Genomic DNA, 57,422 nt, shown 5'->3' with positions numbered 1-57,422 from the left:
ATGGTCGGCACCCTGGCCGGACGGCTGATGGGCTGGCTGGTCTTCGTGCTCTCGCTGATCGTGGTGATGATCGTCCCCTCGGTCATCGCCCTCGGCACCGCCGACTACCTCGCGCCCGTCCTGCACGTCGACAAGGCCATGACCGGCGCCGCGGTGATGCTCGCGGCCACCCTGGCCGGTCTGCTCGACCTGCGTGCCAACGCCTGGATCACCGGCATCTTCCTGGTCCTGGAGGTCATCGCGGCCGGTGTCGTCTCGGTGCTCGGCTTCGCCCACGCCAACGGCAACGCCCCCAGCCTGCTGCACGGCGTGGTCGCCGGGGACGGCGGTGCCACCACCACGGTGAGCGTCGGTGCCATCGTCGGCGCGCTCGGCATCGCCCTGTTCATCACCCAGGGCTTCTCCACCGCCGTCTACCTCTCCGAGGAGCTGGAGAACCCCCGCCGCAACGTCTCCCGCACCGTGCTGTGGACGCTCGGCATCTCCGCCGCCGTCATCCTGATCCCGGTCGTCGCCATCACCGTGGGCGCCCCCGACCTGCAGACCCTGACCTCCGGCGACATCTCCGGCATGGTCACCGCCTGGAGCAACTCCGCGGTCGGCACCTTCATCAGCCTCTGCGTCGCGCTGGCCATCATCAACGCCGGCATCGTCATGGTCATCCAGAACTCCCGGGTGCTGTTCGCCTCCGCCCGTGACAAGGCCTGGCCGGAGCCGGTCAACAAGGCCTTCGCCACCCTCGGCCGGTTCGGCTCCCCCTGGATCGCCACCCTGGCCGTCGGCCTGCCCGGCGCCGCGCTCTGCTTCGTCAAGGGCGAGCTGCTGAGCAACATCACCGGCGTCGCCGTCACCGGGATGTACCTGCTGGTCGCGGTCGCCGCGCTGCTCTCCCGCCGCGCCCACCACAAGCACGCCGCCGCCTGGCGGATGCCGCTGTGGCCCGCCGTCCCGGCCGTCCTGATCGCCGTCCTGGTCTACGTGATGACGAAGCTGGACGCCGAGCCCCTGCTCTGGACCGGCGGCATCACCGCCGCGGCCACCCTGTACTGGCTGTTCTACCTGCGGCCCCGGCAGGAGACCCGCTGGGTGATCAGCCTCCCCGAGGACCAGCAGGACTGACCCCACCTCCCCCACCTCCCCCACGCGGCGGTGCCCCGGGCCTCCCCAAGCCCGGGGCACCGCCGCGTTCGCACCGCCGCGTTCGGACGGTCGCCGCCCGGCCGCCGGCTACTTCTCGGCCCGCCACACCGGGCTGACGGCGATCGCTTCCAGCTGCTCCCGGGTGAGCAGCGCCGTGCCGGTCGGACCCTGGGAGACCGAGACCTCCATGCCGTCCGGGCGCAGGACGCTCACCGTCGGCGGCATCTTCTCCTTGGTGTCCGTGCCGCCCCTGGTGAGCACCTTGGTCCCGTCGGGCCGGGTGAGCGCGTCCTTGAACGCCTGCGCCCACGGGTTGTCCACCAGCTTCGACCAGTTCTGCACCTGCAGCACCAGCGAGCCGGTGTTCTGCCCCCGGGCCAGCTGGAAGGTGGCGTACAACGCTTCGCCGGTGCGGCCGGTCACGGTCACCCCCGGGGGCAGCAGCGGGACCAGGGCGGCCTCCCGCGCCTCCAGCGACAGACCCGGGTCGGCCGCCTGGGTGTCGATGCCCTCGGCCTTGACCGCCGCGACGACCCGGTCCCAGGACCTGTCGGTCACGACCGCCCTCAGCTGGTCGAGGGTGAGCGGCGGGGCGGGGCGGCTGTCGGGCGCGCCCTTCTCCTGGGCCGCGTTCCACTCGCTCACCGTGATCTCCCGGCCGTCCGGTCCGGACAGCGCGGCGCTCCACTCCTTGGTGCCGGCCCGGCCGTCCGAGTACTCGTACCCCTGCAGGAGCTGGAGCCGGGAGCCGTCCGGCAGGGTGGTGACGGCGCAGGAGTCGATCCGGGCGAGCTCGAGGTCCGTCGGGCAGGTGCGCGGCTGCCCCTGCCCGGGCCGGTGCTTCTGGATGCCGAGCTGGACCAGCGACTTGCCCTGGCCGTCGTCGAAGACCAGGTCCGCGCCGACGAAGGTGCCCTTCGTCCGGTCGTCGTCGGTGCCGTGCCCCTTGGCCTCGGTGGTCTCGCCCTTGGGCAGCAGGGCCTGGAAGGTCGCCAGCACCTCGTCTCCGGTGACCACGGTCGGGGCCGAGGAGCGCACCGTGGTCGGGGTGGCCGCGGGGCTGCCGCCGCCGGGGGCGGTGGCCGGGCCGGAGGCCGCGCTCACCGTGCCCGCGTCCTTCGCCGCCGGGGGTCCGGCCAGGTACACCGCGCCGGTGCCCACCAGGGCCAGCGCGGCGGCGCCGCTCACCACGGCGGCGGCCGAACGGCGGCGCCAGCGGCTGCGGCCGCGCCGGTAGCCGCCCGCGACCAGGTCGGCCTGACCGGTGCGGAAACCTTCACCCGTACGGGTGAGGGCATAGAGCAGATCGTCCTCGAACTTGTCCGGTTCGGGCATGGGGGTTCACCGTCTCCTTGCGTCACGGGTTGCGAGAAGTGCAGTCGGTTCGGAGCCGCCGCCGGCCCGGCAGGCAGCGACTCCGCGGGCACCGGCCCGGCCTCAGCGGGCGGCGAGCTCGGCCAGCGAATCGCCGAGCAGGGCGCGCAGCCGGGCCAGCGCCCTGGTGGTGCGGGTCCGGACGGCGCCGGAGGACAGCCGCATCACCTCGGCGGTCTCCTCGACGCTGCGGTCCTCCCAGTAGCGCAGCACCAGGACGGCCCGGTCCTTGGGCGGCATCCGGCCGAGCGCGTCGAGGAGGGTCAGCCGCAGGCTGCTGTCGCCGTCCTGCCCCGCCGGCTCCGGGAGGTCGTCGGTGGGGCGCTCACCGCTGGCACGGCGGCGCTTCTGGGCGAGGAAGGTGCGCACCATGACGGTGTGGGTGTAGGCCGCCGGGTTGGCGATCCGGTCCCGGCCGCCGGTGAAGGCGCTGCGCCGCCAGAGCACGTACATCCGGCCGAGGGCCTCCTGCACGAGGTCCTCGGCGTAGTGGGTGTCGCCGCTCGTGAGCAGGCAGGCCGAGCGGTACAGGTGGCCGGTACGGCCGCCGACGAGTTCCAGGAACTCGGCGTCCTTGGCCTCCCGGCCCGCCCCGATCCACCCCATGTGCGCCGCCCCCGTGGTCCGCCCTGTCCGACACTCCATCGATGCGGTGGGCGGGCGGCGGTGTTACAGCCGTTCCGGCGGAGATTTCCGGCGGGTCAGTCGGCTGGTCGGTCGGCGGACTTGCGCCGGTGGTCGCGCAGCACCACGCCGCCGCCGATCAGCAGGGCGACCAGCAGCGCGCCGACCCCGAGGACGTACGTCGCGGTGCGGCCGTCGCGGTCGGCCTGGGTCTCGCCGAGCCCGACCGGACGCGGCACGATCGGCGCGGAGGCGAGCTGCACCGGGGCGTCCGGGACGGCGGCCGCCGGCGCGACGTCGGGGGCCTTGGTGACGGCCTTGACCGGGTCCACCACACCCCAGCCGACGAAGACGTCCGGGTCGCGCTGGGTGCGCTGGGCGGTCTGCTCGATCCAGGCCCGCACCTGGGCCGGGTTCCAGGCCGGGTGGGCGCCGATCAGCAGCGCGGCGAGCCCGGAGACGTACGGAGCGGCGAAGCTGGTGCCGTTGTCCACGCACTGGCCGCTCCCGGGCACGGTGGACAGCATGTCGACGCCGGGCGCGGCGACCTTCACGAAGGAGCCGTACTGGGAGAACGGAGCACGCTCGTTGTTGCGGTCGGAGGCGCCGACGGCCAGCACGGTCGGGAAGGCGCCCGGATAGGTGTCGCCCTCCTTGCCGTCGTTCCCGGTGGAGGCGACCACCACGGCGCCGGCCTTCTCGGCGTTCTCGATCTCGGCCTTCAGCTCCTGGTAGCCGCCGAAGCGGGCGTCCCCCGCCCCGCGCACGTCCTGGGAGATGTTGATGACCCTGGCCTTGGCCGCGACCGCCTCGTGGATGGCCCGCACCAGCGTGGACACGTCGCCGTTGCCGTCGCTGTCGTTCTGCCGGATCGAGAGGATCTGGGCGTCGGGGGCCAGCCCGACGAAGCCGGTGCGGTCGCTCCGGCGGGCCGCGATGATCCCGGCCACCTTGGTGCCGTGACCGACCGGGTCCTCGGTGGACCTGCCGGGGATCGGCTCCTTGGTCTCCCGGTTGACCAGCAGGTTGGGCCCCTCCTGGACCTTGTCGACCAGCTGGTTGCCGGTCGGGTCGGTCCTGGGGTCGACGGCCGGGACCTGGCCGGCCAGCTGCGGGTTGTTCCGGTCGACCCCGGTGTCGATGACCGCGACCTTCACGCCCTTGCCCGTGGTCCGGCCGCCCTGCCACAGCTCGTCCAGCAGCAGGCGCTGCAGCGACCACGGCACGGTCTGCACGTCGGGCGCGTTCTTGGGGCAGTCGCCCGCGGCGGCCAGCCCGGGCCCGCCGTCGGCGTGCGCGGGGGCGGCGAGCGGGCCGCCCAGCACCGCGAGCACGGCCAGTGCCGCGGCCGTCTTCCGGGACCCGCGTCCGGACACCCTGCCACCCCTCATGTCGTCCACCCTTGCCGCGCACCGAAGGGCGGGTGCCCGGAATCCGGGTACCCGCCCCTGTCGTTCCCGCCCGGGAACGCCCGGTCAGTGCTGCCAGAGCTTGGCGTTGCTGTCCTCGGTGGTCCGGTAGCTCTGCGCGGCGTTCTCCAGCGAGGACGCGATCTGCATGCAGGCCGTGTGCAGGTCGTTGGCGGACGAGTCCCACTTGGCCTGCTGGACGTTGTAGCCCTCCTGGGCCTTGCCCTGCCAGCTCTGGGCGATGCGGGTGACGTCCTTCCTCAGGTCGTTCAGCGTCTGCTCGATGCGGCCGGCCGAGGCCTTGACCTCCTCGGCGGCGTTGTGAACGGTCTCGAAGTTGACGAGGATGTGGTCGGACACGTTTTCTCCCTTGACGAGGATGCGGAGCGGCCCGCGGTCAGTGGCGGGCACCCCGCCGAGCGGCGGTTCGGAACGGACCGGTGATCAGCGCGGGTTCGGCGATCAGGCCTGGGTGTCGGCGAACATCGCCTTCTGCTCTTCCTCGGTGCTCGCGTAGTGCTTGGTGGTCTGCTCGATCGCGTGCTTGATCGCGGCGAGCGCCTCCTTGAGCGACGCGATGTCCCCGTTGACCCTGTTCTGCAGGTTGGTGTAGGCGGTCGCCGCCTGCCCCTGCCAGCCGCCGACGATCCCGGTGACCGTGCCGTTCAGCTTGACCCGCTCGGCCTCGATCTTGCCGATGGCCTGCTCGATCTGATTGGCGAAAGCCAGCATCTCCTGAGCCGTCATCGTGAACTGACCCTGAGCCATGCTCCACCGTCCCCCATGAGAAAACATTGTGTACACGGAGGGCCCCCGAGAGCCCGCCCGCCACATCACCCGTGTGATGCCCACCAGCACTGTAGTCGGCACACGCAGCTCACCCAACACCGATCATCGGGCAGTTACCAGACCATGACACTGCGGCCAATTCCGTTGCCGCGCTTGGCCGGTCAGGCGTTCTGCGGCTGCGCGGCGCTCTTCGCGGTCAGCGGCGGACCGGCCGGAACCAGGTCCGACCACTCCTTCGGCACCGGCAGCGGCTGGATCCCCGGGTAGCCCAACCGTGCCTGGTTCCCGCCGGGTTCGTCCTGCTGCGGGCCGGACTGCTGGCCCGGCTGCTGACCTGCTTGCTGACCCGACTGCTGGTCCGGCGCGCCCGGGTTCGGCGAACCCGGGCCCGGGGCCCCCTGGTTCGGGGCTCCCGGCTGCGGGACCGAGGCCTTCGGGGCACCGCTCTGGCCGGGCTGCGCACCCGGCGCGGGGGTGGCACCGCGGCCGCCGTCGCCGTTCGCCGGAACGGCGTAGCGCAGACCGGTCTCGGTGATCAGGAAGTCGGTGCCCGAGCCGCCGGTGGTGTTGTCCAGCGCCCGGTAGAACAGGCCGTGACCCGGCGTCACGTAGGCCGCCCCGGCGCCGTTGTTGTACGCCGCGGGGTACGAAGTCCCGGCCCAGACACTGCGCTTGGGCGTCCTGCCGTCCTCGGCGACACCGTCGAAGGTGCTGCAGACGACCAGGCGGGCGTCCTGGCGGTCCTGCCAGTTGTTCACCGGCGCACCGGACTTCACCGGCCAGTCGGCCGCGGTGCCCGGCAGCGGGGTCTCGCTGCGCAGCGAGGAGTGGTCCAGCGGGGTCATCTCGTCGTTGCGCGGCTTCTTGTCCTGGTCGTACTTGTAGAGCATCTGGTACGCCGGGTTCTGCCGGATCAGCTCCGCCTGGAACGGGGTGACCAGGTAGAGCTGGTCCTTGCCGACCACGTAGTTGCGGTCCTGGTAGTGCACCAGCCGGCCGATCCGGTGGTCGGCCGCGTTCCCCAGCGCCACGCTGGAGTTGGGGTTCGCGGTGTCGGCCACCCCCTGGACCTGCGGGAAGGTGATCGGGGTGCCGTTCACCAGGGTCTCCAGCCAGTCCCGCTTGACCCGCTGCGGCACCGCGTTGGGCCCGAAGACCGCGGTGATCAGCGAGGTGCGCTCCTTGTCGTCCGACTGCGGGCCGCCGATCTCGTGCCTGCGGCCCTGCGCGTCGACCAGGTAGACCTTCGCGCCCGAGGCCACCTGCTGGCCGGGCGCCGGGGCGGCGGACACCTGCTGCTCGTCCGCCTGCTGCACCAGCATCAGCTGGTCCGGGCCGAGCACCCGGTCCTTGGCCGCGAGCGCCTGCGCGTCCTGGCCGGCCGCCACGAACACCGCCTGGTTGACGGTCTCCTGCTTCTCGTCCGAGCCCGGGCGGTCGCAGACCGCCCACTTCATCGGCCGGCTCGCGTTGTCCTTGGTCGGCAACTTGTCCGGCGCGTACGGGATGCCGATGGTCGGACCGTGGTTGGGGTACCGGTCGAGCACCCCGTCGTCGACCACCACGACCTTGGCCTCGGCGGGCAGCACCAGCCGCGCCGAGGACATGTTGAGCACCTGGTGCAACCGCTTGGTCCGGCCGTCCGGATCGGTCAGCACCACGTACCGGGTGGTCGACTGCTTGCCCTGGATGACGTTCTTGCCGTCGTCCCACTTCAGCGGCGCACTGGGCTTGAACACCCCCCAGACCCCGAACCCGGCCACCGCCACCGCGCCGACCAGGATGCTCGGCAGCACCGCCTTCACCGGACGCGGCGCGTCCTCGTCGCTCCCGCCGCCGGCGGGCAGCAGGAAGGCCCCCACCGTTCGCTTGCGGGCGAAGGTGTAGGCGTTGAGCTCGTCCCGACGCGATGCCATCCTCGTCGTCCCCCTCGTCAGACGTTGTCGGACGTTGCCGGACCCGGTCCGACCGCCCTGCCCCGTGGTCCACCCGCCGGGCGCGAACCGGTGCGAACCCTCTACGATGCGGCAGCAGACGGTGAGTACGGTACGGGTACGGTCCGCGAACCAGCCAGCCGGGCCGCGACAACCCATCAGAGAGGGCCATCGGGGGATGCCGAACCAGACCGCTCCAGGACGCCGGCGCAGCACGGGCGGCGGCGGACCGCGCCGGTCCGGACGGGCGCAGCAGGGCGGCCCGGCCGTCGAGGCGGAGACCGCAGGTGCACGGCCGCACCCGGACGGCGGCGGTTCCGTCCAGGTCCGGATCAATCCCCGACCCGGGCTGCTCGGCGGCCGGTTGAAGCTCCAACAGCTCGTCCTGGTCGAGGTCGCGGCCGCGCTGGTCGCGGTCGGCTGGACGATCAGCCGCCCGGTGGCGGCCGGTTTCGGTGCGGTCGCGCTGGTGCTGCTCCTGCTCGCCGTCGTCCCGGTGCGCGGCCGGACCGTCCCCGAGCTGCTGCGGGTGCGCTCCGCCCTCAAGTCCCGCCGCAAGCGGGCCGGTACGCTGCCGCCGCCGGCCGGCACCGACCCGGCGCTGGCGCCGGCGCTGGAGCTCGAACCGGGGCTGCGCACCTGCACCCACGCCACCGAGGCCGAGTTCGGCGGCCGCCCGGTGCGCCGGGAGACCGGCATGGTCGGCGACGGCACCTTCCTCAGCTCGGTGCTGCTCGTCCAGGCCAAGGACCAGCCGCTGCGCCCGGTGCGCACCGCGCTGCCGCTGCCGCTGGACGTGGTCTGCTCGGCGCTCACGGTGGACGACATCACCCTGGAGTCGGTGCAGCTGGTCCAGCACACCCAACCCGCCCCGGCCCCGCACCTGCCCGAGCAGTCGCTGGCCGCCCGCGCCTACCGCGAACTGCCGGACGGCACCTCCACCCCCGGGCTGCGGCTGACCTGGATCGCCCTCAAGCTCGACCCGGAGCGCGCGGCGACCGCCGTGCGCGCCCGCGGCGGCGGCGAGGAGGGCGCCCGCAAGGCGCTGCAGCGGGTGACCGACCAGCTGGCGGGCCGGCTGAACAGCGCCGGGTTCAACGCGACCGTGCTGGACGAGCGCGAGCTGATCGCCGCCCTGTCCGTCTCCGCCTGCGCCAACCCGATCGCGGTGGCCGGCCGCCAGGGCACCGGCAGCGGCGGCGGCACCACCCGCCGCACCCAGGAGGGCGGCCGGTTCTGGCGGATCGACGACCGCTGGCACACCACCTACTGGATCTCCCGCTGGCCGCAGCTCAGCCGCCCCGGCGGCTCGCCCGGCCGGATCGCCGCGCCGGACCTGGTCAACCTGATCACCGGCTCCCCGGCCCTGGCCAGCACCTTCAGCCTGACCGTCGGTCACGGCGCCGGCGGCTCCGTGACCGTCAGCGGGCACCTGCGGGTGACCGGGCGCAGCGAGAGCGAGGTCGGCCAGGTCGGCCGCCTGGTGGAGGGCCGGGCGCAGAGCGCCGGCCTCGGCCTCGTCCGGCTCGACCTGGAGCAAGCCCCCGGCATGCTCGCCACCCTGCCGCTGGGAGGAACGTCCTGATGGCGTACCAGACCTATCCGGCCCTCGGGCAGCAGCCCGGCGCCGAGCGGCGGCGGGCCCGGCCGCGGATCCTGCCCGGCTTCGGGCTGCGCGGGCCGCGCCGGGAGAAGCACGTGCTCGAAGCGGCCGACCTGGCCGCTCTGGCCTTCCCGGTCGGCGACGACGGCGTGGTCATCGGCGTCGACCCGCAGGGACTGCCCGCCGTGCTCGGCCTGTTCCGCCCCGGCGCGTACGACCTGGTGCTGGTCGGCGGGGTGTGGACGGCGCAGGTCATCGCGCTGCGGGCGGCCGCGATCGGCGCCCGGGTCGTGGTGGAGACCGCCCGCGGACAGCTGTGGGGTCCGATGGCGCAGGCCGCCGGCGGCGGGCAGCCGTGCGTGACGGTCCACCAGGTCGGCCGACTCGGCCCGCAGGGTGCCTCGGTGGCCTCGCCGGTGCTGGTGGTGCGCGACCTCGGCGCCCGGCCGCCGCGCAGCCGGCTCTCCGCCGCGCCGTGGCAGACCACCCTGACGCTGCTGCCGTACCTGGGCCCGAACGCCGCCCGGGTGCTCAACTCCGCCGACCTGGTCGGCGTGCAGCGGATCTCCCCGCAGGAGGCGGAGCTGACCGGCCGGGTGCTGTCGCTCCCGGCGGAGGACGTGGCCACGCTGCCCACCCTCGGCGACGACCTCACCCTGTGGGCGACCCGGATGCGGCGTCAGTACGTGCGGACGGTGGCCGGACAGGCCGAGCAGCAGGTGCTCGGCGGCCCGCGCCGGATGGACTGAGCGGCGGCTCGCCGCACCCGGCGGGCCGCCGCGGAACCGAAGCCGCCTTCTACCAGGGCTGCCGTACGGCCTAGTCTTTGATGCGGCAACGGCACCGCTGAACAAGCGGCGGCGAACACGAGGGAGCCAGAGTGAGCAGCGATCGGGACGGCGTCTACGTCGGCGACAACGCGGCGGAGGACGACGACGACTGGTCGGACGCGCCTGACTACACTCCCCCGTCCTGGTACGTGCAGACGGAGGCTCCGGCGGCTTCGACGGAGGCTCGGGTGAGCCCGCCCGCCGGGTCGGCCGCCGCGCCCGCGCCCGGTCCGAAGGTGGCGGGGGCTCCGGTTGCCCCGGTTGCTCCGAAGGCGGCGCAGGTTCCGGCCGAGGCGCAGGCTCCGGTGGCCGCTCCGGCTCCGGCTCCTGCTCGGGCAGTCGAGGCCTCGCCGGTCGGCCCGCCCGCCGCCGTGCCGCCCGCCGCCCCGGCGCCCGCGCCCGTCGCGCCGGAGCAGCCCGCGCCGGCCGGGGCCCAGCACGTCCCGTTCCCGATGCCCTCCCCGGCGGCCGCCCCCGTCCCGGCCCCCACCGCCGTCCCCGAGCAGCCGCAGCCGGCCGCCCCGGCCTGGCCGACGCCGGAGGCCTTGGCGCAGCAGCCCGCGCCCCAGCCGTACCCGGCGGCCCCGGCGCCCGCGCAGCCGGCCCAGCCCGTTCCGCCGCAGTCCTACCCGCAGCCGCCCGCCCTGCCCGTCCCGCCGCAGCATCCGCAGGCCCCGCACGGCCCGCAGGACCAGCAGGCCGCCTGGAACCCGCAGGCCGCGTGGGCGGCCCAGCAGGCGGCGGCCGCCCAGCAGGCCCCCGCCGTCCAGCAGCAGCCGCTGCCGGCCCCGCAGCCAGGCCCGGTTGACCCGCGCCAGGGCGGCTGGCCGCAGCCCGCCGCGTACCCGCCACCGGCCCAGCCCCCGGCGGGCCCGCCGCTGCCCGGACAGCCACTGCCCGGTCGGCCCGTCCCGCCGCCGCAGGCACAGCAGCCGGGCCCCGCGCAGCCCTGGCAGCAGCCGCAGGCCCCGCAGCCGCAGCCCGCCGCGTTCCAGCAGGCCGCCGCCCCGCAGCAGACCGCGAACGGCGCGCCGCTCGGCTACACCGCCGCCGTCGAGCTGTCCTCGGACCGGCTGCTGCGCAGCCAGCCCAAGCAGCAGCGCCAGCAGCCCCGGTTCCAGTTCGGCGGCAAGGCCGCGGCGGCCGAGAAGGCCCGCAAGCTGGAGATCATCCGCACCCCGGTGATGAGCTGCTACCGGATCGCCGTGATCAGCCTCAAGGGCGGGGTCGGCAAGACCACGACCACCACCGCGCTCGGCGCGACCCTGGCCAGCGAGCGCCAGGACAAGGTGATCGCGATCGACGCCAACCCGGACGCGGGCACCCTGGGCCGCCGGGTGAAGCGCCAGACCGGTGCGACCATCCGCGACCTGGTGACGGCCATCCCGCACCTGCGCAGCTACATGGACATCCGTCAGTTCACCTCGCAGGACCTGAACTCGGGTCTGGAGATCCTGGCGAACGACGTCGACCCGGCGGTCTCCACCACCTTCGACGACTCGGACTACCGCCAGGTCATCGAGGTGCTGGGTCGCCAGTACCCGATCATCCTGACCGACTCCGGCACCGGCCTGCTGTACAGCGCGATGCGCGGGGTGCTGGACCTGGCCGACCAGCTGATCATCGTCTCCACCCCCAGCGTGGACGGCGCCTCCAGCGCCTCGACCACCCTGGACTGGCTCTCCGCGCACGGCTACGCGGACCTGGTGCAGCGCAGCATCACGGTGGTCTCCGGGGTGCGCGAGACCAGCAAGATGATCAAGGTCGAGGACATCGTCGCGCACTTCCAGACCCGCTGCCGCGGCGTCGTCGTGGTGCCGTTCGACGAGAGCCTGGCGGCCGGCGCCGAGGTCAACCTCGACATGATGCGGCCCAAGGTCCGCGAGGCCTACTTCGAGCTGGCCACCCTGGTCGGCGAGGACATCGCCCGGGCCCAGCAGGCCGCCGCCCAGCAGCCCGTCTGGCAGCAGCCGCAGGCCACGCAGCCGCCGCAGCCCTACCCGGGCCAGGTCGGGCAGGCCCCGCAGCCCGCCCCCGGCGCACCCTGGGCGCCGCAGCCGGGCCAGGCGCCGCCGCCCCCGGTCGCGTACGGCTATCCGCCGCAGCCGGGCGCTCCGCAGCCGGGCCCCGGCTACGGCTACCCGGCGGGACCGCCGCCGGTACCCGCCCCGCCCGCCGGGCCGAACGGCTACCAGCCCCCGCCGCCGGGCTACGGCTACCCGCCGCAGGCACCCCAGCAGTGACGAGACGGAAAGGGCCCGCCGACGGCGGGCCCTTTCCGCGTCCTGCGGCGACTTCCGGCGTCCTCCGGGGCTCAGACCCCGTCGGTCAGCTCACGGGCGCGCTTGACGTCGTCGGCCATCCGGTCCAGCAGCGCCTCGATGGAGTCGAACTTCTCCATCCCGCGCAGGTAGGCCAGGAAGTCCACCGCGACGTGCATCCCGTACAGGTCCAGGCCGACCCGGTCGATCGCGTACGCCTCGACGGTGCGGGCGGTGCCGCCGAAGGTCGGGTTGGTGCCGACCGAGATCGCCGCCGGCATCCTCCCTCCCTGCCCGCCCTCGGGCAGGAGGGGCCCGTTCCTTACGACGGTCAGCCAGCCCGCGTACACGCCGTCGGCCGGGATCGCGCTGTGCGGCACGGTGTCGACGTTGGCGGTCGGGTAGCCCAGCTCGCGGCCGCGCTGCGCGCCGCGCACCACCTCGCCCTCGACCCGGTGCGGGCGGCCCAGCACCTCGCCCGCGCCGGCCATGTCCCCGGCCTCGACCAGCCGGCGGGTCAGGCTGGAGGAGAACGGCTCGCCGTCCCCGGCCGTGCCGCACACCTGCAGGTCGACCACCTCGACCGCGAAGTCGTCCGCCCGGCCCAGCTCGGTGAGCAGCGCGACGTCCCCGGCGGCCCGGTGCCCGAAGCGGAAGTTGGGGCCCTCGATGACGACCCGCGCGTGCAGCGCGTCCACCAGCACCTGCCGGACGAAGGTCTCCGGGGACTCCTGGGAGAACTCGGTGGTGAACGGCAGCACCAGCACCGCGTCCACGCCGAGCTCCGCGATCAGCTCGGCCCGCCGCGGGTGCGGCGCGAGCAGCGGCGGGTGGCTGCCCGGGCGGATGACCTCGCGCGGGTGCGGGTCGAAGGTCACCACGACCGCGGGGAGGCCGAGTTCGCGGGCCCGCTCGACCGCCTGCCCGATGATCAGCTGATGCCCGCGGTGCACCCCGTCGAACGAGCCGATGGTGACGACGCTGCGTCCCCAGTCACCGGGGATCTCCTCCAGGCCACACCAGCGCTGCACCTGACCGCTCCTTGTTCCGTACGGTGCGTACCCTCTGTACGCTCAAACGCTCAAAACCCGAACCCCTATAGCGTGCCATGCGCCTGCCCCGGCTCAGGCACCGGAATACGGGTTGGGCGCACCGGCGGCCGTACGACCCGCTCGGACGCGGTCCGCTCCGCCTCGGCGGCGGCGTACTGCGGGTCCCGGCCGGCCGCCGCCAGGGCCCGCATCCGGGCCAGCCGGGGGCCGTCCGGCGCGGCCGGGGCGGCGTCCCGGGGCCACCGGACGAGCAACCGGGCGAAGGCCGCGGAGCGTCCGGCGCAGCGCACCAGCAGGTCGTCGGCGCCCGGCAGCGCGGCGGCCGCCCTGGCCAGCACGGCACGGGCCCGGGCGGGCGCCTCGGCCGCGCAGTGCTCGGCCAGCCGCTCCACGGCGGCGGTCAGCACCGCCGGGTCGGTCTCGCTGGCGAGCAAGGCGTCCAGCAGCTCGCAGCGCAGCGCGTCCGCCGCCGGGTCGGCCACCGGGACGGACAGCGCCTCGGCGAACGGCCGCCGGACCGCCGCCGCACCGACGGCCGACGCGGCCCCGAGCAGCCCCAGCAGCTCCGGCCGGTCGGCCGGGCCGACGGACGCGGCGCCCGCCAGCCGGCGGCCGAGGTAGTCGACCGCGACCGGGCCGGCCGCCCCCGGGTGCGCGCGCAGCAGCCGGGCGGCCAGTTCGGCGCCCCGCCGGACGGCCGCCGGGGCGGTGGCGTCGGCCAGCACCCGCAGCGTCTCGGCGGTGACCGGTCCGGGCGCCGCCAGCCCGTCGGCGAGCGCGGCCAGGACGGGCTCCGGGTCGCTCTCCAGCGCCGGGGCGAGCGCCCGCGGGGTGAGGAAGGCGTCGCCGCCCGCCCGGTGCAGGGCGAGCGCGGCCGGGAGGTGCTCGGCCCGGGTCGCCGGGTCGGCGACCAGTAGGGCCAGCGCCGCGCCGTGCAGGCCGGGCTCGTCCTCGCGGGAGAGCAGGGTCAGCGCGGCGAAGCGCAGCAGGTCGGCCCCGGCGCCGGTCGCGTACGGGGCGGTCCGCAGCGCGTGCACGGCGGCCGCGACGTGCCGCTCGGGCCGCCGGTCGTGGCTCCAGCGGTCCACCGCGCGGCAGAGCGCGGACGGTTCCTCGACGGCGAGCACGGTGAGCAGCGCGTCGGCCCTCGGGTGCGCGGCGTCGGCCAGCGCGTCGGCCAACTCGTCGAGGGCGAGCCACCGGTGGGCGTGCAGCAGCTCGTGCGCGAGGTCGGCGACGGTGTGACACCCGCCGGGGCCGGAGCGGCCCGGCAGGCCGCGCGGGTCGTCGAACCAGGCGCAGAGCAACGGGAACACCGCGACCGGGTCGTTGCGCAGCCGCTCGACCACCGCGACGAGGAAGCGCTGCCCGGGGCCGTCGGCGACCACCAGGCGGCGCAGCAGGGCGAGTTCGGCCTCGACCGGCAGGCCGAGGCCGGTCCAGAACGCCGGTCCGAAGCGTTCCAGCCCGACCGCCCGGAACTCCCCGGCCCCACCTGCCGCAGCGGCCCGTTCGGCGATTCGGCCGGCCAACTGGTCCAGCAGTGACCGGTGTTCGGCCGGGTCGGGGCTGGCGGCCAGGCCCGCGGTGAGCAGCCGCCCCGCCCACCAGGAGGGTTCGCTGCCGGGCGGGCGCAGGTCCAGCGCGCGCCAGATCCGGTGCAGCCACGGGTCCAGGGCGGGCGCTCCCCAGGTCTCGGCCACCCGGCGCAGCGCGGCGGCGACCGGGCCGATCCGGTGCCGGGGGACGGGGTTCGCCCCGGTGGTCCGGCCGGGCCCGGCCGGGCCGCCGACGGGCCCGGGGGGCGTGTCCGCGGCCTCGCCGAGCAACAGCCGCAGCGCCCCGTCCAGGTCCAGGTGCAGGCCCTGCAGCCAGTCCGCGAACTCCCCGTGCGCGAACCGGAATCCGGGCCCGGCGGGGACGAACAGCCCCTCGGCGAGCACCGCCGCGGCCCAGCCGCCGTCGACCGGGAACAGCTCCTCGAAGGCGGCCCGGTCCAACCCGCCCGGCTCGCTGCCGAGCATCCGCCGGGCCGCCTCGTGGACCCGGCCGGCCACCGCCGCCGCGAAGCGGCGCACCCGCCGGTGGCGCGGTCCCCCGGGGCGACCGGCGCCCTTGCGGTGCGCGCCCGGGCGGCGCGGCCGGCCGTCCTCCGCCAGCCGCTGGGCCACCCGCAGGCAGCGCAGGTCCAGGAAGGCGCCGAACAGCTCGCCCCGGCGCACCGGCCCGTCGCGCAGCCCCTCGGCCCACAGCTCCCCGGCCAGCCGGACGGCCAGCGGGTGCCGGGCGTCCTCGGCGGCGACCGGGTGGCCGGGCGGCAGCCCGTACCGGCGGCGCACCCGCTCGGCGGCCTCGGCCGGCAGCGGCCCGAGCCGGTGCCCGGCCAGGCTCGGCCCGCCCGACCCGCCGCCGTCCATCCGCACGGTGGGGGCGCTGCTCAGGTCGCCGTCCGGGTGCGGCTGCTCCGCGCGGCCCGCACCCGCCGTGCCGCTCCCCCAGGTCTCGGCCGGGAGCCGCTCCCAGAGCTCCTCGCCGCAGGCGGTCAGCAGCCGCGCCCCGCAGCCGGTCAGCCATTGCCCGGCGCCGCGCAGCCAGCCCGCGTCCAGCCGCGCCGGGGCCTCCTCCGGGCCGTCCAGCACGATCAGCAGCGGTCGCCCGGCGGCCGCGCACAGCGCCGCCACCGGCTCCGGCGCGGGCGCCGGGGTGCCCAGCTCGGCGGCCGCCGCGGCCAGCGCCCGCTCCACCGGGTCGGCGAGCGAGCGGTCCTCGGCCCGCAGGTCGGCGCCGCGCAGCCAGAGGGTGGGCCGCGGCCGGGCGCCGCCGGAGCGGCGGACGGCCAGCGCGGCCAGCTCGGTGGAGCGGCCGCTGCCGGGGGCGCCGACCAGCACGGTGACGGTCGCGGCCGGCTCGTCCCCGGTCAGGCCGTCCGGCCGGTCCACCCGGTCGGCCGCCAGCCCGGCCACCCGCCCCGGTCCGGCCCCGGCGGCCGCCAGGGCGGCCGCGGTCAGCCGCAGCACCCCGGCCAGGTTGAGCGCCGACCCGTACCCGGGCACCGCCGCCGCGTTGCGCGCCAGCAACCCGGCCAGTGCCTCGGCGACCTCCACCGCACCGCCGCCGACCCCCACCGCCGGCAGCGCCCCGCCGTGCCGCGGCCCCCGGACGGCGGGTGCGGCCAGCCCGATCACCGCGCCGCTGCGGGCGTCCAGCACCGGCGAGCCGGCCGGCACCGTGACGCCCCCGACCACCGGCACGTCCAGCAGCAGCACACCGCCCAGCCGGTGCCCGCCGTACCCGGCGCCGGTGACCCCGAGCAGTCCGCAGCGCAGCGCGACGGCCCGGCCGTCCTCGCCGCTCAGCGCGGGCAGCAGCACCTGGTGCCCGCCCCCGACCGTGGCCACCGGCAGCGGCGGCACCGGCAGCCCGCCGACCGCGTCGGTGCGCAGCAGCGCGAGCCCGTGCTCCGGCAGCGGCAGGACGGCGTCCGGGCCGAGCACCCGGGTCTGCCCGCCGGGGGTGTGCAGGACGACCCGGTCCAGCCCGGCCACGCTCTCGTGCGCGGTGAGCACCCCGCCCTGCGGGTCGGCGACGAACCCTAAGCCGTGCAGCCGCCCGTTGAGATCGCGGATCCGCAGCAGGTACCGCCCCGGATCGCCGTCCGGAAACCCCGACATCTGTGCCCCCTCGACCGTCGCTCGCTCACCGCCGGGAGCCTGCCCGCCGGGGCGGCGCCCCGACCGCGCCCGCGCCGCTCACCACGGGCGTTCACCCCGTGCGCTCCCTCGTCCGGGTGATCCTCCCGGTACGGGTGAAGGGGCCCCGGGAACGCCGGAACCCCCGTCGGGGGGATTTCCCGACGGGGGTTCCGGGTGACGCTGCGGGGCCGTCAGCCGACGAAGACCGCGACCGGCTTCGCCTGCCCGCCCTTCTCCTCGACCAGGGCGAGGAAGCGCCCGTCCGGCCCGAACACGGCGATCGGCCCGTCCACGCCCAGCCCGGGCGCCTTCAGCCGGGAACCGTGCGACAGCTTCTGCGCCGAGGCCTCGTCCAGGTCCCAGCGCGGGAAGGCGGCCGCCGCGGCCTCGGCGATCGGCAGCACCTGCAGCCCCTCAGCGGCCTCGCCGGTGACCGCGGCCTCCAGCTGCTCCAGGGTGTGCGCCGACTCCACCGAGTACGGCCCAACCTTGGTGCGCCGCAGCGCGGTCAGGTGTCCGCCGACACCCAGCCCGGCGCCCAGGTCCCGGGCCAGCGCCCGGATGTAGGTGCCGGAGGAGCACTCGACGGTCACGTCCAGGTCGATCACCGGCGTGCCGTCCTCGGCGACCGCCGCGCGCTGCCCGTGCACGGTGAAGGAGTGGATCGTGGTCGGCCGGGCCGCGAGTTCGAAGTCCTCGCCCTCGCGCACCCGCGCGTACGAGCGCTTGCCGTCGATCTTGATCGCGCTGACCTTGGACGGCACCTGCATGATCTCGCCGGTGAGCGCCGCGATCCCGGCGTCGATCGCCTCCCGGGTGACGGCGTCGGCCGGGGTCGAGGCGGTGACCTCGCCCTCCCGGTCGTCGGTGACCGTGGTCTGGCCGAGCCGGATGGTCGCCTCGTAGGTCTTGGCGGTGAGCATCAGGTGGCCGAGCAGCCGGGTGGCCCGCTCGACCCCGATCACCAGCACGCCGGTGGCCATCGGGTCCAGCGTGCCGGCGTGCCCGACCTTCCGGGTCCCGGCCAGCCACCGCAGCTTGGCGACGACCCCGTGGGAGGTGATGCCCTCGGGCTTGTCGACGATCACCAGGCCGTCCGGGCCGGTGCCTTTGCGCTTCATCGCGTTCTTTCTCTGAAAACGTCGAAAACGTCGGAAGACGTGGACGTCGGAAGACGTCAGGAGCTGATCACCGTACCGGCCGCAGGGCGGCCCGGAACCGCTCGACCACCGCGGCCACGTCCCCCCGGACGCTGAATCCGGCCGCGTAGACGTGGCCCCCGCCGCCCAGTTCGGCGCAGGCCGCGGCGACGTCCACCGCGCCCTTGGCGCGCGAGGAGCCGCGCAGCGTGCCGTCCGGGTCCTGCTTGAGCACCAGCGCCACCTCGGCCTCGGCCGGGCGGCGCACGATGTCGATCAGGCCCTCGATCTCCTCGACCGTGACGCTGAACAGCGCCAGGTCCTGGTACGGCACCCAGGTCCACACCAGGCCGAGGCCGCCGGCCGCCTCCGGCTCGTAGACGGCCCGGTCGAGCGCGCCCGCGAGCACCTTGAGGTAGCCGAAGGAGGAGGTGTCCCACAGCTGTCGGGAGATCAGGTCGTGCCGGATGCCGGTGGCCAGCAGCCGGCCGGCGAGTTCGTGGGTGGCCGGCGTGGTGGCCCGGTACTTGAACGAGCCGGTGTCGGTGGCGACGCCGGTGTAGAGGCAGGTGGCCAGGTCCCGGTCGAGCTCGACGCCGAGCCGGCGCAGCAGTTCGTCGACCAGCACGGCGGTGGCCGGCGCGGTCGGGTCGATCAGCTGGTGGGTGCCGAAGCCCGGGTTCGAGGCGTGGTGGTCGATCACCACCAGGACGGGCGCGGCGAAGGCCTTGGCGTGCAGCAGGCCGAGCCGGCTCTCCGCGGCCACGTCGAAGCAGAGCACCAGCTCGGGCACGTCCGGCACCTCGGCGGCCGGCACGATCAGCTCCTGCCCGGGCAGGAAGGCCAGCGACTCGGGCACGATCTGCGGGTCGTCCCCGAAGGAGACCCGCACCTGCTTGCCGAGCGCCCGCAGCGCCAGCGCGGCCGCCAGCGAAGAGCCCAACGCGTCGCCGTCCGGGCAGATGTGGCAGATCAGGTCGATCGAGCCGGCCCGCCCGATCTCCGCCACCACCTGCTGCCAGAGCAGCTCGAACCCGCTCTCCTCGGCGCGCGGCCCCGGGAGCGCCGCGAGGGCACCCTCCACCGTGCTGGTGGAGGACGCCCCCGTGGTCGATCCGGCTCGCGAGGCGGCCTGCGCCGGCTCACCCGCCATGACTACTCGTCCTCGTCGTCACGCTCGGACGCCGGGACCCGGTACGGGTCCGCGTCGCCGGCGTAGGTCGCCCCGGCGGCCTGCGTGCGCACCTCGGCGTCGGAGTGCCGGGCCCGGTCGAGCAGGTCGTCGATGTTCCGGGCGTTGTCCGGCAGCGCGTCCGCGACGAAGGTCAGCGTCGGGGTGAAGCGCACCCCGATCTTGCCGACCTCGGAACGGATCACGCCCTTGGCGCTCTCCAGCGCGGCGGCCGTGGCCTCGCGCTCGGTCTCGTCACCGAAGACGGTGTAGAAGACGGTGGCCTCGCGCAGGTCGCCGGTCACCCGGGTGTCGGTGATGGTCACGAACCCCAGTCGCGGGTCCTTGATCCGCCGTTCCAGGGTCTGGGCGACGACCACCTGGATGCGGTCGGCGAGCTTTCGCGCCCTTGCGGTGTCGGTCACGTTGCCTCCTCGTGCAATGGGCCCGGTACCCGGGTGAGCTGCGCACCCGTCGGGGCCCACGCCCCAAAGTACCGGCCCGCGCCCGGCCTTGCGGGCGCTCTCGGTCCTGATCCGTGTGAGAACGGCGACTTCCGTCGACCGGCTCCACAGCTCTCATTCGTCGTCGTCGTTGTGGTACCGCCGCCTCGCGGAGAGGAGCTGTACCTCGGGGCGGCCGGCGACCAGCCGCTCACAGCTGTCCAGGACCTCGGTGACGTACCCGGCCTCGCCGGAGACCACCGCGAGGCCGATCTCGGCCCGGCGGTGCAGGTCCTGGTTCCCGGTCTCGGCAGCGCACACGCTGTACTTGCGCTGCAGTTCGGCCACGATCGGCCGCACGATCGAACGCTTCTCCTTGAGCGAGTGGACGTCGCCCAGGAGCAGGTCGAAGGTGAGTGTTCCCACGAACATGTGTGACAGGTCTAGCCGACCTGGAAGGCCTCGGGGGGGCAGCCCGTGACCGGGCTGACGCCGCTGCGTCTGACTACCCCGGACCCTACACAGCGAGACCGGGGCCGGTCGACGGAAATACCACCCGTCGACCGGCCCCGGACACCACTCGCTTACGCGCGCGGCTTCTCGCGCATCTCGTAGGTCTCGATGACGTCGTCGACCTTGATGTCGTTGAACGACCCGAGCGTGACACCGGCCTCGAAGCCCTCGCGGACCTCGGTCGCGTCGTCCTTGAAGCGGCGCAGACCCTCGATGGTGAGGCTCTCCGCCACGACCTTGCCGTCGCGGATGAGGCGGGCCTTGGCGTTGCGGCGCAGCAGGCCCTCGCGGACCAGCACACCGGCGATGTTGCCGAACTTGGAGGAGCGGAACACCTCGCGGATCTCCGCGGAGCCGAGGCGAACCTCCTCGTACTCCGGCTTGAGCATGCCCTTGAGGGCGTTCTCGATCTCCTCGATCGCCTGGTAGATGACCGAGTAGTACCGGACGTCCACGCCTTCCTTGTCGGCCGCGGCGCGCGCACGACCCTCCGCGCGCACGTTGAAGCCGATGATGATGGCGTCCGAGCCCATCGCCAGGTCCACGTCGGACTCGGTGATGGCACCCACACCGCGGTGCAGGACCCGGAGCTCGACCTCCTCGCCCACGTCCAGCTTGACGAGGGCGTCCTCCAGGGCCTCGACCGAACCGGAGACGTCACCCTTGATGATGAGGTTGAGCTGCTCGATGGAGCCGGCGGCGATGGCCTTGTCCAGGTCCTCCAGGGACACCCGGACCCGACGCTGCGCGAAGGCAGCGTTGCGGTCGCGGGCCGAGCGCTTCTCGGCGATCTGACGGGCGGTGCGGTCCTCGTCGACGACGATGAAGCTGTCGCCGGCGCGGGGCACCGAGGTCAGACCGAGCAGCAGCACCGGGCGGGACGGGCCGGCCTCGGCGAGGCTGTTGCCGTTCTCGTCCAGCATCGCGCGGACGCGGCCGTAGGCGTCGCCCACGACGATCGAGTCGCCGACGCGGAGGGTACCGCGCTGCACGAGCACGGTCGCCATGGCGCCGCGGCCCTTGTCCAGGTGCGCCTCGATGGCGATACCCTGCGCGTCCTGCTCGGGGTTGGCCCGCAGGTCGAGCGAGGCGTCCGCGGTCAGGACCACGGCCTCCAGCAGCTGGTCGATGTTCAGACCCTGGCGCGCGGAGATGTCGACGAACATGGTGTCGCCGCCGTACTCCTCGGCCACCAGACCGAACTCGGTCAGCTGACCGCGGACCTTGGTCGGGTCGGCGCCCTCGACGTCGATCTTGTTGACGGCGACCACGATCGGCACACCCGCGGCCTTGGCGTGGTTCAGCGCCTCGACCGTCTGCGGCATGACACCGTCGTTGGCCGCGACCACCAGGATCGCGATGTCGGTGGACTTGGCACCACGGGCACGCATGGCGGAGAACGCCTCGTGACCCGGGGTGTCGAGGAAGGTGATCGGGCGCTCTTCGCCGTTCACCATCGTCGCGACCTGGTAGGCACCGATGTGCTGGGTGATGCCACCGGCCTCGCCGGCCACCACGTTGGACTTGCGGATCGCGTCCAGCAGGCGGGTCTTACCGTGGTCGACGTGACCCATGACGGTGACGACCGGCGGGCGCGGAGCCAGCTGGTCCTCGTCGCCCTCGTTGGCACCGAAGTCGATGTCGAACGACTCCAGCAGCTCGCGGTCCTCGTCGTCCCGGCTGACGATCTCCAGGACGAAGCCCATCTCGTCCGCCAGCAGCTGCAGCGTGGCGTCGGAGACCGACTGGGTCGCGGTGACCATCTCACCCAGGTTGAACATGACGGAGACGAGCGCGGCCGGGTTGGCGTTGATCTTCTCCGCGAAGTCCATCAGCGAGGCGCCGCTCGACAGGCGAACGGTCTGGCCGTTGCCGCGAGGGAGCATCACACCGCCGACGGACGGGGCCTGCATGGCCTCGTACTCCTGGCGCTTCGCCCGCTTCGACTTGCGACCGCGCGCCGGGCGACCGCCCGGGCCACGACCGAAGGCACCCTGCGTGCCACCACGGGCACCCGGGCCACCGGGACGACCGCCGAAGCCGCCGGGACGGGGGCCGAAGCCGCCGCCACCACCCGGGGCACCGCCACCGGGACGCGGACCGCCGAAGCCGCCGCCACCGGCCGGACGCGAGCCCGGACCGGCCGGACGACCCTGGAAGCCCGGACGGGCGCCACCCGGCGCACCACCCGGACGGCCACCGGGGCCACCCGGACCGCGGCCACCCGGACCCGGACGCGGGCCGGCCGGACGCTGCGGCATCATGCCCGGGTTCGGACGCGGCATGCCGGACGGGGTCGGCCCGCCGGGACGCGGCGCGGCCGGACGCGGCATGCCGTCGGGACGCGGGGCGCCACCCGGACGGGGGGCACCGGCACCCGGCGCACCACCCGGACGCGGACGGTCGCCACCCGGACGCGGCGCACCGGCACCCGGCGCACCACCCGGACGCGGACGGTCGCCACCCGGACGCGGCGCACCGGCACCCGGCGCACCACCCGGACGCGGACGATCGCCACCCGGACGCGGCGCACCAGCGCCCTGGGCGCCGCCCGGACGCGGACGATCGCCGGCCGGCGCGCCCTGGCGGCGGTCGCCGGGGCGACCCATGCCGGTGGCGCTGCCCGAGGTGAACGGGTTGTTGCCCGGACGCGGGCCGGCCGGACGCGGGCCCGGACGGGCGCCGCCGGAGGCCTGACCGCTCGGGCGCGGGGCCTGGGCGGCCGGACGCGGGGCGTCGGCACCGGCCGGAGCCGGCGAGGAGAACTCGGCCGCGGGCGCGGCCGGGGCCGCCGGGGCGGCGGGACGCGCGGCCGGGCGCGGGCCCGGAGTCGGCGCGCCCGGACGCGGGGCGGCGGGGGCGGCCGGCGCCGCGGCGGCCGGAGCGGCGGGAACCGATCCGGCGGCCTGGCTCACGGCCGGGGTCGGACGGGGACCAGGGGTCGCGCTGGGGCGCGGACCCGGGGTCGGGGCACCCGGCTTCGGGGCACCCGAGCCGGCGGGGGAGGGCGCCGCGGACTTCCGCGGGCCCGGCTTGGCAGCGGAACCACCAGTGGGGGCCACACCAAGCGCGTCAGTCAACTTGCGCACGACCGGCGCCTCGATCGTCGAGGACGCCGAACGGACGAACTCCCCGAGCTCGGTGAGCTTGGCCATGACGGCCTTGCTCTCCAAGCCGAGCTCCTTGGCGAGTTCGTAAACCCGGACCTTAGCCACTTCACTCCTGTCTATGAGTCCGGGGGTCTCGTCCGCCGGACTGTCGCTACTTCATGGGCGTACCCATCGCGTACTCATCGCGTACTCATCGAGTGCTCATCGCAATCTCGACCTACTTCCACATCGCGAGGTACCTGACTGGTGCACGGCGCGCGGCTGCCCGCGCGCTGTGCTTGTTGCGGTGGTTCTCCGCCGCGTGGAGCGGCGGCCGTCGCGGAAGGCGGCCCGGCTAGCAGGCTCCGTCCGTCCGCTCCCCGATGAACCCGCGGAGCCGCTCCGTGTCGAGCGCGCCCTGGAGCCGGAAGGCCCGGGGGAACGCCCGGCGGCGGACCGCGAGGTCGAGGCAGGCCGGATCGGGGTGCAGGTGAGCTCCCCGGCCCGGCAGTGCGCCACGTGGATCGGGGACGCACTCGCCCTCGACCGCCGTGACACGCAACAGCTGGTGCTTGGCCGCGCGCTTGCGGCAGCCCACGCAGGTGCGTTCCGGGCGTGCTCGGACGTGCGTCCGGCCAGACGAAGGCAAGTCTACCCCTCCGAAGCGACATGGCGCCGCCCCGCTGATCCCGGGGGACCCGCGGGGACGACTACGACAACACCGACCACCGGCCGTTCGCCACCCATTTCTCCTACTGGGGGCGGCCGTCGTCCTCGGACTGACCCTCGGTGTCCGGCCGGATGTCGATCCGCCAGCCGGTGAGGCGGGCGGCCAGGCGGGCGTTCTGCCCCTCCTTGCCGATCGCCAGCGACAGCTGGTAGTCCGGCACGATCACCCGGGCGGAACGCTGGGCGGCGTCCACGATCTCCACGCTGGTCACCCGCGCGGGGGACAGCGCCGCGGCGACCATCTCCCGGGGGTCCTCCGACCAGTCGACGATGTCGATCTTCTCGCCGTGCAGCTCGCCCATCACCGCGCGCACCCGGGCGCCCATCGGACCGATGCAGGCGCCCTTGGCGTTCAGCCCGGCCCGACGCGACCAGACCGCGATCTTGGTGCGGTGGCCGGCCTCGCGGGCGATGGCGGCGATCTCCACGCTGCCGTCCGCGATCTCCGGGACCTCCAGCGCGAAGAGCTTCTTCACCAGGTTCGGGTGGGTGCGCGACAGCGTCACCGAGGCCCCGCGGACCCCGCGGCGGACCGCCACCACGTAGCACTTCAGCCGGGTGCCGTGCCGGTAGTCCTCGCCCGGGACCTGCTCCTGCGGCGGCAGGATGGCCTCCAGCTTGCCGATGTCGACCAGCACGCTCTTCGGGTCGTTGCCCTGCTGGACGACACCGGTGACGATGTCGCCCTCCTTGCCCGCGTACTCGCCGAAGGTCTGGTCGTCGGCGGCGTCGCGCAGGCGCTGCATCATCACCTGGATGCCGATGCTGGACGCGATCCGGCCGAAGCCGTTCGGGGTGTCGTCGAACTCCTTCGGCTCGACGCCCTCGTCCAGCTCCGTCGGGTCCTCCATGGCCCACACGGTGACGTGGCCGCTCTTGCGGTCCAGGTGCACCCGGGCGCGGCGGCGCGAGCCCTCGGTGCGGTGGTACGCGGTGAGGAGGGCTGACTCGATGGACTCGACCAGCAGGTCGAAGGGGATGTTCTTCTCGTTGACCAGCGTGCGCAGGGCACTCATGTCGATGTCCACGGCTACGCCTCCTCGTCTTTCGTCACGTTCGTCATGGTCGTACGGCGCGCGGTCACTCGGCGCCGTCGTCCCCCTCGTCGAAGTCGGCGGCCTCGTCCAGGAGCTTCTCGTCGTCCTTGCGGTTGAACTCGACCTGGACCCGCGCCCGGGCCACCTCGCCGAACTCCAGGCGGCGCTCCTTCGGACGGCCGCGCCCCTTGACCGGCTGCACCTCGACCTGTGCGCCGTCCTCGTCGGCCTCCAGCACCCGGGCGACGATCTCCCCGCCGTCCTCCAGGTGGATCCTGGCCAGCCGGCCCTCGGCCCGCTGCCAGTGCCGGGGCAGGACCAGCGGACGCTCCGCGCCCGGCGAACCGACCTCCAGCAGGTAGGCCTCGTCGCCCATCAGGTCCGACTCGTCCAGGGCCTCGCCGACCACCCGGCTGAACTCGGCGATGGCGTCCATGTCCACGCCGCCGTCGGTGTCGACGTCGATCTGCACCTGCCGACGGCTGCCCGCCTTGGTGACCCTGACGTCCTCCAGGTCCAGTCCGGCCTGCACGGCCAGCGGCTCCAGCAACTCGCGCAGCCGGTCGGTGTGGGTGGTGCTCATCCGGGTGGACTCCTCGGCCGCGTCTGCTGTTGTCAGAAGGTCGCCCCGCGCCCCCGGTGCCACACCGGGTCACGGCAGCTCGGCCCAAAGCCTATCCGGTGAAGCCCCCAACCACCGATTCCGGACCGCCCCCGACCGCTCGCACACCACCCACTGCGAGCAAGCTCACACGGGCCCGGCCGGGCCCGCGGGTGCCCGAACCGGGCCCGGGGGCGGAGGGATTCTGCCATCATTCACGCCAACGAGGGCAGGCGGGGAGGCCGTCCTCCCGCACCCGCCCGGAGTGACCCCGATGCAGCCGCCCAGCCGACGGACCCTGCTGTCGCTCGGACTGCTCGCCCTCACCGCCGGCCCGCTCACCGCCTGCACCGCCGACCGCACCGGCCCCGCCCCCGAGGTCACCGGCCCGCGCCCCGACCCGGACGCCCCCGTCCGCCTCCGCGCGGTCGCCGCCAGCGACGCCCTGCTCGCCGGGTACGACGCCCTGCCCACGCCCCCCGACGCCCGGGCCGCCGGCCTCCGCGCCGAGAACGCCCGGTACCGCGCCGCCCTCGCCGAGGGCCTGCCCGCCACGGCCGTCCCGTCACCCCCCGTGACCGCCACGCCGACCCCGACCCCGGCCGCCGACGGCCTGGCCGTGCTGGAACGGCGGACCGCCGAGGCCCACCTCGCCGACCTCGACGCCGCCGGGCCGTCGCTCGCCCGGCTGCTCGCCTCGGTCGCCGCCGCCCACGCGCTCCACGCCGCGGTGCTGGGCGCCCCCGCCCCACCGGTGACCGAGCAGACCGGCGCCTCCCCCTCGGCCGCCCCCACCGCCACCGCCGGTACCGCCCCCGTCATCGGTGCCACCGCCGTCGTCGTCGCCGTCCTCCAGAACGCGCTCGGCGCCGAACACGCCGCCGTGTACGGCTACGGCGTCGTCGGCGCCCGGCTCCCCGACGACCCCCAGCGCACCGACGCCCGCACCGCCCACGCCGCCCACCAGGCCCAGCGCGACACCTGGCAACGCCTGATCACCTCCCTGGGCGCCGCCCCCACCCCCGCCGCCGGCGGCTACCAGCTGCCCTTCCCGGTCGCCTCGGCCGCGGACGCCACCCGGCTCGCCGCCCACCTGGAGACCAGGCTGACCGGCGTCTACGCGGACCTGGTCACCGTCGTCCCCACCCCGCACCGCCGCACCGCCGCCCTCGCGCTGCGCGACTGCGCCCTCCGCGCGCACCGCTGGGGCGCCCCCGACCAGCCCTTCCCGGGCATCTCCGGCCCGGCCCCCACCGCCACGGCCACCGCCGGCTGAGGACGTCCGTCCCCGCGCCCCGGCCGGGCGAGCGGGACGCGTCGCCCCCGAAGCCCGACAATGGACCCATGTCGGGAGCCGCACCCACCATCACCGTCCCCACCTGGCTGACGCACAGCGTCACCGCCGCCCACGGCGAAGCCGGCCGGGAGTGGCTCGCCGCCCTCCCCGCCAGGGCGGCCGCCCACCTCTCCGGCTGGCACCTCACCCTGGAACGCGTTCTCGACCCCGGCGGCAGCCTCAGCCTGATCGTGTACGTCCACCGCGACGACCTCTCCCCCGCCGTCCTCAAGACCGGCCTGCTCACCCCCGAGACCGCCCACGAGCACGCCGCCCTCACCCACTGGGCGGGCCGGGGAGCCGTCCTCCTCCTGGACGCCGACCCCGCCGAGGGCGTCCTGCTCCTGGAACGCCTCCACGGCGAGATCCCGCTGCGCTCGCTCGCCGAGCCCAAGGCCATGCTGGAGGCCACCAGCCTGCTGCACCGGCTCTGGGCGGAGCTCCCCGCGGAACACCCCTTCCCCACCCTCGACCGGCTGGTCGCCGCCGCCGCCGAACGCGTCGAGGAACACCGCTCCCACCCCGCCGCCGCCGAGGCCCAGGCCCTGGTCACCGAGGCCCTGGAGACCGCCCGGAGCCTGACCGGCTCCGCCGACGAGTCCTTCCTGCTGCACGGCGACTTCCACCACGGCAACGTCCTCGCCGCCGACCGCGCACCCTGGCTGGCGATCGACCCGCGCCCCGTCGTCGGCGAGCGCGCCTACGACCTGGCCCGCCTCGCCCTGGACCGGGCCGACACCCTGCTCGGCTCCCCCGGCGTCCCCGCCGCCGTCCGCCGCCGGCTGCACCAGCTCTCCGACGCCCTCGACGTGGACCGGGACCGCCTGCGCGGCTGGGCCCTGTTCCGCGCCGTGGACCTGGCCCTGCGCTCCGTGACCGCGGGCCGCCGCGAGGACGCCGAGCTCTACCTCGAACTCGCCGGTTCGCTCTGAGCCCCGGCCCGAGCGGCACCCCCGCGGCGCTCCCGGCCGGCCCCCGTCAGCGCAACGGGTCCCGGGCCGCCGACCGCCGCAGCGGCAACCGGGCCCCCATCACCGCGTACAGCCGGTCCGTCGCCGGGAACCGCACCGCGCGCGCCAGGTCCTGGTACCCCAGCGCCCGGTACAGCCGCCGCGCCGGCGTCTCCGCGTCGATCGCCGAGAGGATGCTGCGGTCCAGCCCCGACCGCTCGCACAGGATCCGGATCAGCCGCGAGCCGACGCCCTGCCCCTGGAACTCCGGCAGCACGTGCAACTCGGTGACCGCGAAGACCCCGTCCAGCCAGTCCCCGTACCCCCGGGCGGTCAGATAGGGCTCGATCACCGTGCTCCACCAGTGCTCCCGCTGGTTGGGCATGCCGTACCCGAACCCGACCAGCCGGCCCCCGCTCATCGCCCCGAACGCGATCACCCCCGGCTGCTGGGCATGCCGCCCGACGATGTGCAGCCGGACCGCGACCTCCTCGGGCGTGAGCCCGAAGGCCACCGCCTGGACCTCCAGCGCCTGCGGCGCCCAGGCCGCAAGGTCGATGGCCTCGATCGTCACGCCCGTCAGCTGATCCATGCTCCGGACGTTACTACCAGCGGCCCCGCGACGCGGCCGAAGATCCGAACCCGGCCGTCCCGCGGTGACGGCGCCCTCAGAACAGCACGCTCATGAACGCCCCGACCTCCCGGAAGCCCACCCGCCGATAGGCCGCCCGGGCCCGCAGGTTGAAGTCGTTGACGTAGAGCGACACCACCGGCGCCACCTCCCGCAGCGCGATCTCCAGGACCGCCGCCATCCCCGTCTCGGACAGCCCCTGCCCCCGGTGCTCCGGCGCGACCCAGACCCCCTGGATCTGGCAGGCGCCCTCGGTCACGGCCCCGATCTCGGCCTTGAAGACGACCTGGCCGTCGGCCCCGAACCGCGCGAACGACCGCCCGGTGGAGACGAGTTCGGCCACCCGGGCCTGGTAGAGCAGGCCCCCGTCACCGGCCAGCGGCGACACCCCGACCTCCTCGGTGAACATCGCCACGCAGGCCGGCATCAGGGTCTCGACCTCGCTGCGCCGCACCCTCCGTACCAGCGGGTCCGGCGCAATCTCCGCCGAGGGCACCGAGGTGGCCAACAGCGGCTGGTGGCCGCGGACTTCACGCGCCGGCCCCCAACTCCGCTCCAGCAGGGCCCAGAACGCCGCGGTGGCCTGGGCCGGCCCGACGACCGAGGAGCAGCGCCGGCCCTGTCGGCGGGCCCGCTCGGCGAAGGCCGCGACCGCCTCCGGTCCGGCGTTCACCAGGACCAGGTTCGCCCCGGCGTAGCAGAGCGCGTCCAGCACGCCGTCCCCGTCGTACCAGCCCCACAGCTCCCCGCCGAGCCGCCACGGGTCGAGCCCGACGGCCTCGACCCGGGTCGCGACGAAGGCGTTGGCGACCGGGTCGCGGTGGAGGATCTCCAGGGCGTCCGCGAGGTCGGGCGGCTCCAGCACGCGGGTGGTGGCCAGGGCCCGGGCGGCCTGGAAGGAGCTCGGGAGCATCACACCTCGATCGAGCATCGAGACAGCACCTCACTGAGACGACTCTGGCCGCACCCTACTCCGTGGCCCCACCCGGCTACGGCTGCGGGGCCGTCCGCGAACGGACGGCCCCGCTTCCGGAAAACTTCACGCGGGCATCCCCGCGCTGTCAGGACAACTAGCGGAGGGTCACTCCCCCGCGACGACGGTCGGCGCCCCCGCCTCGACGCCGGCCGCCTGCATCTGCTCGGCGAGCTTGAGCGCCTCCTCGATCAGGGTCTCGACGATCTTCGACTCGGGAACGGTCTTGATGACTTCGCCCTTGACGAAGATCTGGCCCTTGCCGTTGCCGGAGGCGACGCCGAGGTCGGCCTCGCGCGCCTCGCCCGGCCCGTTCACGACGCAGCCCATGACGGCCACCCGCAGCGGTACCTCCATGCCCTCCAGGCCGGCGGTGACCTCCTCGGCGAGCTTGTAGACGTCCACCTGGGCGCGGCCGCAGGACGGGCAGGAGACGATCTCCAGGCCGCGCTCGCGCAGCCCGAGCGACTCCAGGATCTGGTTGCCGACCTTGATCTCCTCGGCCGGCGGGGCGGAGAGCGAGACCCGGATGGTGTCGCCGATGCCCTCGGCCAGCAGCGCGCCGAAGGCGACCGCCGACTTGATGGTGCCCTGGAAGGCCGGACCGGCCTCGGTCACACCGAGGTGCAGCGGGTAGTCGCAGGCCGCGGCGAGCTGGCGGTAGGCGTTGATCATCACGACCGGGTCGTTGTGCTTGACCGAGATCTTGATGTCGCGGAAGTCGTGCTCCTCGAACAGCGAGCACTCCCAGAGCGCGGACTCGACCAGCGCCTCCGGGGTGGCCCGGCCGTACTTCTCCAGCAGGCGCTTGTCGAGCGAGCCGGCGTTGACGCCGATCCGGATCGGCACGCCCGCGCCCTTGGCGGCCTTGGCGATCTCGCCGACCTTGTCGTCGAAGGCCTTGATGTTGCCCGGGTTCACGCGCACCGCCGCGCAGCCGGCGTCGATCGCGGCGAAGACGTACTTCGGCTGGAAGTGGATGTCCGCGATGACCGGGATCTGCGACTTCTTGGCGATGATCGGCAGCGCGTCGGCGTCGTCCTGGGAGGGCACGGCGACCCGGACGATCTGGCAGCCGGACGCGGTGAGCTGGGCGATCTGCTGCAGCGTGGCGTTGATGTCCGAGGTCACCGTGGTGGTCATCGACTGCACCGAGACCGGGGCGTCGCCGCCGACCGGCACGTTGCCGACCATGATCTGCCGGGAGTAACGACGCTTGGCGAGCGGCTTGAGCGGCAGGGACGGAATACCGAGCGAGATCGCGGTCATGTGCGCAGGGTTCCCCGGGGTTGAGGTGTGATCGGCCGCCCGGCCGTTGGAACGGCAGGGGCCGGGCGCGCTGACGTCGCGCGCCCGGCCTCCACGGTACGGCACGGCGGCGGGCCCCAGCACACCCGCCGTACCCGAACGCCCTAGCTGATCTTCACCGGGTTCACCAGGTCCGCGACCATCACCAGCAGTGTGAAGCCGATGAAGATGCCGGCCACGACGTACGCCACCGGCATCAGCTTGGCGACGTCGAACGGGCCCGGGTCGGGCTGCCGGAACACCTGTGCGAGGCGGCGCCGGAGCGACTCCCAGAGCGCGCCCGCGATGTGACCGCCGTCCAGCGGGAGCAGCGGGAGCATGTTGAAGAGGAACAGTGACAGGTTGATGCCGGCCAGCAAGTTCACGAAGAACGCGATCCGCTGGGTGCCGGGGATGTCGAGCGAGAAGACCTCGCCGCTCACCCGGGCGGCGCCGACCATGCCGATCGGCGAGTCCGGGTCGCGCGGGGCGTCGCCGACGACGGCGTTCCACAGCCCGGGGATCTTGCCGGGCAGGGCGACCAGCGACTTCACCCCGTTCTCGGCCATGTCGGACATCCGGTCGAGCGACTGCCCGAACCCGAGCCGGACGACACCACTCGCCGGCGTGAAACCGAGGAACCCGGCCTGGACGGTCTGGCCCTTGATCGGGACGTTGTTCCCGTCGTACTTCTGCACGTCGTTGACGGCGATGGTCGGGTTCAGCGTGAGCTGCTGCCCGTCCCGCTCGACCACGACCGGCACGGTCCTCCCGGACGACCTGCGGATGTCCGCCTGGAGCTGGTCGTAGGTGTGGATCCGGTCCCCGTCGAAGGAGACGATCCGGTCCCCGGCCTTCAGCCCGGCCTGGGCGGCCGGGGTCTGCGGGGCGCCCGCCGGGCAGCTGTCGGTGGGCTGGCCGGCCTTGACCACGCACTGGGCGACGGTGCTGACCGTCGGCACGTTCATGGAGACGCCGAAGCCCATCATGACGGTCAGGAAGAGCCCGAACGCCAGGACCAGGTTCATGAACGGCCCGGCGAACATGACGATGACGCGCTTCCAGGGCTTGCGGGTGTAGAACAGCCGGTCCTCGTCACCCTCCTGGAGCTCCTCGTAGGAGGCCTCGCGGGCGTCCTCGATCATGGTCCGCCAGGGCGAGCTGCTGCGCTTGGTGATCCGGCCGTCCTCGCCCGGCGGGAACATCCCGATCATCCGGATGTACCCGCCGAACGGGATCCCCTTGATGCCGTACTCGGTCTCGCCCCTGCGGCGCGACCAGAGGGTCGGGCCGAAGCCGACCATGTACTGCGGCACCCGGATGCCGAACAGCTTGGCCGTGGAGAGGTGGCCGAGCTCGTGCCAGGCGATCGAGACCAGCAACCCGATGACGAAGACCAGGATGCCGACCACCGTCAAAACCGTTGCCACCGCTGGTCCTCCGTCATGCCGCTCCGCTCATCGTCTCGTCCTGCCGCGATCGGGGCCGTCAGCCCGCCGCCAGCTCGCGGGCCCGGGCCCGGGCCCAGTCCTCCGCGTGCAGGACGTCCTCCACCGTCAGGGAAGTTCCCGACGACGCCGGCCGACCGTCGTGCTGTCCGTGCTCGGCGACGACCTTGGCAACAGTGTCCACGATTCCGGTGAAGGCGAGGCGGCCCTTCAGGAATGCCTCCACACATTCCTCATTGGCCGCGTTGAACACCGCCGGGGCGGTACCGCCCAGCGTGCCCACCTCGCGCGCCAGCTCGACCGCCGGGAACGCCACGTCGTCCAGCGGGAAGAACTCCCAGGTGGCGGCCTTCGTCCAGTCGCAGGCGGGGGCGGCGTCCGGCACCCGGTCCGGCCAGCCCAGGCCCAGCGCGATCGGCATCCGCATGTCCGGCGGGCTGGCCTGCGCCAGCGTCGAACCGTCGGTGAACTCCACCATCGAGTGCACCACCGACTGCGGGTGGACCACGACCTCGATCCGGTCGAACGGCACGTCGTACAGCAGGTGCGCCTCGATCACCTCCAGGCCCTTGTTGACCAGGGTGGCCGAGTTGATCGTGACGACCGGGCCCATCGCCCAGGTCGGGTGCGCCAGCGCCTCCTGCGGGGTCACCCCGGCCAGCTGGTCGCGGGTGCGGTTGCGGAACGGACCGCCGCTGGCGGTGACCACCAGCTTGCGCACCTCGGCCCGGGTCCCGCCGGCCAGCGCCTGGAACAGCGCGGCGTGCTCGGAGTCCACCGGCACGATCTGGCCCGGCTTCGCCACCGCCCTCACCAGCGGGCCGCCGACGATCAGCGACTCCTTGTTGGCCAGCACCAGCACCCGGCCGGCCGCCAGCGCGGCCAGCGTCGGCCGCAGCCCGATCGACCCGGTGATGCCGTTCAGCACCGAGTGGCACTCCACGGCGGCCAGCTCGGTCGCCGCGTCCGGACCCACCAGCACGGCCGGCAGCGGCCGGCCCGCCGCCTTCGCCGCCAGCGCCTCGCGCAGCGCCGGCTCGGCCGCCGGATCGGCCACCGCCACGGTGTGCACGCCCAGCCGCAGCGCCTGCTCGGCCAGCAGCTCCACCCGCCCGCCGGCCGCCGACAGGGCGACCACCCGGAAGCGGTCCGGATTGCGGAGCACCACGTCGATGGCCTGGGTGCCGATCGAACCGGTGGAACCGAGGATCACCAGCTCCCGGGGGCCGGAGGGGTCCGCCACGGTGGGCGTGAAGCGCAGCTGCGGGTGGGCGAGCGAAGTCATGCGCCCATTGTGTCCTGTCCGCGACCACGTCCAGGACTTCCCCAGGACGACCCGGCACCCCCGGGCTACCGTCGGAGCCATGCGCACCGTTATCGCCGGGGGCCACGGACAGATCGCGATGGAACTGGAACGGCTGCTCGCCGCCCGCGGCGAACGCCCCGCCGGGATCATCCGCCGCCCCCAACAGGCCCAGGACCTGATCGACGCCGGAGCCGAGCCGCTGCTGCTCGACCTGGAGGCCACCACCGCCCCACGACTGGCCGAACTGCTCGCCGGCGCCGACGCGGTGGTCTTCGCCGCCGGAGCCGGACCGGGCAGCGGCGCCGCCCGCAAGAACACCGTCGACCGCGACGCCGCCGTCCTGCTCGCCGACGCCGCCGAACTCGCCGGCGTCCGCCGGTACGTGCTCGTCTCCTCGATGGGCGCCGACGCCGACGCCCACCACCCCGCCGACGAGGTCTTCGAGACCTACCTGCGGGCCAAGGGCGCCGCCGACGACGCGGTCCGGGCCCGGACCGCCCTGGACTGGACGGTGCTGCGCCCCGGGCGGCTCACCGACGGCCCCGGCACCGGCCTGGTCCGGCTGGCCCCCGCGGTCGCGCGCGGCACGGTGGACCGGGCCGACGTGGCCGCCGTCCTGGCCGCCCTGCTGCGCGAGCCCGGCACCGCCGGACTGACCCTGGAACTGGTCGCCGGGAACGCCACCGTCGAGGAGGCGGTCGCCGCCGCGGCCGGGCACGACGGCTGAACGCGCGCGGGGCCCGGTTCGACGAACCGGGCCCCGCGTCGACGCGTCGGTCAGAGGTCCAGGCCGGTCAGGACCAGCACCTTCTCGACCGTGTAGTCGTCCATCGCGTACTTGACGCCCTCACGGCCGACGCCGGAGTCCTTCACACCGCCGTACGGCATCTGGTCGGCACGGTAGGACGGCGCGTCGCCGATGATCACACCGCCGACCTCCAGCTCCCGGTGGGCCCGGAAGGCGGTCTGCAGGTCGTGCGTGAACACGCCGGCCTGCAGTCCGAACAGCGAGTCGTTGACGGCGGCGAAGGCCTCGTCCACGCCGTCCACCTTGTGCAGCGACAGGACCGGGCCGAACACCTCGGCCGTGGCCAGGATCGCGTCCGCGGGCAGCTCGGCCAGCACGGTCGGGGCGTAGGTCGCGCCCTCCCGGGTCCCGCCGGTCAGCACCTTGGCGCCCTTGGCGACCGCGTCCTCCACCCAGGACTCCACCCGCTTCGCGGCGTTCTCGTCGACCAGCGGGCCGACGTCCGTCGCGGCGTCGTTCGGGTCACCGGTGACCTGGGCCCGGACCTTCGCCACGACCTTCTCCACCAGCGCGTCGTACACCGACGCGTCGGCGATCACCCGCTGCACCGAGATGCAGGACTGGCCGCCCTGGTAGTTGGCGAACATCGCGATCCGGGTGGCCGCCCAGTCCAGGTCGGCCTCCGAGGACCAGTCCGCGAGGACCACGGCCGCGGCGTTGCCGCCCAGCTCCAGGGTGCAGTGCTTGCGCGGCACCGAGTCCATGATCTGGTAGCCGACCTTGTCCGAACCGGTGAACGAGATCACCGGCAGGCGGTCGTCCTGCACCAGCGCCGGCATCCGGTCGTTCGGCACGGTCAGGATCGACCAGGAGCCGGCCGGCAGGTCCGTCTCGGCCAGGATCTCGCCCAGCACCATCGCCGACAGCGGGGTCGCCGGAGCCGGCTTCAGGACGATCGGGGCGCCGACCGCGATCGCCGGGGCGACCTTGTGGGCGACCAGGTTCAGCGGGAAGTTGAACGGGGCGATGCCCAGCACCACACCGCGCGGGAAGCGGCGCACCACCGCGAAACGGCCCACGCCGCCCGGGTCGGTGTCCAGCCGCATGGTCTCGCCGTTGGTGCGGCGCGCCTCCTCGGCGGCCCAGCGGAAGACCGAGACCGCGCGGCCGACCTCACCGCGGGCCCACTTGATCGGCTTGCCGTTCTCGGCCGTGATCAGCTGGGCGAGCTCCTCGGTGCGCTCGGTCAGCCGCTTGGCCACGTGGTCCAGGGCGGCGGCACGCTGGTGCGCCGGGGTAGCGGCGAACACCGGCAGCGCGGCGACGGCGGCGTCCAGCGCCTCCTCGACCTGGGCCTCCGTCGGGATGCTCACCTTGCCGACCAGACGGCCGTCCCAGCTGTTGCGCACCTCGAAGTCGGCGTCACCGCTCGCCCGGCGGCCGGCGAGCCAGAAATCGTACGTGGTGGTCACCGTGGTACCGGCCCTCTCCTCGTCGTACGGCCCGCACGGACGTGGGACCGGATTCCGAGGGTAGGGGCGTCGGCGCGCCGACCGGATTGGCCGACTAGGAGCGTTCGGCCCCGAACCCACTCCACGACGTCCAGCCGGGCGTGCTACTCCTCGCCGGACCGGAGCGCCAGCCACAGCTCCATCCGCACGTCCGTGTCATCCAGCGAGCGGCCCAGCAGCTCCTCGACCCGCCGCATCCGGTAGCGCAGCGTGTGCCGGTGCACCCCCAGGTCGGCGGCCGCCGCGTCCCACTGGCCGTGCCGGGACAGCCACGCCCGCAGCGAGGCCACCAGATCGCCGCGAGCCGTCCGGTCGTGCTCGCGCAGCGGCCGCAACAGCCCCTCCGCGAACGCCGTCACCGCGTCCTCCCCGAGCAGCGGCAGCAGCGAACCCGCGCCGACCTCCTCGTGGTCCACCGACCGGCGACCGCCCCGCAGCGCCACCGCCAGCGCCCGCTCGGCCTGCGCGTTCGCCGTCCCGGCCTCCTCCAGCGCGGCCGGAGCCGACACGCCCAGCGACAGCCCCTCGTGCTCCTCCACCGCGCCCAGGCACGCCCGGTGCACCGCGCCGTTGTCCAGCGCCAGCACCATCAGCCGCGGCCCGTGCGTGCCGTCCTCCCGCGCCACCAGCAGCTTCTCGCCCACCCGGGCACCCGCCTGCTCGGCCCGGTCGCCCAGCTCCCCCAACGCCTCCGCGGCATCCGCGCTCGCCGCCCCGGCACCGGCCACCAGGACCCGTATCGTCCCCTCCGGCAGACCGCCGAACAGCCCCACCGCCACCTGCCGGGCCGTCGCCACCTCACCGGCCAGCACCATCCGCAGCAGCGCCGCGCCCATCCGCTCCTCCGCCTGCCGCAGCTCGCGCGAGCGCTCCAGGGTGAGGGTCAGCAGCGCCACCGCCGCGTTCAGCACGTACCGCTCGGTCGGCGTGATCCGGTCCTCGGTCCCGACCGCCAGGAAACCCCGGGCCCGCCGGTCCGCCCCCAGCGACTGGACCACCACGTAGTCCTCGTCCGCCGTGTCTATCCCCGGCGCCCGCCCCTGCAGCGCGGCACTCGACGGCGCCGGCCGCCGGCGCAGCCGGTCCACCTCCGCCGCCAGCCGCCCCGCCCGGCGCGCCGCCCAGTCCGGCGCCACCACCGACAGCGCGCCCGACCCGTCGTACAGCGCCGCCCAGCCCCCCAGCCGCGCCGCCAGCCGGCGCACCACGGCCGTCGTCCCGTCCTTGCCCAGCGCGGCCCGGGTCAGCTCCTCCTGCGCCTCGAAGCTCGTCGTCACCGCCTCGTACTGCTCCGCGGCCAGCGCCGCCGACACCACCTTGCTGATCGCGATGAACGGCGTCGGCTCCGGCACCCGCAGCAACGGCAGCCCGCGCTGCGCCGCCGCCTCCACCAGCGGCTGCGGCACCTCGGTGTGCGACAGCCCGACCCCGAGCCCCAGCCCCACCACCCCGGCATCGGCCAGCCGGTGCACGTACGCCTGCAGCTGCGCCGCCGTGCGGCCCAGCTTGATACCGGTGGTGAGCAGCAGCTCGCCACCCTCCAGGAACGGCGTCGGGTCGTCCAGCTCACTGGTGTGCACCCAGCGGACCGGCCGCTCCAGGTGGTCCGCGCCGGCGAGCACCGTCAGATGGAGCGAACTGTTGCGGACGACGGAGGCGAGTGTGGGGGGCATGGCACCTTCGGGGGATCGACCTGACCGCGCCATTGCGGCCGGGCGAGGAGAGGGGCGTGGGACTGGTGAGGGTCTCTCCCCTTCATTATGGACGCCCCGGACAAGCGGCACTGCCGAATCCACCTCGAAGGCGACTTCCACTCCGGCCGGGGCCGGCCCCGCCTCACCCCCGCAGATCCACCAGGAGCGGCGGCACCTGCTCCCCCGACACCGACGTCAGCGACACCACCGCGTGCCCGGCCGGCAACGCGTGCGCCAGATCCGACGGCGACCACCGCAACCGCTCCACGTCCCGCGTCGTCACCGACTCCGTCTGCGCCGTCGTCCCCGACAACGCCTTCCGCCCCACCCGACCGGCCCGCCGTATCACCCCACCGGAGGTGTCGGGGGTGTGGGTGACCTCGGTCTCCCGCACCAGGTGCGTCCCCCAGGCCTCCGAGAACAGCCGACCGTCCCAGGGTGCGATCCCCGGGAACGCCATCCGGCAGCCGACCGCGCCGAACAGCGGCGCCCGCAGCGCCTCCGGCAGGTCCACCAGGGTCCGCAGCAGCAGCACCACGCCCGCGTTGGCACCGCGCAGCCGCTGCAGCCCGCGCACCGCGGTGGCGTCCAGCGCCGCCGAGGCGTCGTCCACCACCAGGCCCGCGAACAGCGAGCGGTCCACGCGGGCCCCGGCCGCCAGCACGAACTGCCCGACCACCAGCCGGGACAGCATCCGGGCCGCCTCCGGGTGACTGCGCTCGGGCAGCTTCACCCGGACGCGGAGCGGGTGGTCCAGCACCCGCATCGCGAACGGGGGGCGGCCGGTGCCGTCGGTCGCGAAGACGCCCTCAAAGGCGGGCCGGTCCAGCAGCGCCAGCCGGTCCGCCAGCAGGGCCCCGGGATCGTCCGCCCGGTCGCGCTGGCGCTCGCGGTACTCCAGGTCCCGCTCGTGCAGGGCCAGCCGGCCCGCCGTGCCGAGCGCCTTCACCAGGGCCGCCAGCGCGTCCTGATCACCGCCGAGCAGTGACCGCAGCTCACGCACCCCCGGATAGCGGCCGTACGCGGCGTGGAACGGGCCCACCACCTGCTGCAGCGCCGTACGGGCGTTCTCCGCGCGGGCGGTCAGCTCGTCCGGCAGCAACGCCTCGGCCAGCCGGGCGGCCGCCTCGTCGGGGTCCCGCGCGACGCCGTACAGGTCCAGCCCGTACACCGAGGACGGGTCGCCGGGCGCGATCACCACGTCGTACCAGGCGTCCGGGCCGAGATCGGCGTCGGCCGCCCCGATCACCACCGCACAGGCGGTGCCGGCCAGCGCCTGCAGACACAGCGCCTCCGCCACCGGCCGCGCCAGCCGCGCGGTCTTCCCCGTCCCGGCCGGGCCCACCGCCAGCACCGAGGTGCCCAGCAGGGCCGGGTCCAGCGCGAAACCGGCCGTTCGGTGGCTCAGCGGGTTCTTCGGCACATCCTGAGCGGTGCCGAGCCGGACCTGGCCGAGCAGCAGGTCGTGCTGCTCGGCGCGACCGGGCAGCTCGCGGGTCTCGGACGGGTGCGCGAACGCCGCCGCGCCCCGGGCGGCCACCTGCTCGGTGAAGGCCGGCACGAACGACGGGTCCGCCTGCGCGGACTCCCAGGCGCGCTGGATCCGCACGTAGTCGACGTCTCCCACCGCCTCCCCGTCGAGCCGCGCCGCCGCCGCGGCCGCGCCGCCCTGCCGCAGGCCGTCCCACGGGTCCTGCCGCCGCGCCGCCTCGGCCGCCGCCGGGACGTCCTCCTCGGCGCGCTCCTCCCGCGTCACGGTCCGCGACAGCAGCGGCACCGCGTACCGGCGCCACACCTCGGGCCAGCGGCCCATCCGGCCGAAGACCTTGATGACGATGCCGAGTACCAGAACGTTGGCCACCAAGAGCGTGAACATGGCCTCGGACTCGGACGGCGAGGCAAGCGGACCGATGCCCGCCTGACCGCCGAACCACACGAGGACGTACATCAGCATCTGGGTGCCGTAGAGGTACGCGAACCAGGCCACCACCGCGTTGAGCCCCGCCCGCAGCAGCAGCGGCCAGGTCGCGACCTTGGCCGCTTCCGCCCGCTCCGGGTCGATCCGGCGGTAGCCGAGCCGGTAGACGCCGGGCTCGGCTTCGGGGCGCGGGGCGCAGGCCCAGCCGGGCAGGTCGAAGGAGGACGGAGCACCGGGCCGCTGGTGCGGCAGGGGCGTCGGGGGTCTGGTGGTGGTGCGCTCGCCGTGGTGGTGTGACCCGTCCTGTGCCATGTACGGCCCCGCTCCCTCGCCCGCCCGGCCCGACCGCCGTCGGTGCCGCCATACCCATGCCGCCGTACCGGCGACACGCCCGCGCTCAGGGTAGTGGAGCAGGGCCTGCGGGTAGCCGTGCCACCCGCGCTGGCCGTGCCGGACAAGTCGGACGGCGCACTGCTACCGAGTGGCGCATGCCCGGGCGGGGAGGGCGGCCGTAGCCTGCGGAGTACCGAGCCGAGAAGTCTGGAGATACCCCATGAGCGCCGCAACGCCGCTCCCGCAGGAGCGCCGCCTGGTCACCGCGATCCCCGGTCCGAAGTCGCAGGAGCTGCAGGCCCGCAAGCTGGGTGCGGTGGCGGCCGGCGTCGGCACCACCCTGCCGGTGTACGTGTCCCGTGCCAACGGCGGCGTGCTGGAGGACGTGGACGGCAACTCGCTGATCGACTTCGGCTCCGGCATCGCCGTGACCAACGTCGGCAACAGCGCCGAGGCCGTGGTGGCCAAGGCGAGCGAGCAGCTGGCCGCCTTCACCCACACCTGTTTCATGGTGACCCCGTACGAGGGTTACGTGGCCGTGGCCGAGCAGCTGAACGAGCTGACCCCGGGTGACCACGACAAGCGCACCGCGCTGTTCAACTCGGGTGCCGAGGCGGTCGAGAACGCGGTGAAGATCGCCCGCGCCTACACCAAGCGCACCGCCGTCGTGGTGTTCGACCACGGCTACCACGGCCGCACCAACCTCACCATGGGCCTGACGGCGAAGAACATGCCGTACAAGCAGGGCTTCGGTCCGTTCGCCCCGGAGATCTACCGGGTGCCGGTGGCCTACCCCTACCGCTGGCTGACCGGCGCGGAGAACTGCGCCGCCGAGGCCGCCGCGCAGGCGATCGACATCATCAACAAGCAGATCGGTGCCGAGAACGTCGCCGCGATCATCATCGAGCCGATCCAGGGCGAGGGCGGCTTCATCGAGCCGGCCAAGGGCTTCCTGCCGGCGATCGTGGAGTACGCGAAGGCGAACGGCATCGTGTTCGTGGCGGACGAGATCCAGACCGGTTTCTGCCGCACCGGCCAGTGGTTCGCCTGTGACGACGAGGGCGTCGTCCCGGACCTGATCACCACCGCCAAGGGCATCGCCGGCGGTCTGCCGCTGGCCGCCGTGACCGGTCGCGCCGAGATCATGGACGCCGCGCACGCCGGTGGCCTGGGCGGCACCTACGGCGGCAACCCGGTGGCCTGCGCCGCCGCGCTGGGCGCCATCGAGACCATGAAGGAGCAGGACCTCAACGGCAAGGCGCAGCGGATCGGGGAGATCATGCTGGGCCGCCTGCGGGCGATGCAGGAGAAGTACGAGATCATCGGCGAGGTCCGCGGCCGCGGCGCGATGATCGCCGTCGAGCTGGTGAAGCCGGGCGGCAAGGAGCCGAACGCGGAGGTCACCGCGGCCATCGCGAAGGCCTGCCACGCCGAGGGCCTGGTGGTGCTGACCGCCGGCACGTACGGCAATGTGCTGCGCTTCCTGCCGCCGCTGGTCATGCCGGAGCACCTGCTCAACGAGGGCCTGGACATCCTGGAGGGCGCGTTCGCCGCTCTCTGAGCCGGTGTCGCCCGTCAGGTCGTGAACCCCGCCGGAGGGATGTCCGGACAGCGCTGAACGGCCCGTGTGGACCTCTGGTCCCACGGGCCGTTCGGTTGTGCGCGGAGACCTGCGCGGAGACCTGTCCGAGAGCTGTCCGAGAGCTGTACGGAGACCGTGTACGGGAATCGCGTGCGGCCCCGGGGGTTGCCCGGCGCGGGGTGAAGATGATGTGCGGAATCGCTGAAGGCGCTCGGCGCGGAAGGGCTGTTGACGTAGTGTCATCGCAGATGGACAGCGAGCCCCAGCCATTGGCGGAGCCGTCCGCGGAACCTCCCCCGGGAGCGGGTCCGCGCGTGCTCCGCGAGGACAACCAGGCCGCCCCGGCAGGGGTGGCGCACACCGAAGGCCGATCGACCGACCGTCCGACCCACACCCCCCGGGGCGCACGGAACGGCGATCATCAGAGCCGCCCCGGAGCTCTCCCCCCTGCTCCGGGGCGGCTGTCCGCCGTCCGGGCCCGGGCGGGCCTGGCGGCGCGGTCGGTGGCCGTTCCGGCGGTGGCGGCGGCGGTGCTGCTGGCGGTGTCCTGGCAGGTGGCGGTGGACGGGCCGCTGCTCGGGCTGGACCGCTGGGTCCGCCGGGCGGTGCACACGGCACGCCACGACGTCCCGAACGCGCTGCCGGACCACCTCGGCCACCTCCTGTCCGACCTGGGCAGCAGCGTCCCGGCGATCCCGGTGCTGCTGCTGGCCGGCGCCTCGGCCGCCTGGTGGTGGCGCCGGGCCGGGGCGGGGCGCTGGTGGCTGCCGCTGGCGGTGGCGGTGCTGACGGCGGGGCTGATCCCGCTGCTGGTGGTCCCGGCGAAGGCGGCCTTCGCCCGGCCGGGCCCGCTCGGGGATCCGCTGACGCCGGAGCAGTGGGGCTGGTACCCCTCCGGGCACACCGCGACCGCGGCGGTCTCGTACGGGGTGGCGGCGCTGCTGCTGGCCCGGGCGTCGGGGCCGCGCGCCGTCCGGGGGCTGACGACGGGCGCCGCGCTGCTGGCGCTGGGGGTGGGCGCGGGGCTGGTGTGGAGCGACTTCCACTGGCTGTTGGACGTGCTGGCCAGTTGGTGCCTGGCCGTCCTGGTGCTCTGGCCGCTCGACCGGTGGCTGCCGCGGCCGGGGGCGGAAGCGGCACCGGAGGCGGGGAGGCGTCAGGCCTCGGGGTCCTCGTTGCGGTGAACCAGACCGGCCTCGCCGTTGTCGCGGTGCCACTCGACGACGAGTTCGTCGCGGCTGCCGAAGCGGACGAGGTGGCGGCCGACGACGTCCTCCAGCCCGGGCAGGTTGTCGCGCTCGCCCTCGACGGTGAGCAGCAGCGCGTCGGGCCGGGCCTCCAGGGTGGCGGTGCCGGCGCCGAAGACGAGCGTGCCGCGGCCGGTCTCCTCGGAGTAGGCGGCCTCGATCTTGCGCCCCATGTGGGCGGCGAGCTGCTTGGCGTAGCGGCCGGGGCGGTCGGTGGCGACGCGTGCGGTGGAAACGGGCATGGGCCCTCCAGGATCGGGGAGGGAACTTAGGGTCCCCTCACTCAGGCCTACGCTAACCCAGATGCTGAGCTAAGCTCAACATATTTCCGCGACCGTCCTCGGCCGACCACCGGGAGCGCCCCGGGCGGTCGCTACGCTTGGCCGGACACCAGCCGAGGAGACCGCCGATGACCACCACGCCGACCGACGACCCGGCGGACCCCTCCTCCGACCCCCGCCCCGCTTCCGACCCCCGCCCCGCTTCCGACTCCCGTTCCGGCTCCGGCTGCGGCTCTGCGGACACCCTCGGGAACCCCGAGTCGCCCGAGAGCGCCGACTCCACCGCCGGGGGCGCCGCCGAACTGGCGGACGCGATGACCAGGGCGATCAAGCGGATCCGCCGCCGGACCGGCCTGCGGCTGGAGCCGTACGGCATCACCCCCGGCCAGGCCCGGGCGCTGCGCACGCTCGCCCACGTGCCGGGCTGCGAGACGCCGGACCGCGCGATGCGACTGAGCGACCTCGCCGACAAGCTGCACATCGCCCCGCGCTCGGCCACCACCGTGGTCGACGCGCTGGAGGAGGCCGGCCTGGTCGAGCGCAGCCCGGACCCGGCCGACCGGCGGGCCGTGCGCATCCTGCTGACCGAGGCCGGCCGCGCGGCGGTGGAGCGGATCGGACAGGTCCGGGACGAGGTGGCGCAGGAGTACTTCGGCGAGGTCAGCCCCGCGGACGAGGAGGCGCTGCTGGGCGTGCTGCGCTCGGCCGAGGCCCGGTTCCTCGCAGCCGGGCCGCCACGGCGCTCGGCGCCCCCGGACGCAGCGCGCTGATCCCGATCCCGGCGACCACCAGCAGCGCGGCCGCGGCGGCCGTCGGGCTGACCCGCTCGCCGAGCAGCAGCCAGGACGAGGACATCCCGAACACCGGCACCAGCAGCGAGTAGGGCGCGACGGCGGTGGCGTCGTAGCTGCGCAGCAGGAAGCTCCAGGCGACGAAGACCAGCAGGGTGGAGACGAGCCCGACGTAGCCGATGGCGCCGAGCCCGGCGGGGGTGATGTCGCGCAGCGCGCGCAGGTCCGCCGCCGGGCCCTCGACCAGCAGGGACAGGCCCAGCAGCGGCAGCGGCGGGACGGCGCTGACCCAGACCATCCAGCGCAGCGCGTCCGGCGGCGCGGCCCTGCGGGTCAGCACGTTGGCCAGGCCCCAGGCGACGGCGGCCAGGGCCACCAGCGCGAAGGCGCCCAGCGGGCCGCCGACGCCCTGGTCGTACGCGCTCAGCGCGATGCCCGCGAAGGCGATCGCCAGGCCCAGCAGCCGCTGCCCGCCCGGGCGTTCGCGCAGCAGCACGGCGGCGAACAGCGCGGTGAAGCCGGCCTGTCCCTGCAGCACCAGGGAGGAGAGGCCGGCCGGCATCCCGGCGTGCATGCCGAGGAAGAGCAGCCCGAACTTGACCACCCCGAGGACCACGCCGACCGCCACCACCCAGCGCCGGGCCACCTTGGGCGGGCCGACGAAGAAGACCGCGGGCACGGCGACGACGGCGAACCGCAGGGCGCAGAAGAGCAGCGGCGGGAAGTTGTCGAGGCCGACGTGGATCAGGACGAAGTTGAGGCCCCAGACGGCGGCCACCAGGACGGCCAGCGCGATGTGGGGCGCGCTCATGCTCGTGCTGCTCGTGGCCGTACCCCTGCTCGTGGCCGTGCCGGTGCTGCTCGTGCCGGCACTGCCGACGCCGGTACTGCCGGCGCCGATGCTGCCGGCGCCGGTGCTGCTCGTGCCGCTCGCGGCGGCGGGTGTCGCGGTCATGGGTCGAGCATGGTGGCGCGAGACCGTGTAGCACCAGCGATGAATACTGAACAGGACACTTTAGGATCGCTGCATGATGGATCTGGGGCGCCTACGGGCGCTGCACGCGGTGGCGGTGCACGGCTCGGTCGGCGGGGCGGCGGCCGCCCTCGGCTTCACGCCCTCGGCGGTCTCGCAGCAGATCGCCAAGCTGGAGCGGGAGACCCGGACGGTGCTGCTGGAGCGGCAGGGCCGGGGCGTCGTGCTGACCGAGGCGGCGCGCGAGCTGGCCGCCACCGCGCAGACCGTGCTGGGGCTGGTGGAGCAGGCCGAGGTACGACTGGAGGAGCAGCGCGGCCGGGCGGTCGGACGGCTGCTGGTGGCCGCGTTCGCCTCCGGGGCGCGCGGGCTGATGCCCGGGGTGCTGGCCGACCTGCGCCGGCGCTGCCCGGAGCTGGACGTACGGCTGCTGGAGCGCGACCCCTACCCGGCGGCCGATCTGGTGGCCCGGGGCGAGGTCGACCTGGCGCTGGTCCAGGACTGGCCGACCGTGCCGCTGCCGGTGCAGGAGGGCGTCTCCCGGCTGGACCTCGGGACGGACCCGGTGGACCTGCTGCTGCCCGCCGACGACGAGTTGGCCGCGCTCGACCCGGTGCCGGTGGAGCGGCTGTGCGGGCAGCGCTGGATCAGCGTGCCGCCGGGCAACATCTGCCACGACTGGCTGGTCCGCACGCTGCGCGAGGCCGGTGAGGAGCCGGACGTGCGCTACCAGGTCGGCGAGTTCGAGACCCAGATCGCGCTGGTCGCGGCCGGTCTCGGGATGGGCCTGGTGCCGAGGCTCGGGCGGGGGCCGCTGCCGCCCGGGGTCGCGGCCCGCCGGGTGACGCCGGAGCCGGGCCGTCGGGTGTCCGCGCTCTGGCGCGCCCAGGCCTCCCGGCGGCCGGCCATCACCGAGGCGCTGGCCTCGATGCGGGACTACTGGGGGCGCCTCCAGGCTCCGGAGCGCACGGAGGCGGGGTGACCCCGAGCGCCACTGCGACCGCGGCCTTCCCCGACGACGCCTGACGGGCTGAGCGGGCCAGGCGGCCTCAGGTGGCGAAGCCGATCACCAGCCACATGAAGCCGACCCCGGCGAGGGTGCACAGCAGGGTGCTGCGCGAGGGGTGCGGGCTGTGGGCCTCGGGGAGGATGTCGGAGGTCGCCAGGTAGAGCAGGAAGCCGGAGAAGAAGCCCAGGTAGAGGCCGAGCAGGTGCTCCGGGATGGTGAACGCCAGGGTGATCGCGGCGCCGGTCACCGGGGCCAGCGCGTCCGCCGCGAGCAGGGTCAGCGCCCGCCGCCGGTTGTTCCCGTACAGCCGGGTGATCGTGTAGGTGTTGAAGCCGTCGGCGAAGTCGTGCGCGACCACCGCGATGGCCACCACGGTGCCGACCGTGGTGCCGGCCTGGAAGGCGGCGCCGATCGCGAAGCCGTCCATCACGCTGTGCCCGACCAGCGCCAGTGCGGCGGTCAGCCCGACGCCCTGGTGCCCGGCGCCGTGGGCGTGACCGTGGCGGTGGCCGCCGTGGGTGTGTTCGGCGTACTCGCCCTCGTGGCCGCGGTGGATGGCGACCGCGCGCTCGACCACGTGGATGGTGAGGAAGCCGACCGCGAACATCAGCAGTGCCTGCGGCACCCCGTGCACCTCGCCCGGCGCCTGGCGGATCGCCTCGGGCAGCAGGTCGAAGGCGACCACGCCGAGCATCAGTCCGGCCGCGAAGCCGAGCACCAGGTGGCGGCGGTCGCCGGTGCGCTGGGCGACGAAACCGCCGATCAGCGTCATCAGGAACGCCCCGGCGGCGACCAGGACGGCGGTCATCGGGCCGCCTCCGCCGCAGGTGCGGCCGGATGGCCGGTTCCGTCGTGTGGTCTGCCGAGCGCTCTGCCCATTCCTCTCCCCCTGGGGTCCGCCCGTGGCCGGGCCGACCGCCGACCGTACCGGACGGACGTTCGACCTCTGTCGACCGGGGTACCGGGCGGGACCGGGTTCCGTCCCCCAGCCTCGGTCCGGGCCCGGTGGGATGCCCGCCGGATGGGCCGTCGGGGTGATCCCGCAGGTGGGGCGGGTCAGGCGGGGAGCGGCGGGCCGGGATGGGTGCCGCCGGTGGTCGCCGGCCGCCGCCGTCGGCCGTCGTCAGTGGCTGTCGGCCGTCGTCAGTGGCTGTCAGCGGCCGACGGCGAGCGGCAGGCCGAGGTGGGTGCGGGCGAGTTCGCGGACGCCGTCACCGTCGATCAGGTGGATGTGGCGGTGGCTCTCCTCGGCGGTGAGGTCCAGGGCCTCGTCGGTGAAACGGCCGGTGGTCAGCCGTAGGCCGCGCTCGGCGGACTCCTCGCGGACCGCCTCGGCCAGCGTGCTGACCTGCTCCGCGCCGACCGGCTCGGGGTCCCGGGAGGCCCACACCACCCAGCGGCCGGGCAGCGCGCTGCCGGGGGCGCCCTCACCGGTGGCGACCAGCCCGGACGGGCCGCGCAGCCGTACGCTCCAGCCGGCGATCCCGCCCCGGGTGAGCAGGTCGCGCACGAGCTCGGCGAACTCGTTGGCGGACAGGTCGGGCGCGGCCGGCACGGTGGCCCCGGCCTGGGCGGCCGGCCGGACGCCGACCCGGTCGTACGGGTCCGGGGTGACGGCGGCACCGAGCTGGCGCAGCCGGACGAGCGCCTCGTCCCGCTCGGCGTCGGCGTAGACGCCCTCGTCGTCGCGCTCCTCGTACGGGGTCCCCGGCGGCAGCAGCCGGGTGCGGGCCAGCGCGTCGCGGTCGGCGTCCACGCTGACCAGGCAGAGCGGCTCGGCCGTGCCGGGCTCGCGCAGCCAGCCGTTGAGGACGACGCCGGCGAGTATCTCGTCGGTGTCGACGGCGTCGGCGGCCTGCAGGGCGCGCAGGGCGAGCCGGGCGACCAGCCGCAGGTAGTCGGTGGCCCGGTCGGCCGGCGGGCGCGGCACCGGGACGATGTCGCCGTCCGGGGCGAGGCGGTAGCCGGTGAGCGAGGGCACCAGGTCGAGCGGCGGCAGGTCGAGGTCCAGCACGGCGGTGCGGGTGAGCGGGCGGAACACCGCCCGGCAGGGGGCGAGCAGGTCCTGGGTCGCGGTCTCGGCGGCGGCCAGCGCCCGTTCCAGCAGCGATTCGACGGCGGCCGGCTCGGACAGCCGGTAGGCCCGTCGGCACTCCTCCAGGCTCTCGTTGTACTCGCGCACGGCGCGGGCGCGGGCCTCCTCGGCCGCGTCGTGGGCGCGCCGGGACTCGTCGGCGGCCGGACTGCCGGCCTCGGCGCGGCGGGTGCGCCACTCCCGCAGGGCGCGCTGGTGGGTCAGCCGGGCCTGGGCCAGTTCGCGCTGGTAGCCGGAGTCGAGCAGCCGGCGGGACGGACCGCTCCCGGGGTCGGCCGTGGCCGGCTCGGCGGGGGCGAAGTCCGCCCAGCGGGGCTCCGGCACGTCGGCGGTGCCGGGGCCGTCGGCCGGGTAGGGGCGGGGTTCGTAGTGGCGCAGCTGGCTCTCGAAGTCCATGGCCGAGACCGGCAGGGCGGCCCGACGCAGCAGGTCGGCCAGCCGGTCGTGCTCGGCCCGGACGGTGACCGTGCGGTGGTGGGTCAGGGCGGCGGCCCGGGCGTGCGCCGCGACGGCCTCCTCCGGGTCGGCCGGGCCGGGATCGGCACCGCCCTGGTCGACGCCGCCCTGGTCGGCGGTGCCGGCGGGGCCCGGGACGGACGGACCGTCACCGGCCGCCCCGGTGGGGGCGCGGCCGGTGACGGCGTCGTCCGGCTCCGGGCCCCCGTCGACGCCGAGGTCGCGGAAGACCGAGGCCAGGAAGCCCGGTTGGGGGACCCGGACGGTGGTGCTGCCGTCGGACCGGCCGTCTGCTGAGTGCTGCATCGGTCGTCGTTCCCCCATGCTCGTCCGGCGCCTGCCCGGGGCGGTCGGCGAACCTGCGGACCCACCCCCTGCCGGACATTGTCCACCGAACGGGCGCGGCGGTCAGCCAAGCCGGTCAGTTGGTCCGGGTGTTGGTCAGGTGCAGACCGATGTAGCCGACGTAGATCCGGCCACTGCCCGAGCAGTCGTCCAGGTAGTGCAGCCGGGGCGCGGTGCGGCCGCCGCCGATCCTCAGGTGCGCGCCCATGAAGGCGCGCCGGGAGGCGTCCACGCATTCCGGCACCGGCAGCATCCGTTCGCGCTTCCACTTGGTGTGGCTGAACACCGTCCTGGACTCCCCGCGCACGGCCTTGCGGGGCGGGAAGCGGTGGCAGCCCTCCGGGGTGTGCTCGCACCACTGCTTGAAGTCCCCGCCGGCCGCTCCGCGCACGGCTGCCTCGGCGTACTCCTGGAGGGCGGTCAGGCCGTCCCAGGCGAGCCGGGCCCAGCCGGCGCCGGTGCGCTGGAGCTCGTCCAGGGCGAGGGCCGCCTTCTGGTCCCCGGTGAAGGACAGCAGCGGGAACTCGCCCAGTCTGGCCAGGAGTTCGGTGAAGCTCCCGGGCCGGCCGGCGGAGTGCTGCCCGAGGGCCGGCCCGCTGCCGGACGTGCTGCAGTGGCGTCCGGCCAGCGCGCGGGCCCCGGCGCGGAGGCGGCCCTCCCGGCCCTCCCGGACCTCCCGGGTGTCGTGGCCCTCCCGGGCCTGGCCCCGCTCGCGGTGGTCGCGGCGCTCCAGGCGCAGGGTGTGCCGGACGCGCTCCAGCTCGTCGGCCCGGGCCTGCTGCTCCGCGCGGTCCTGCTGCTCCTCGTGGGCGAGCGCGGCCAGTTCGGCCCGGGCAGCGGTCTGCTCGGCGCCCTGGTCCACCGCGCTGCGGTCGGCGGACTGCCCGGCGGCCGGGCGGAGCCGCGACGGCGGGACGCGCAGCACCGGGACGGCCGCCAACGGCGGCGGCAGCGGCTGCTCGGCGGCGAGCCGGCGCGGCTCGCGGGCGAGCAGCCCGGCGGCGCGGCGCAGGTCCTCCTCTATTCGGCCCCGGGCGAGCACCGGGTGCCGCGCGCCGTCCTGCCGGGAGGCCGGGTCGACCTCGGGCAGGTAGGTGCGCACCGCCCCGCCGTAGACGGTGTGGTACTCCAGCGCGACGTTGAAGCCGGTGCGCGCGCCGGGGTCCAGCACGTAGGCGGTGGCCAGGCCGGGCAGCTGGTGGCAGAGCGGGCCGACCACGTCCTCGACCCAGCGGTCGGTCGGGAGGTTCACCGGGACGCTGGCGACCACGACGGGCAGTCGGCGGTCCGGGTCGCACAGCTCATCGATCAGGGCGTCCACCTCGTCGGCCGTGATCACCCGGGGCGCGGAGTGGACGGTGGCCGGGCCGTCGGTGGCGTCGAGCAGCGGCAGGAGCGAACGGGCCAGCTCGGGCACCGGCACCCGGCAGGGGGTGCGCACACCGCTGCCGGTGTTGTGCGTCTCGGCCTCCAGCCGGACCCAGGTGGGGCCGCCGGCGCCGGTGGCCACGGTGAGCGTGAGCTGCTGGGTGCCGTGCGGGGCCGGGGTCCGCAGGCGGCGGCGGTCGTAGCGGCCGGCGCCCGGGCCGCCGCGCAGCGGGCCGTGGTCGCGGTCGAGCAGGACGCGCTCGCCGAGGCGGAGGCGCTCGCCGAGGCCCGGCGCGGCCGGCGGCGGTGCGTCGGGAGGCGGGGCGTCCGAGGCCGGCCCGGTGGAGGGCCGCCCGGTGACCGGTGGCTGACCGGCGGGGGTGCGGAGGGCCGGCGGGGGCTCCTCGCAGCCCTCCTGCTTCAGCCAGGAGGCGAGCTGTTCGTCAGCCAGGGCGAGCGCCTCGGCGTGCGGGAGGGCCGTGGTGACGGTCATCCGGTAGGGCGTCGCGGGGCCGCGGGGACCGGGCAGATCGGCACCGGCGTGCGAGCGGGAGCGGTTCGAAGTCGGGCGATGAGAGGTCGAACGGTCTGAAGTCCAACGGTCTGAGGCCATGCGCATACCTCCGTGGTGCGGGGTGGGGTCCTGTGTCCTCCATCGATGGGTTTCGTCCGGTTCCGCCGGATCCTTGCCCAGGAAACGCCACGGCCCGGAGCGGAAGTTCCAACTCCGGGCCATGACCCTACGTTCGAGTGAATCCGTTCAAGCCGTCTTCCGCGTGGCGCGAGCCTGGGCTACGACAATCGGCCCGCTGCGAGGGGCACGGGGACTCGTCCGGCGGCCCCGTCCGGCCGTTCCGGACCCGGTCGGGCCCCGTTCCGTCGCCGGTCAGGCCCCGGCGGGCCCGGCCGGGCTGCGGCTCCAGGCGGGCTCCGCGACCGGCACGGCCAGCGGGCAGCCCGCCGGAGCGGCGTAGCTGGCGATCAGCACCACGGGTTCGGTCCCGAGGTTGCGGCCGACGTGGACGTGGACCGGCCCCGCCTCTTCGACCAGGGAGTCACCGGCGCGACTGACCTCGACCCGGCCGTCGTGCAGGGTCCGGGTCAGCGTCCCGGAGAGCACCACGACGTCGACCCGGCCGGGGTGGTAGTGCCAGCCGGTCTCGGCGCCCGGGGGCAGGGTGATGGTCTGGACGACGGGCATCGCGACCGCTTCCTGGAGGCGTCCTGGGGCTGCCGGACGGCTCCTGCCCGACGGCCGGTTCAGGCTAGACAGGCCCCTCGGGCCACCGAAACCGGCCGGTGGCGATGTGGCCGGATGTGTGGCCGAAACCCACCCCGCCGACCGCGCCGGGCGGCGCCGTCCGTCTCGTCGCGCGCCCCGGAGCGCGCTCCGGAGCGTCGGCCGCCACCCGGTTCAGACCGGTACCTCGACGTAGGTGCGACCGGCCGGGACGGCCACCGCGGTGCCCCCGGTCGCCTCGGCCAGCCAGGTGTGGAAGGCCGCCGTCTCCGGCTCCGGCACGCCCACCTCGATCCGCACCCCGGCCGCCTCGTAGGCCAGGTCGCTCACCGTGTACCCGGCCGCCCGCAGGTCGTTCTCCACCCGGCCGGCCCGGACGTGGTCCACCGTCACCGCGAGCAGCGCGACCGGCCGCCGCTCCAGCAGGCCGATCCCGTCCAGCGCCTCCGACACCGCGTTCCCGTACGCCCGCACCAGGCCGCCCGCGCCGAGCTTGATCCCGCCGAAGTACCTGGTCACCACGGCCGCCGTGTCGGTCAGACCGCGCCGGCGCAGCACCTCCAGCATCGGCACCCCGGCCGTACCGCCGGGCTCGCCGTCGTCGCTGGAGCGCTCGCGGCGCTGCTCGTCGCCGACCACGAAGGCGGTGCAGTTGTGCCGGGCGTCCCAGTACTGCTTGCGGATGCCGGCGATGAAGGCCTGCGCCTCCTCCTCGTCGCCGACCCGGGCGAGGTGGCAGATGAACCGGGACTTCTTGATCTCGATCTCGTGGCTGCCGGCCCGCCGGATGGTGAGGTACGGCCTGGCGCTGGGCTCCGGCGTGGCGGACATGACGCGGTGGTTCTCCCGGGAACGGCGACGGCTGGCAGCGCGCACCCCGGGTGTGCGCCGGGGCGGGCACCGCCAGCCTAGTTGGCGCGCGGGCGGGAGACCGGCGACCGGGAGCCGGTGGGGCTCGGCGGCCGGTCGGTCCGGCAGACGGCGGCCCGGGGGGTTCGGCGGCCGGCCAGGGCGTCCAGCCGCCCGTGGTCCAGGCCGGTCAGCGCGGTGACCTCGGCGAGGTCGACGGCTCCGCAGTCCAGGCCGCGCAGCAGGTAGCCGCTGAGCGCCCGGGCGGTGGCCGGCTCGTCCAGCACGTCGCCGCCCGCCTTGGCGACGTACGCGGCCAACCGGGCCGCGGCCGCCGCCAGGCCCTCGCGGTAGAAGGAGTACACCGCGACGTAGCGGGTCGGCAGATGCGCCGGGTGCATGTCCCAGCCCTGGTAGTAGGCACGGGCCAGCGAGCGGCGGACCAGGTCGTGGTGGAGCTTCCAGGCCGCGTGCACCTGCTCGGTGGAGCCGGTCGGGACGACGTTGGTGGAGCCGTCGGAGAGCCGGACCCCGGTGCCGGCCGCGGCCACCTGCATGACCGCCTTCGCGTGGTCGGCGACCGGGTGGTCCAGGCTCTGGTGCGCCGCGCTGACGCCGCAGGCGGCGCTGTAGTCGAAGGTGCCGTAGTGCAGGCCGGTGGCCCGGCCCCCGGCGGCCTCGATCATCCGGGCCACGGTGGCCCGGCCGTCCGGGCCGAGAACGGCCTGGGTGGTCTCGATCTGGATCTCGAAACCGATCCGGCCGACGGGCAGCCCGGCCCGGCGCTCGAAGTCCTCCAGCAACCGGACCAGCGCGGTGACCTGCTCGGCGTAGCTGACCTTGGGCAGGGTCAGGACCAGCCCCTCCGGCAGGCCGCCGCCAGCCAGCAGCGTGGCCAGGAACAGCTCCAGGGTGCGGATCCCGCGGGCGCGGACGCCCGCCTCCAGGCACTTGATCCGGATGCCGACGTACGGCGGGGCGCCGCCCCCGGCCACGGCGGCGGAGATCAGTTCGGCGGCGCGGACGGCGGCCGCGTCCTCCTCCGCGTCGGGGCGGGGACCGTAGCCGTCCTCGAAGTCGATCCGCAGGTCCTCGACCGGCTCGCGCTCCAACTTGGCGCGGACCCGGGCGTGCACGTCGGCGAGCAGGTGGTCGTCGGCGACGCCGAGCGCGCGGGCCAGCTCGGCGGGGGTGGCGGCGTGGGTGTCGAAGGCCGTCAGGGCCTGGCGACCCCACTCCCGCACGGTGTCGGCGTCGAAGGCGTCGGCCGGGACGTAGACGGTGTGCACCGGCTGCCTGGTCCCGGAGTCACCCGGGTAGCGGCGCGCCAGCTCGGCGTCGACCGGGGCGAGCAGCGCCTCCACGGCGGCCCGGGCGGCGTCGGAGAACAAAGCCCCGTCCGTCGGCCCGTTTCCGCCGACCTCGACCTGCGGCATCCGCACACCTCCGTGCCGAACCAGCGCTTCAACACATTGTTGAGGCGAAGGTAGCTCCGGTGGGGTCGGGCGTCAACGGCCGCCCGGGCACCGGACGGCGAACCGCTCCGGTCAGTCCCGCCCGGCGGCGGCGTAGCGGTCGCGCAGCTCCGGGTAGAGCTCGGCGACCTCCTTGGGGTGGACCGAGCCGTCGGGGCCCTTGCCGGTGACGCCGTACTCCCTGGTCAGCCAGTCGGCGAGGCGCTGCGGGTCGGGCTGGTGGCCGTGGTTGTCCAGGTAGGTGACGAGGGCCTCGTAGGCCACGTCCGGGTCGAGGCGCGGGGACACCGGGCGGGTGTCGGGCTGCTCGGCTTGGACGGGCTCCTCGGCCGGGACCGGCTGCTCGGCCTGGGCGGACGGGGCGGGCCGCCCCGGCTGCGGGGCCTGCTGAGTCTGCGGGGCGGCCGGACGCTGGGCCTGCGGCCGGGGTGCCGGAGCGACGGGCGCGGCGACCGCGGCGGGCTCCTCGACCGGGCGCGGGGGCTTGAACCAGGGCGAGGCCTGGCCGGGTACCCGCCCGGCCGGGGCGGCATCGGACGGATGGCCGGTGGTACGGACCGGACGCTCGGTCCAGACGTTCAGCTCCTCGCGCCGCGGCTGCGGGACGGCGTCCTCCGCCTGCTCCGGCTCCTGTGCGGCGCGCAGCCGGACGGCCGCCAGCTTCGCCAGCATGGGCGCGGCCACCTCGGCGGGCATCGGCGCGACGCCCCCGGGAGCGGCAGCGGCCGCGGCGGCCTGGTCCGGAACCGCGGCCTGCGCCGTCTGCGGCTGGGACTGCGGCTGCGGCTGCGGCTGCGGCTGCGGCTGCGGCTGCGGAGCCTGCACGGTCCGCGGCGCCTGCTGTGCCGGGGCAGCCTGGGCGGCTGCCGTCGGGGCGGCTGCCACCGGGGCGATCGCGGCGGTACGACCCTCCTGGGGTTCGAGCACCCGCGGTTCCTGCCCCGCCGGGAGGTCCCTGACCTCTCGCTCCCGGGCCTCGTCGTCCAGCCGGTCGAGCAGCCCCGGATCCAGCGGTACGCCGAACTTGGCCAGCTTGAGCGGCAGCAGCGCCTGGATCGGCGCCGAGCGGCGCCAGCCGCGGCCGTAGCGGAAACGCAGCTGCGCCCGGTAGACGAGTCGGTTCTGTTCCAGGCGGATGACCTCGTCGTAGGAGCGGAGCTCCCAGAGCTTCATCCGCCGCCAGAGCCGGAAGGTCGGCACCGGGGACAGCAGCCAGCGCATCACCCGGACCGATTCCATGTGACGGTCCGCCGTGATCGCCGCGATCCGGCCGACCGCGTGACGGGAGGCCTCGACCACGACGACGAAGAGCACCGGGATGACGGCGTGCATCCCCATGCCGAGCGGGTCGCCCCAGGAGGCGGCCGCGTTGAAGGCGATGGTGGCGACGGTCAGCAGCCAGGCGGTCTGCCGCAGCATCGGGAAGGGGATCCGCAGCCAGGTCAGCACCAGGTCGAGCGCGAGGAGCACCACGATGCCCGCGTCGACGCCGATCGGGAAGGCGTAGGAGAAGGCGCCGAAACCTTTCTCCATGGCCAGCTCGCGCACCGCGTTGTACGAGCCCGCGAAACCGATGCCCGAGATGATGCAGGCGCCGGCCGCGACCAGGCCGAGCAGGCCCCGATGGGCCTTGGTGAGCGTTGGGCGTGCCATTACGTCTATCAACCCCTGGATGTCGGCTGCGGCCGTACGCTGCCTCGACTGTCGGGTCCCGCTGGTCGGGCCGCCGGACGGCTGAGCAACCTCCGGACTCGGCCCACCGAAGTTTACTCGTACACCTGTTTAAGCGTTTCCGCAGCCTGGGGTGTCACGGTCCGGGGCACGGCGACCGCTGCGGCGCGGTGCGGCCCGTCCCCCGGGACCGGCCGGACCGTCAGCGGCTCTGCCCCTCCGTGCCGTTGAGGTAGGTCAGCACGGCCAGCACCCGGCGGTTGGCGTCCTCGGCCGGGGCGAGTTCGAGCTTGGCGAAGATGTTGGCGATGTGCTTGGCCACCGCGCCGTCGCTCACCGAAAGGCGGGCGGCGATCGCCGAGTTGGAACAGCCCTCGGCCATCAGCTCCAGCACCTCGCGCTCGCGCGGGGACAGCCGCAGCAACGGACCCGGCCGGCGCGAGGTGGTCTGCATCAGCTTGGCGATCACGTCCGGGTCCATCGCCGTTCCGCCCGCCGCCACCCGGCGGACCGCGTCGATGAACTGCCCCGCGTTGAACACCCGGTCCTTCAGCAGGTAGCCGATCCCGCCGGTGCCGTCGGCCAGCAACTCCCGCGCGTACAGCTGCTGGACGTGCTGCGACAACACCAGGACGGGCAGGCCCCGGATCTCCCGGCGCGCCGTGAGCGCGGCCTGCAGCCCCTCGTCGGTGAGCGTCGGGGGCAGCCGGACGTCGACCACCGCCACGTCCGGGCGGTGGGTCAGCAGCGCCTCCAACAGCTCGGGCCCGGTCTCCACCGCCGCGACGACGGTGAAACCGTGCGCCTCCAGCAGCCTGATCAGACCTTCGCGGAGGAGGTAGAGGTCCTCGGCGAGGACAACTCGCACGGCAACTCCAAGGTGATGGTGGTGGGACCGCCCGACGTGCTGTCGATGGCGAGGACACCGTCGAAGGTACCCAATCGCTTCTCGATCCCGCGCAGTCCGGTCCCCCGCCCGGGATCGGCCACGCCCACGCCGTCGTCCGTCACCGTGACCCGCAGGGAGCCGGCCCGGTACAGGATGTCCACCCACACCTGGTCCGCCCCCGAGTGCTTGGCCGCGTTGGCCAGCAGCTCGCAGACGCTGAAGTACACGGCGGCCTCCACCGGGGCCGGCGGCCGGTCCGGCAGGCTGACGAGCACCTCGGTCGGCAGCGCGCTGTCCAGCGCCAGGGCCCGGACCGCGTCGCCCAGTCCGCGCTCGGCGAGCACCGGCGGATGGATGCCGCGCACCAGGTCCCTCAACTCCTGCAGGGCCCGGGCCGAGGACTGCCGGGCCTCGGCGAGGAGCTCCCGCGCGGCCGTCTGGTCGGTGTCCATCAGGTGCTCGATGGTGCCCAGGGTCATGCCGATCGCGACCAGCCGTGCCTGGGCGCCGTCGTGCAGGTCCCGCTCGATCCGCCGCAGCTCGGCCGCCTGGTTGCCCACCGCGTCCGCCCGCGTCTCGGTCAGCCGGGCCACCCGCCTGGTCAGCTGGGCGTGCGTCGCCCGGCCGTCCTGGTCCAGCACCCGCCGGGCCACCTCCGCGTGCGCGCGCACCGCGAACGGTGCCACGAGCACCCCGACCACGATCGCGGCGCCCCCGAACGCCAGGCCCAGCAGGAGCGACCCAGCCTGCCCGCCCAACGGGCCGACGCCGGATACGGACACCGACCCCGCCACGGCGTACACGACACCGAACACGAACGGACCGGCCACCGGCCCCGCCAGGGCCAGCGTCAGGAACGGGTTCACCGCGAGCCAGGCCAACTCGGCGCGGGTGGTCCGGTCCCGCAGTCCCCAGTGGACCAGCTGCGCGTACTTCGCCACCGTCCGGGAGCGGTGGTACGAGTACCCCGTCCACCAGTGCCCTCGGTCGTCCAACTCCAGTGCCGGCCGCGGCCCGTACACCGCCGGCAGGCGTATGCCGAACCACCGCTCCAGCTGCCCACGCGTACGGTTCGCGGTGCGCCGGATGCCGGAGGCGGCGACCACGAGACCGACTGCCGTCGCCACCAGCAGGGCGAAGAAGACCTGCAGGTCGTAGGCCGCCAGGAGCTGGGCCGTCACCGCGCCGGACAGGATCGCGGCGACCATTGGCAACACCGCCCCCGGCACCGCGGCGAACACCACCACGACGAGCCGCGCCAGTCCCTCACCCCCGGCCGCGAACGCCGCCCGGGTTTGACCACTTACGGACGTGCCGCTCGTACGACCCACAGTTGTCACGGGAAGCTCCTGATGCCGGTACCGATCGTCCTCCCTCAGTGTTCACGAACCGTCCGCCACCCCACACTGGCCATGACACCCCAATACCGAGGTGGACCTAGGACTACCTGCCGGTGGCTGCAGCAACACCGGCCCAGGAGACTGGTTTCCGGGAAACGCGAAGAACCCCCATCCGGAATCCGGATGGGGGTTCTTCTCAAGAATTGTTCGGCGGCGTCCTACTCTCCCACAGGGTCCCCCCTGCAG

The 57,422-nt window shown here is 74.7% G+C and carries 47 protein-coding genes (1 of these 47 running past the window's edge); 12 read left to right on the top strand and 35 right to left on the bottom strand.

Annotation, left to right across the window (positions count from 1 at the left end; genetic code table 11):
• Positions 1–1,119, top strand: partial view of an APC family permease gene (locus AB0Q99_RS28890; protein ID WP_363576507.1) — the 3' portion only. 285 nt of this gene lie to the left of the window's left edge; 1,119 of the gene's 1,404 nt are visible here — the last part of the coding sequence; its start codon lies beyond the left edge, outside the window; the stop codon is at positions 1,117–1,119.
• 108 nt (positions 1,120–1,227) lie between these two features.
• Here AB0Q99_RS28890 and AB0Q99_RS28885 read toward each other — a convergent pair whose 3' ends face one another.
• From AB0Q99_RS28885 to AB0Q99_RS28860, 6 genes are all read right to left on the bottom strand, one after another.
• On the bottom strand, positions 1,228–2,475 hold the full coding sequence (locus AB0Q99_RS28885) for a hypothetical protein (protein WP_363576506.1): 1,248 nt from the start codon (positions 2,473–2,475) through the stop codon (positions 1,228–1,230).
• 102 nt (positions 2,476–2,577) lie between these two features.
• Positions 2,578–3,120 (bottom strand): SigE family RNA polymerase sigma factor, encoded by a 543-nt coding sequence (locus AB0Q99_RS28880; RefSeq protein ID WP_363576505.1) that lies wholly within the window; start codon positions 3,118–3,120, stop codon positions 2,578–2,580.
• A 95-nt stretch (positions 3,121–3,215) separates the two neighbouring features.
• Complete coding sequence (locus AB0Q99_RS28875; protein ID WP_363576504.1) at positions 3,216–4,514, bottom strand: S8 family serine peptidase; 1,299 nt, start codon at positions 4,512–4,514, stop codon at positions 3,216–3,218.
• 99 nt (positions 4,515–4,613) lie between these two features.
• Positions 4,614–4,907, bottom strand: a complete 294-nt coding sequence (locus AB0Q99_RS28870) for a WXG100 family type VII secretion target (protein ID WP_363576503.1) — start codon at positions 4,905–4,907, stop codon at positions 4,614–4,616.
• Positions 4,908–5,009: 102 nt separating this feature from the next.
• Positions 5,010–5,315, bottom strand: a complete 306-nt coding sequence (locus tag AB0Q99_RS28865) for a WXG100 family type VII secretion target (RefSeq protein ID WP_363576502.1) — start codon at positions 5,313–5,315, stop codon at positions 5,010–5,012.
• Positions 5,316–5,497: 182 nt separating this feature from the next.
• Positions 5,498–7,252 (bottom strand): type VII secretion protein EccB, encoded by a 1,755-nt coding sequence (locus tag AB0Q99_RS28860; protein WP_363576501.1) that lies wholly within the window; start codon positions 7,250–7,252, stop codon positions 5,498–5,500.
• Positions 7,253–7,448: 196 nt separating this feature from the next.
• Here AB0Q99_RS28860 and eccE point away from each other — a divergent pair, with 196 nt between their 5' ends.
• From eccE to AB0Q99_RS28845, 3 genes are all read left to right on the top strand, one after another.
• A complete protein-coding gene (eccE, locus tag AB0Q99_RS28855) occupies positions 7,449–8,855 on the top strand; it encodes a type VII secretion protein EccE (protein WP_363576500.1) in 1,407 nt (468 codons plus the stop codon).
• Entirely contained in the window at positions 8,855–9,622 is a 768-nt protein-coding gene (locus AB0Q99_RS28850; RefSeq protein ID WP_363576499.1) for a hypothetical protein, read from the top strand. The genes eccE and AB0Q99_RS28850 overlap by 1 nt, the downstream gene beginning before the upstream one ends.
• 131 nt (positions 9,623–9,753) lie before the next feature.
• A complete protein-coding gene (locus AB0Q99_RS28845; RefSeq protein ID WP_363576498.1) occupies positions 9,754–11,946 on the top strand; it encodes a MinD/ParA family protein in 2,193 nt (730 codons plus the stop codon).
• A gap of 71 nt (positions 11,947–12,017) precedes the next feature.
• Here AB0Q99_RS28845 and AB0Q99_RS28840 read toward each other — a convergent pair whose 3' ends face one another.
• The 10 genes from AB0Q99_RS28840 to rimP all read right to left on the bottom strand — a co-directional run bounded on the left by AB0Q99_RS28840 (position 12,018) and on the right by rimP (position 25,412).
• Positions 12,018–12,995 carry a bifunctional riboflavin kinase/FAD synthetase gene (locus AB0Q99_RS28840; protein ID WP_363576497.1) on the bottom strand — a complete coding sequence of 326 codons (978 nt, stop codon included), beginning with the start codon at positions 12,993–12,995 and terminating at the stop codon, positions 12,018–12,020.
• A 65-nt stretch (positions 12,996–13,060) separates the two neighbouring features.
• Positions 13,061–16,687, bottom strand: coding sequence for a serine protease (locus AB0Q99_RS28835; protein ID WP_363576496.1), 3,627 nt, complete (start codon positions 16,685–16,687; stop codon positions 13,061–13,063).
• A gap of 212 nt (positions 16,688–16,899) precedes the next feature.
• Complete coding sequence (gene truB, locus AB0Q99_RS28830) at positions 16,900–17,829, bottom strand: tRNA pseudouridine(55) synthase TruB (protein WP_363576495.1); 930 nt, start codon at positions 17,827–17,829, stop codon at positions 16,900–16,902.
• 67 nt (positions 17,830–17,896) lie between these two features.
• Positions 17,897–19,000, bottom strand: coding sequence for a bifunctional oligoribonuclease/PAP phosphatase NrnA (locus tag AB0Q99_RS28825; protein WP_363576494.1), 1,104 nt, complete (start codon positions 18,998–19,000; stop codon positions 17,897–17,899).
• Between the two features lie 2 nt (positions 19,001–19,002).
• The gene (rbfA, locus tag AB0Q99_RS28820; protein ID WP_360263300.1) at positions 19,003–19,443 is read right to left on the bottom strand and encodes a 30S ribosome-binding factor RbfA; all 441 of its coding nucleotides are present in this window, start codon (positions 19,441–19,443) and stop codon (positions 19,003–19,005) included.
• 153 nt (positions 19,444–19,596) lie between these two features.
• Positions 19,597–19,893, bottom strand: coding sequence for a DUF503 domain-containing protein (locus AB0Q99_RS28815; RefSeq protein ID WP_030289887.1), 297 nt, complete (start codon positions 19,891–19,893; stop codon positions 19,597–19,599).
• A gap of 152 nt (positions 19,894–20,045) precedes the next feature.
• A complete protein-coding gene (infB, locus tag AB0Q99_RS28810) occupies positions 20,046–23,189 on the bottom strand; it encodes a translation initiation factor IF-2 (RefSeq protein ID WP_363576493.1) in 3,144 nt (1,047 codons plus the stop codon).
• A 229-nt stretch (positions 23,190–23,418) separates the two neighbouring features.
• On the bottom strand, positions 23,419–23,661 hold the full coding sequence (locus AB0Q99_RS28805; RefSeq protein ID WP_363576492.1) for a YlxR family protein: 243 nt from the start codon (positions 23,659–23,661) through the stop codon (positions 23,419–23,421).
• A 154-nt stretch (positions 23,662–23,815) separates the two neighbouring features.
• Positions 23,816–24,820 carry a transcription termination factor NusA gene (gene nusA, locus AB0Q99_RS28800; RefSeq protein ID WP_363576491.1) on the bottom strand — a complete coding sequence of 335 codons (1,005 nt, stop codon included), beginning with the start codon at positions 24,818–24,820 and terminating at the stop codon, positions 23,816–23,818.
• A 52-nt stretch (positions 24,821–24,872) separates the two neighbouring features.
• Positions 24,873–25,412: a ribosome maturation factor RimP gene (gene rimP, locus AB0Q99_RS28795; RefSeq protein ID WP_363576490.1), complete on the bottom strand. Its 540-nt coding sequence runs from the start codon at positions 25,410–25,412 to the stop codon at positions 24,873–24,875.
• Between the two features lie 292 nt (positions 25,413–25,704).
• On the opposite strand from rimP, the gene AB0Q99_RS28790 reads away from it, so the two are divergent.
• Both AB0Q99_RS28790 and AB0Q99_RS28785 read left to right on the top strand, forming a co-directional pair.
• Complete coding sequence (locus AB0Q99_RS28790) at positions 25,705–26,706, top strand: ferritin-like domain-containing protein (RefSeq protein ID WP_363576489.1); 1,002 nt, start codon at positions 25,705–25,707, stop codon at positions 26,704–26,706.
• A 68-nt stretch (positions 26,707–26,774) separates the two neighbouring features.
• Complete coding sequence (locus AB0Q99_RS28785) at positions 26,775–27,698, top strand: aminoglycoside phosphotransferase family protein (RefSeq protein ID WP_363576488.1); 924 nt, start codon at positions 26,775–26,777, stop codon at positions 27,696–27,698.
• Positions 27,699–27,744: 46 nt separating this feature from the next.
• Here AB0Q99_RS28785 and AB0Q99_RS28780 read toward each other — a convergent pair whose 3' ends face one another.
• From AB0Q99_RS28780 to dxr, 5 genes are all read right to left on the bottom strand, one after another.
• A complete protein-coding gene (locus tag AB0Q99_RS28780; protein WP_363576487.1) occupies positions 27,745–28,308 on the bottom strand; it encodes a GNAT family N-acetyltransferase in 564 nt (187 codons plus the stop codon).
• Between the two features lie 76 nt (positions 28,309–28,384).
• Positions 28,385–29,260 (bottom strand): GNAT family N-acetyltransferase, encoded by an 876-nt coding sequence (locus AB0Q99_RS28775; RefSeq protein ID WP_363576517.1) that lies wholly within the window; start codon positions 29,258–29,260, stop codon positions 28,385–28,387.
• A gap of 168 nt (positions 29,261–29,428) precedes the next feature.
• A complete protein-coding gene (ispG, locus tag AB0Q99_RS28770; RefSeq protein WP_363576486.1) occupies positions 29,429–30,589 on the bottom strand; it encodes a flavodoxin-dependent (E)-4-hydroxy-3-methylbut-2-enyl-diphosphate synthase in 1,161 nt (386 codons plus the stop codon).
• Between the two features lie 143 nt (positions 30,590–30,732).
• Positions 30,733–32,037 carry a M50 family metallopeptidase gene (locus AB0Q99_RS28765; RefSeq protein WP_363576485.1) on the bottom strand — a complete coding sequence of 435 codons (1,305 nt, stop codon included), beginning with the start codon at positions 32,035–32,037 and terminating at the stop codon, positions 30,733–30,735.
• Positions 32,038–32,095: 58 nt separating this feature from the next.
• Positions 32,096–33,340, bottom strand: coding sequence for a 1-deoxy-D-xylulose-5-phosphate reductoisomerase (gene dxr, locus AB0Q99_RS28760; RefSeq protein WP_363576484.1), 1,245 nt, complete (start codon positions 33,338–33,340; stop codon positions 32,096–32,098).
• A gap of 79 nt (positions 33,341–33,419) precedes the next feature.
• On the opposite strand from dxr, the gene AB0Q99_RS28755 reads away from it, so the two are divergent.
• Positions 33,420–34,088, top strand: a complete 669-nt coding sequence (locus tag AB0Q99_RS28755; protein ID WP_363576483.1) for an NAD(P)-binding oxidoreductase — start codon at positions 33,420–33,422, stop codon at positions 34,086–34,088.
• Positions 34,089–34,138: 50 nt separating this feature from the next.
• On the opposite strand, the gene AB0Q99_RS28750 is transcribed toward AB0Q99_RS28755, so the two are convergent.
• From AB0Q99_RS28750 to AB0Q99_RS28740, 3 genes are all read right to left on the bottom strand, one after another.
• Positions 34,139–35,581, bottom strand: coding sequence for an aldehyde dehydrogenase family protein (locus AB0Q99_RS28750; protein WP_363576482.1), 1,443 nt, complete (start codon positions 35,579–35,581; stop codon positions 34,139–34,141).
• A 143-nt stretch (positions 35,582–35,724) separates the two neighbouring features.
• Positions 35,725–37,293, bottom strand: a complete 1,569-nt coding sequence (locus tag AB0Q99_RS28745; protein ID WP_363576481.1) for a PucR family transcriptional regulator — start codon at positions 37,291–37,293, stop codon at positions 35,725–35,727.
• Between the two features lie 163 nt (positions 37,294–37,456).
• Entirely contained in the window at positions 37,457–39,544 is a 2,088-nt protein-coding gene (locus tag AB0Q99_RS28740) for an ATP-binding protein (protein ID WP_363576480.1), read from the bottom strand.
• Positions 39,545–39,785: 241 nt separating this feature from the next.
• On the opposite strand from AB0Q99_RS28740, the gene gabT reads away from it, so the two are divergent.
• Positions 39,786–41,126: a 4-aminobutyrate--2-oxoglutarate transaminase gene (gene gabT, locus AB0Q99_RS28735; protein ID WP_363576479.1), complete on the top strand. Its 1,341-nt coding sequence runs from the start codon at positions 39,786–39,788 to the stop codon at positions 41,124–41,126.
• Between the two features lie 524 nt (positions 41,127–41,650).
• Entirely contained in the window at positions 41,651–42,331 is a 681-nt protein-coding gene (locus AB0Q99_RS28730; RefSeq protein ID WP_363576478.1) for a phosphatase PAP2 family protein, read from the top strand.
• Here AB0Q99_RS28730 and AB0Q99_RS28725 read toward each other — a convergent pair.
• Complete coding sequence (locus AB0Q99_RS28725; RefSeq protein ID WP_363576477.1) at positions 42,304–42,636, bottom strand: DUF2218 domain-containing protein; 333 nt, start codon at positions 42,634–42,636, stop codon at positions 42,304–42,306. The two genes, AB0Q99_RS28730 and AB0Q99_RS28725, sit on opposite strands and share 28 nt — an antisense overlap.
• A gap of 167 nt (positions 42,637–42,803) precedes the next feature.
• Here AB0Q99_RS28725 and AB0Q99_RS28720 point away from each other — a divergent pair, with 167 nt between their 5' ends.
• Entirely contained in the window at positions 42,804–43,445 is a 642-nt protein-coding gene (locus AB0Q99_RS28720) for a MarR family transcriptional regulator (RefSeq protein ID WP_363576476.1), read from the top strand.
• Here AB0Q99_RS28720 and AB0Q99_RS28715 read toward each other — a convergent pair.
• Positions 43,336–44,277, bottom strand: a complete 942-nt coding sequence (locus AB0Q99_RS28715; protein ID WP_363576475.1) for an EamA family transporter — start codon at positions 44,275–44,277, stop codon at positions 43,336–43,338. The genes AB0Q99_RS28720 and AB0Q99_RS28715 overlap by 110 nt on opposite strands.
• Between AB0Q99_RS28715 and AB0Q99_RS28710 the strand changes: the two genes are divergently transcribed.
• Together AB0Q99_RS28710 and AB0Q99_RS28705 are read left to right on the top strand one after the other, a co-directional pair.
• Positions 44,276–44,452 (top strand): hypothetical protein, encoded by a 177-nt coding sequence (locus AB0Q99_RS28710; protein WP_363576474.1) that lies wholly within the window; start codon positions 44,276–44,278, stop codon positions 44,450–44,452. The two genes, AB0Q99_RS28715 and AB0Q99_RS28710, sit on opposite strands and share 2 nt — an antisense overlap.
• Positions 44,453–44,494: 42 nt before the next feature.
• Entirely contained in the window at positions 44,495–45,421 is a 927-nt protein-coding gene (locus AB0Q99_RS28705) for a LysR family transcriptional regulator (RefSeq protein WP_363576473.1), read from the top strand.
• Between the two features lie 67 nt (positions 45,422–45,488).
• Here AB0Q99_RS28705 and AB0Q99_RS28700 read toward each other — a convergent pair whose 3' ends face one another.
• The 9 genes from AB0Q99_RS28700 to AB0Q99_RS28660 form a co-directional block, all read right to left on the bottom strand.
• Complete coding sequence (locus tag AB0Q99_RS28700) at positions 45,489–46,256, bottom strand: ZIP family metal transporter (protein WP_363576472.1); 768 nt, start codon at positions 46,254–46,256, stop codon at positions 45,489–45,491.
• Between the two features lie 345 nt (positions 46,257–46,601).
• Positions 46,602–48,305, bottom strand: coding sequence for a restriction endonuclease (locus AB0Q99_RS28695; RefSeq protein ID WP_363576471.1), 1,704 nt, complete (start codon positions 48,303–48,305; stop codon positions 46,602–46,604).
• 115 nt (positions 48,306–48,420) lie between these two features.
• Positions 48,421–50,205, bottom strand: a complete 1,785-nt coding sequence (locus AB0Q99_RS28690) for a hypothetical protein (RefSeq protein ID WP_363576470.1) — start codon at positions 50,203–50,205, stop codon at positions 48,421–48,423.
• Positions 50,206–50,598: 393 nt separating this feature from the next.
• Positions 50,599–50,913: a cupin domain-containing protein gene (locus AB0Q99_RS28685; protein ID WP_363576469.1), complete on the bottom strand. Its 315-nt coding sequence runs from the start codon at positions 50,911–50,913 to the stop codon at positions 50,599–50,601.
• A 213-nt stretch (positions 50,914–51,126) separates the two neighbouring features.
• Positions 51,127–51,783 carry a YigZ family protein gene (locus AB0Q99_RS28680; protein ID WP_363576468.1) on the bottom strand — a complete coding sequence of 219 codons (657 nt, stop codon included), beginning with the start codon at positions 51,781–51,783 and terminating at the stop codon, positions 51,127–51,129.
• 77 nt (positions 51,784–51,860) lie between these two features.
• Positions 51,861–53,237 (bottom strand): aldolase, encoded by a 1,377-nt coding sequence (locus AB0Q99_RS28675; RefSeq protein ID WP_363576467.1) that lies wholly within the window; start codon positions 53,235–53,237, stop codon positions 51,861–51,863.
• Positions 53,238–53,348: 111 nt separating this feature from the next.
• The gene (locus AB0Q99_RS28670) at positions 53,349–54,929 is read right to left on the bottom strand and encodes a DUF2637 domain-containing protein (RefSeq protein WP_363576466.1); all 1,581 of its coding nucleotides are present in this window, start codon (positions 54,927–54,929) and stop codon (positions 53,349–53,351) included.
• 220 nt (positions 54,930–55,149) lie between these two features.
• Complete coding sequence (locus tag AB0Q99_RS28665; protein ID WP_363576465.1) at positions 55,150–55,815, bottom strand: response regulator transcription factor; 666 nt, start codon at positions 55,813–55,815, stop codon at positions 55,150–55,152.
• Positions 55,767–57,044, bottom strand: a complete 1,278-nt coding sequence (locus tag AB0Q99_RS28660) for a histidine kinase (RefSeq protein ID WP_363576464.1) — start codon at positions 57,042–57,044, stop codon at positions 55,767–55,769. Before AB0Q99_RS28660 ends, AB0Q99_RS28665 begins: the two co-directional genes overlap by 49 nt.
• Positions 57,045–57,422 lie beyond the last annotated feature (378 nt).

It is taken from the genome of Kitasatospora sp. NPDC086791 (genome assembly GCF_040685975.1).
Lineage (GTDB): Bacteria > Actinomycetota > Actinomycetes > Streptomycetales > Streptomycetaceae > Kitasatospora.
This window is presented reverse-complemented; position numbering and strand designations above follow the sequence as displayed.

Coding starts and splice junctions, on each gene's coding strand:
- AB0Q99_RS28865 (WP_363576502.1), bottom strand. CDS start 5,315: ATGGCTCAGGGTCAGTTCACGATGACGGCTCAGGAGATGCTGGCTTTC.
- dxr (WP_363576484.1), bottom strand. CDS start 33,340: ATGACTTCGCTCGCCCACCCGCAGCTGCGCTTCACGCCCACCGTGGCG.
- AB0Q99_RS28880 (WP_363576505.1), bottom strand. CDS start 3,120: ATGGGGTGGATCGGGGCGGGCCGGGAGGCCAAGGACGCCGAGTTCCTG.
- AB0Q99_RS28745 (WP_363576481.1), bottom strand. CDS start 37,293: ATGCCCCCCACACTCGCCTCCGTCGTCCGCAACAGTTCGCTCCATCTG.
- AB0Q99_RS28710 (WP_363576474.1), top strand. CDS start 44,276: ATGCTCGTGCTGCTCGTGGCCGTACCCCTGCTCGTGGCCGTGCCGGTG.
- AB0Q99_RS28775 (WP_363576517.1), bottom strand. CDS start 29,260: ATGCTCCCGAGCTCCTTCCAGGCCGCCCGGGCCCTGGCCACCACCCGC.
- AB0Q99_RS28685 (WP_363576469.1), bottom strand. CDS start 50,913: ATGCCCGTCGTCCAGACCATCACCCTGCCCCCGGGCGCCGAGACCGGC.
- AB0Q99_RS28835 (WP_363576496.1), bottom strand. CDS start 16,687: ATGTCGGGGTTTCCGGACGGCGATCCGGGGCGGTACCTGCTGCGGATC.
- AB0Q99_RS28715 (WP_363576475.1), bottom strand. CDS start 44,277: ATGAGCGCGCCCCACATCGCGCTGGCCGTCCTGGTGGCCGCCGTCTGG.
- AB0Q99_RS28860 (WP_363576501.1), bottom strand. CDS start 7,252: ATGGCATCGCGTCGGGACGAGCTCAACGCCTACACCTTCGCCCGCAAG.
- rimP (WP_363576490.1), bottom strand. CDS start 25,412: ATGAGCACCACCCACACCGACCGGCTGCGCGAGTTGCTGGAGCCGCTG.
- AB0Q99_RS28660 (WP_363576464.1), bottom strand. CDS start 57,044: ATGGTCGCCGCGATCCTGTCCGGCGCGGTGACGGCCCAGCTCCTGGCG.
- AB0Q99_RS28785 (WP_363576488.1), top strand. CDS start 26,775: ATGTCGGGAGCCGCACCCACCATCACCGTCCCCACCTGGCTGACGCAC.
- AB0Q99_RS28695 (WP_363576471.1), bottom strand. CDS start 48,305: ATGCAGCACTCAGCAGACGGCCGGTCCGACGGCAGCACCACCGTCCGG.
- AB0Q99_RS28815 (WP_030289887.1), bottom strand. CDS start 19,893: ATGTTCGTGGGAACACTCACCTTCGACCTGCTCCTGGGCGACGTCCAC.
- AB0Q99_RS28850 (WP_363576499.1), top strand. CDS start 8,855: ATGGCGTACCAGACCTATCCGGCCCTCGGGCAGCAGCCCGGCGCCGAG.
- AB0Q99_RS28790 (WP_363576489.1), top strand. CDS start 25,705: ATGCAGCCGCCCAGCCGACGGACCCTGCTGTCGCTCGGACTGCTCGCC.
- AB0Q99_RS28670 (WP_363576466.1), bottom strand. CDS start 54,929: ATGGCACGCCCAACGCTCACCAAGGCCCATCGGGGCCTGCTCGGCCTG.
- eccE (WP_363576500.1), top strand. CDS start 7,449: ATGCCGAACCAGACCGCTCCAGGACGCCGGCGCAGCACGGGCGGCGGC.
- AB0Q99_RS28885 (WP_363576506.1), bottom strand. CDS start 2,475: ATGCCCGAACCGGACAAGTTCGAGGACGATCTGCTCTATGCCCTCACC.
- AB0Q99_RS28705 (WP_363576473.1), top strand. CDS start 44,495: ATGATGGATCTGGGGCGCCTACGGGCGCTGCACGCGGTGGCGGTGCAC.
- gabT (WP_363576479.1), top strand. CDS start 39,786: ATGAGCGCCGCAACGCCGCTCCCGCAGGAGCGCCGCCTGGTCACCGCG.
- AB0Q99_RS28690 (WP_363576470.1), bottom strand. CDS start 50,205: ATGACCGTCACCACGGCCCTCCCGCACGCCGAGGCGCTCGCCCTGGCT.
- AB0Q99_RS28675 (WP_363576467.1), bottom strand. CDS start 53,237: ATGCCGCAGGTCGAGGTCGGCGGAAACGGGCCGACGGACGGGGCTTTG.
- AB0Q99_RS28680 (WP_363576468.1), bottom strand. CDS start 51,783: ATGTCCGCCACGCCGGAGCCCAGCGCCAGGCCGTACCTCACCATCCGG.
- AB0Q99_RS28725 (WP_363576477.1), bottom strand. CDS start 42,636: ATGCCCGTTTCCACCGCACGCGTCGCCACCGACCGCCCCGGCCGCTAC.
- AB0Q99_RS28720 (WP_363576476.1), top strand. CDS start 42,804: ATGACCACCACGCCGACCGACGACCCGGCGGACCCCTCCTCCGACCCC.
- AB0Q99_RS28700 (WP_363576472.1), bottom strand. CDS start 46,256: ATGACCGCCGTCCTGGTCGCCGCCGGGGCGTTCCTGATGACGCTGATC.
- truB (WP_363576495.1), bottom strand. CDS start 17,829: ATGAAGCGCAAAGGCACCGGCCCGGACGGCCTGGTGATCGTCGACAAG.
- ispG (WP_363576486.1), bottom strand. CDS start 30,589: ATGACCGCGATCTCGCTCGGTATTCCGTCCCTGCCGCTCAAGCCGCTC.
- AB0Q99_RS28825 (WP_363576494.1), bottom strand. CDS start 19,000: ATGGCGGGTGAGCCGGCGCAGGCCGCCTCGCGAGCCGGATCGACCACG.
- AB0Q99_RS28780 (WP_363576487.1), bottom strand. CDS start 28,308: ATGGATCAGCTGACGGGCGTGACGATCGAGGCCATCGACCTTGCGGCC.
- AB0Q99_RS28755 (WP_363576483.1), top strand. CDS start 33,420: ATGCGCACCGTTATCGCCGGGGGCCACGGACAGATCGCGATGGAACTG.
- AB0Q99_RS28740 (WP_363576480.1), bottom strand. CDS start 39,544: ATGGCACAGGACGGGTCACACCACCACGGCGAGCGCACCACCACCAGA.